The organism is Terribacillus jepli (genome assembly GCF_047228925.1).
Taxonomy (GTDB): domain Bacteria; phylum Bacillota; class Bacilli; order Bacillales; family Amphibacillaceae; genus Terribacillus.
In genome coordinates this window covers 1-57,671 of record NZ_JBFEGH010000014.1, presented here as the reverse complement: position 1 = coordinate 57,671, position 57,671 = coordinate 1, and the positions used below count along the sequence as shown (strand labels likewise).

The following is a 57,671-nucleotide window of genomic DNA, read 5'->3' as shown; positions in this document are numbered from 1 at the left end:
GGAGACAACGTATTGGATACGGAATAGCTGATTTATCTTGTAACCTTATATGGCAAGTCATAACGTTATACCTAATGTTCTTCTATACAGATGTAGCAGGAATTGCAGCAGCACAAGTCAGTCTTCTTTTTCTTGTTACACGTCTAGTAGACGGTGTAACAGATATTTTAATGGGAACAATCATCGATAGAACAAATACTAGATGGGGAAAATCGAGGCCTTACTTTCTTTTGGGTGCCATCCCGTTCGGGGCACTTGGAATCCTTGCTTTTTACGTGCCGGACATCGGTCCTGCAGCTCAAATTGTATACGCTTACGTAACATATATTGGTTTATCCACTGCTTATACAATGGTAAACATCCCACTAGCTTCCATTTTACCCAGTCTTACTAGTGACACACAAGAACGCACCGTCCTGGCCACTACACGTATCATTTTCTCTCTAATCGGGGCAACGGCAGTGAGTACTTTAACTTTACCATTAGTGAATCTGCTTGGTAATGGCTCACAAGCAAGAGGATTCTTCTGGACCATGGCTATCTTCTCTGTCATTGCAACACTTCTATTCTTTGTTTCTTTCCGTAATGTGGAGGAGAAAGTAAAAATTCGGCAGGAGAAAGCTAAGATCAGCAAAGTACTCGTTTCTTTGAAAGAAAATCGACCGTGGCATATCTTTGCCCTGAATATCGTATTCATGTTTGGTTCGATGTTCTTCATGCAAGGAGCTTTGATCTATTATTATACATACTACGTAGAACGCCCGGATCTTGCCGCAATTGTTGCTGGACTAACTACTTTTCTGCCTGTAATAGGTACCTTCATCACCCCTCTACTCACCAGAAGATTCACCAAGAAGACTGTATACATGATGTCAAGTGTCATCAACCTGATTGGACTTTTGTTGATGTTTGCCGCTGATACCAATATTCCCGGTTTACTGGCAGGAGTGGTTATAGCATCCATTGGTCAGGGACTGAGACAGAGTATATATTTCTCGATGCAAGCTGATCCAGTCGACTATGGGGAGTGGAAAACAGGTGTCAATGCTACAGGCTTACTCAATGCAATCAATGGTTTTATCGGGAAAGTGGCACTTGCCGTGACGGGTTCGGTAACAGCTTGGCTGCTGGCTGTCGGAGGCTATGTACCTAATGCTTCTCAGAGCGATGCCGCCTTGTCCGCCATTAAGCTAAGTTATATAACCATACCTACTTTGCTTGTAGTTGGTTCCATGATAGTCATGTATTTTTACAAACTTGATAAGATTTATCCTCAAATTCGTGGAGAGCTGGATGAGAGATACGCACGGATGTCAGATGAAGATATTCCAAACACATTATAGGGGGACGATAATATGCATGTACAACAGAATCTGGAAATGAATTTTATCGAGAATACGCGTTTCAAAAAGATAGCACAACGTTTAAAACCTTCCCTCCATAAACAATACAGAGAGCCCGAAAATTTGATAACTACTAGCGCTGACCCAGATTCCATACATGGATGGGAATGCAGTGTGCAAGCCCCTGCTTCTACCCTATCAAAACACACATATGGCAAGGGAGACAGCTTCATACTTGACTTTGGCACCCATCATGTAGGTTTTGTTAGCTTTCGGCTTGTTCCAGTTGGCAGTCCACCAGATGCACCAGCACATGTTCGTTTGACATTTGGAGAGATGCCAGTAGAAGTCTCCGAGCCATTCGCCAGCTATGAGGGGTGGCTGAGCAGTTCCTGGCTGCAAGAGGAGACAATGGTTGTAGATGTATTACCTCAGACAATTAAATTGTCTAGACGTTATAGTTTTCGTTATGTAAAGGTGGAAGTCTTGGATACATCCGTAAAATATAAAGTAGCCTTCCATGATTTTCAATGCGAAACGGTGACCTCTGCAACTTTTGACTTTGCAGATTACAAGGCGTTCGACGATCCTGTACTCGATCGGATTGACCGAGTTGGGATTAAGACACTGATACAGTGCATGCAGGACGTTTTCGAAGATGGTCCGAAGCGGGACAGACGTATGTGGCTCGGAGATCTTCGACTTCAGGCTCTGGTGAACTACAGTACTATGCAACAGAATGATCTTGTAAAACGCTGCCTATATCTATTTGCAGCAGTACCGAATGAACAAGGCCAAGTTGCGGCCAATCTATTCATTGAGCCAGATCTTATACCGGACGATACGTTTTTTTATGATTATTCACTATTTTTCACAACCAGTCTCGCTGACTACTATGCAGCAACTAAGGATTTCGAAACTTTACAAGAACTTTGGCCGACAGCTCTACGTCAAGTGGAAATTGCGCTGGAAAACCTTGACGAATCCTACCTTCTGAAAGATGAAGAAAAATGGACTTCCTTTATCGATTGGAATGAGCAGCTAAATAAACAAGCTCCGACACATGGAGTTCTAATCTATAGCTTGAAACGTACCCTTGAAATAGCGGAAATCCTCGGATTTAAAGATGTCCAAACAAAGTTGGAGGATGCCATTCAACAATTATCTGAAGCAGCAATTTTGAACCTTTGGGATGAAGGGACAGGCTTCTTCACAAGCGGAAAAGATAAACAGATTTCTTGGGCTTCCCAAGTATGGATGGTCATTGCTGGCGTATTCGACACAGCCAAAAACCAAATTCTGATGAAAAACGTCTTGGAAAAGTCTCCTTCCATCAGAATGAATACACCTTATATGTATCATCATCTAGTAGAAGCATTGATTGCATCCGATATGCAGGAAGAAGCTATAGAAACAATCAAATCATACTGGGGAAAGATGGTAGAGCGTGGTGCCGACACCTATTGGGAATTATACAACCCCGATAATGAGGAGCTTTCGCCATACGGCAGCCATTTGATACTGAGCTATTGTCATGCTTGGAGCTGTACTCCATCCTATCTATTACGTAAAATAAAGGAAGAGAAATAAGCTCTCTTCCTTTTTCACCATCCTATGAGAGGTACTGTCATGAACCATAAAGAACTGGATTATAAACTACGTAAATGGAATTCTATCGAAAAAAAGCAGTATAAAACGGGAGAAAATATCAATGATATCGAATTGGTTATCAACCATTCCGAAGCTATTCCAAGGATGAAAGAAAAATATTTTTTTGATCAAGGTCCAATTTTCATAAGCAAACATCATCGATTTGCTGATATGCCGATTCATACACATGATTTCATCGAAATTAATTATATGTATGCTGGTACCTGTCGTCAGTTTATTAACGGGCAGGAGGTTAGATTGGAGCAGGGACAACTATGCATCTTGGACAAAGATGTCCCACATGGTATTGCGACCCTGCAAGAAGAAGACATCCTGATCAATATTTTGATGAAAAAGGAAACCTTCTCCTCCTCTTTCTTTGACAGACTCTCCAGGAAAGGGATACTCTCGACTTTCCTAATGCGAGCTGTTGAAGAAGATCATGACCATAACCGTTATATTGTGTTTCATTCTCAGGATAACGAAAACCTTCAATATATCATTAAAAATATGATTTGCGAATTCATGGATCCAATGGAGTATTCCACCGAAATAATCAGTCATTATGCACTTGTTCTTTTTACGGAGCTAAAGAGAGTATATAAACACAGCAAGAATTTTCAGGACTTAGACCTAGAAAACAAAACAAATATTATCGATCTGCTTTCTTATATCGAATCGAATTACATGGATATATCTTTGAATGATTTGTCACTTAGATTTAACTTTAACCCTAACTATCTGGGTAATATGCTTAAAGAAAAGACTGGGAAGACATTTACAGAACTCTTACAGGCCCAGCGAATGACACAAGCTACACACCTTCTTGAGAACACACAAAAGACAATAACTGAAATAGCCCGACAGGTCGGCTATGAAAACCATAGTTTTTTCTACCGTAAATTCAAGGCACACTTTGAATGCACCCCAACTGCTTATCGAAAAGAAAAGCAAATCCGGTAATCAAGTATGGAATTCATGCTCGAGTATGCTATAAAGCAGTGAATCCCTCCATCCTGTTTTCATACGCATATGGTCACGGATATACCCTTCCTTCTGCATGCCGATTTTCTCCAATACGGTTGCAGAAGCGAAATTTTTGGGATCACAAGTAGCATAGACCCGGTGCAGACCGAAAGTATGGAAGCCGATGGATAAGACTGCTTTGGCAGCTTCAGTGGCATAGCCTTTATTCCAGTAATCCGGATGGAGGATATAGCCAATTTCCCCTTCCCTGTTATATTGGCTGGTAATATAAAGCTCCGTAGAACCGATCATATCCCCTTCATAAAGGATCGCGTATACGTATCGCTCCCGTGGATCTGCCTGGGTATCCTGCAATATTTGCTCGACATATTGCTTCGTTTCAGCCTCGTTGTTCGGACCCCAAGGCTGGTAACGGCAAACTTGTTCTTGCGAAGCATATCCATGGACCGCTTTCCAGTCCTCTATTGTAAGCTCACGTAGCTGTATTCTCATATGTATCCCCTTTCCATTCCATTAACCAACAGTCCCGATAGCTGCCTTCATGCCACTCACGCTTGGGTAAGAGCTTCACTTTGCGGAAACCGCATTTCTCATAACAGCGGAGTGCACGTTCATTCCATGCTTGCGGGTCCATCACTACAATATCGGCTTGTTTTTCCTCTTTCAGGAAACGGGTCATTGTTTGGACGAGCAATGTTCCGATGCCCCTATTCCAGTAAGCTGTTTCTCCGATAAACTGGTCCATCCCATAGACTTGCTGATTACTCTCATAACCGAATTCTTCCTTCTCGCCATTGCCCAAATCGTAATATTGCACAAAGCCAATCGGCTTAGCTTCATGAATGAAAATACATTTTTGTGCTGAATCTGATGGATCAAAGAATACTTCTCTAACTTTCTGACTATCAAATGGGTTGTCCCGGCCTTCATAGAAAGCTAGCACATCAGGATCTGACAACCATTTGACCAGGTGGGTAATATCCGAACTTACAAGCGGCCGAATCACTGTTTTTTGCTTTGTCACGATTCACCGGCCTCCCGTATCGTTCTTAATAGCTTGATGAATTTCTCCGGCTCCTCAAGAAATGGACTATGCGCACTTTCTGTAAAAGTATGGAATTGTTTAACAGGTGCTTCAAGTGCTGTATAGAAGTTGCAGCCCTGTCGATAAGTAGTCTGATAATCATATTGGCCATGAAGGAAGTACGCCGGCACCTTCAGCTCGGGAACCGCTCGAATGAGATTGGCTGTACTGATCTCTTTTGCAAGCTTTTGATACGAAAGGTCGCTGCCTGAAAAGACACGGAATCTATCTTTCCATCTATATTCAGAACAGCCCATCACTTCCCGGATCAAGCGGAGGTTACTGTATCCATCTCGCGTAAATCCAATGTCATACTTTCTCGCATACTTGAATCGGACTGCCCCATAAGCACGGTTCAAGTAATATTCTTCATCAAGTTTTATCCGAGCTAATTTACGTTTAGCTCTTTCATCTGAGCGGCGATTCGCTTCCGAGACGAGGAAGTCATATGCTTCTTTTTCCGATTCAAACTGAATACCAATTTGCCCGACTCCTATATAGGCATGAAGATGTTCCGGCACTTTTTGCGCAGCCAAGGTTCCTAGAATACTGCCCCATGAATGGCCAAGTACATATATCTTTTCCTGTCCATATGTCTCCCTTAGAAAAGCAATCATTTCTACTGTATCGTCAAGCAATTGTTCCAACGTAAGCAATTTTCCGCCCTCAGCTGCTTTGTAGGAGGAACCAGTACCTCGCTGATCCCAGTAGCAAACGGTAAATACTTCCTCCAGTCTGACATCATTCGCCTTTATTAACGGATAAGCAGGAAATCCAGGTCCACCATGGAGAAACAACAAGATAGGAGCAGATTCTTCCTTGTTATGCTTGATGATGGTACCTTGCTCTGCCCCATTCAAATCAACGAATTGTAAAGTCATCTATCACCACTCCCAATCAGAAAGGATAGAAGAAACGATGGACTTTCATAACACAAAAAATAAATGGAGTTATACTCAAAGAGATGCAAACGCCACATGGATTAGAACTTATTCCTCACTCCTCGGGGACCAACCCATCAATCAAGCACTTGATATCGGCTGCGGCGGCGGGATTTATACGAAAGCTCTCGCTGAAATGGGTATACCATCAGTGACAGGAGTAGATTCATCAGCAGTCATGCTCGAAGCAGCAGCAGAAAATTGTCGCGAATTGCAAGGTATTCGTTTCCAAAAAGGAGACGCACAAGAAACTGAGCTGGAATCAGAGAGCAGTGACCTTATCCTGGAACGCGCCTTGATTCATCACCTGCAAGAACTGCAGCCCTGTTTTACAGAAGCTCATCGCCTGCTGCGCCCCGGCAGTATCTTGCTCATCCAGGATCGAACGCCGGAAGATTGCCTGCTGCCTGGAAGTCCTGAGCATATCAGAGGTTACTTCTTCTCGTGTTTTCCTAGACTTGCAGAATTGGAAATCAGCAGAAGACATACCTCCCCTCAAGTTATGAAGGATCTACAGGCTTGCGGCTTTCACGACATAGAGCAACATACTTTATGGGAAGTCCGCCAATTACATGAATCGAAAGAAAAACTGCTGGCAGACATTCGTGCCAGACTGGGGAGAAGCATCCTGCATGCATTAGAGGATGACGAACTGGAGAAGTTGGTTCTGTATATAGACGATTGTATCACACAGGAAAGGGATATTGTGGAAATGGATAGGTGGACGATTTGGAAGGCGGTGAAGTAAAAGAAGCTAAGCATTGATGTCTTAAAAAAGCGGATGTTTCCTCGAAAAATTATAGACTAGTTCATAACCTCCACCAAAGAAGACCTTGGATGATACGTATCATCCAAGGTCCAATGTTTTACAGCTCTTCCCCATTCGAACCAATCACATTCTTATACCATTCAAACGAATCCTTCTTCGACCGTTTCATGCTACCATTTCCTTCATTATCACGATCAACGTGGATCATGCCATAGCGTTTCTTCATCTCACCAGTCGTGAAGGAAACGATGTCGATAATACCCCATGGTGTGTACCCTAGCAAGTCAACACCATCATAGGTAACGGCTTTCTTAAGCTCAGCAATGTGGGAACGCAGATAATCGATGCGCTGCGGATCGTGGATGGATCCGTCTTCTTCCACTTTATCGACTGCACCAAAGCCATTCTCGACGATGAACAACGGAATTTGGTAACGGTCATAGAAGCGGTTCAATGTATAACGCAAACCTGTCGGGTCGATGGACCAGCCCCAGTCGCTTGCTTTGATATAAGGGTTCTCTACACTTTGTGCTAATCCGCCATTTGTTATATTTGAGTTCTGTTCGACTTCTTTATCACTTTTGACAGTAGTGCTCATGTAATAGCTGAAACCGAGGTAATCGACTGTCCCATTGCGAAGGATCTCTTCGTCACCATCTTCGAATGCGATGTTGTAGCCTTCCCGTTCGAATTCCTTCAGCACATAGCTTGGGTAATAGCCGCGAACATGTACATCCGGGAAGAAGTAACGTTCCCGCATCAGTTCTTCTGCCAGCATCACATCTGTTGGATTGGAGGAATACGGATAGATCGGTACGTGGGAAACCATGGCTCCAATCTGGAACTCCGGATTGATTTCCTTCCCTTTGCTGACAGCTAGTGCACTGGCAAGCAGCTCGTGGTGACCAGCCTGGTACATCACTTCCCGTGCATTCTCACCATCTTTGACTGTCACACCGGAGTTCGTCCAAAGGAATAGTGGATTATCGGTATCCATCTTGTTATTGATTTCGTTGAATGTCATCCAGTATTTAACCTTGTCTTTATAACGATTGAAACAGACTTCTGCGAATCGAACGAAGTGATCGACAACCTCTCGGCTGCGGAATCCGCCGTATTCCCGTGCCAAATGCAGTGGCATTTCAAAATGGGACAGTGTGATGACTGGTTCAATACCATGCTTCAGAAGTTCATCGAAAAGATCATCATAAAACTTCAAACCTGCTTCGTTCGGCTCCGCGTCATCGCCCTTGGGGAAAATACGTGTCCAGCCGATGGATGTACGCAAGCATTTGAGACCCATCTCAGCAAACAAAGCAACATCCTCTTTGTAACGATTGTAGAAATCAATTGCTTCATGGTTCGGATAAAATTTATCAGCTTCAATTGATTCGGTAATTTCACGTGGCACACCATGTGCACCTGCAGTCATGACATCAATGACGCTCGGTCCTTTGCCATCCTGGTTCCATCCACCCTCGAATTGGTGGGCGGCAAGTGCGCCGCCCCATAAGAAGTCCTTCGGTAATGTTGTCATTTCAATCTCCTCCTATTTCACAACCGTCAGCAAGTCATTGCCTTGTGTCGTTGTCTCTGTTTCGTCAACGATTATTTCTTTATAATTAGCTGGATTGGTAAGAATGATAGGCGTGATCGTTTGCACACCCGCAGCTTCAATCGCTTCGCTGTCAAACTCGCTCAATACATCCCCTTGCTTCACGCGGTCTCCTTCTTCCACATGCAGTGTGAACGGTGAGCCATTAAGCTTAACTGTATCTAGACCTACGTGGATCAAGACTTCTGCACCAGACTTGGATCGTAATCCGATCGCATGCTTTGTCGGTGCGAGCATGACGATGGTTCCGTCGAAAGGCGCATACACCTTATTATCAGTCGGCTTAATCGCCAGCCCTTTACCCATAGCGCCTGAACTGAATACTTCATCCGGTACTTCTTCCAAAGCAAGCAACTTACCGCTTAGCGGTGCGTAAACCACTTCTTCATTATTTTCTGCTGCAGACGCTTCTGCTTTGGCATCTCCTTGACCTACTGCCACACTGCTGTCAGCTTTTGCTGCAGCATCTTCGCCGAAGCCGAAGATTTGAATCAGGATGATCGGCAACACAATAGCTATTGCAGCGCCGATAAGTATGCCCCAGATACTAGTTGGGTAGTCTGCATTGATGCCATTCACAATAGTCAACGGTCCTGGCAATCCAGCATAAGCGAAATAATATGGATTGAAGAAGCTTGCAACAATAGCGCCAACTGCACCAGAGATACATCCAAAAATAAATGGTTTCTTGAATCGTAATGTTACGCCATAGATGGCTGGTTCTGTAATACCGAATATACCCGTAGTACCTGCGGAAACACCGATTTTCTTCACTTCTTTACTTTTTGCTTTCAAAATCACACCAATAACTGCCCCAACCTGTGCGATAACGGCAATCGTCTGATAAGCCTGGAACGAATCACGACCATATTGCTCGAAGTTTGCCAAGACCATCGGTGTGATTCCCCAATGAACACCGAAAATGACGATAACCTGCCAAAGGGAACCGATGATTGCCCCGGCAAGCCATGGAGCATATTCAGCCAAGAAATTGTATCCGTTTGCGATTCCATTTGCTCCAAGAGAAGTCAATGGACCAATTGCAACAAGAGTCAGCGGAACCATGACTAGAATAGATATCAAAGGAACGAACAATGGACGGATGACTTCGTTCATATGCTTGTTCAAGAAGCGCTCCAAGTAGGAAAGGATCCAAACAAGGAATAAAGGCGGCAAGACAGATGAAGTATAAGTCGTTTCGGTCAAAGGCAGCCCAAGGAAATTCATGCTATTTCCGTCTGCAATGCTGGCAGCCATCGTTGCCCAATCAGGACTAACAAGCGCAGCACAAGCAGCAACAGCAATATACGTATTTGTTTTAAAGTGCTTGGATGCCGTAATAGCGATGAAAATCGGCAGGAACGTGAACGGTGCCCATGAAATGAAGCTTAATACTTGGTATGTACTTGTTGTTTCAAAGTCTTTGAACGCAAGATTAATTAAAATAAGTGCACCTTGCAGAATACCAGCCGCTGCAAGCACATAGATGAATGGCGCAAATACAGCTGACATTGTCGCAATGATTCGGTTAAGGATTGAACCTTTGTTCTCGTTACCTGCTTCAGCAGTATCAACATTTACGAGTTTGGCAAACTCATCATATACCTCGCCTACATGCTGTCCGATAACAACCTGGAACTGACCACCGTTTTCTACTACTGTAATAACGCCTGGCAGACTATTAACCTCTTGTTTAGCAGAAGGCTTGGAGCGTTTCAGAACTAAACGCAATCGAGTCGCACATCGGGCAGCGTTTACAATATTTTCTTCACCGCCGACAGCCTCCAATATATCACCAGCAAGTTTTGGATAATCCCTTATTTTTTCAGCCACTTAGAACACCTCTTTTTCTTTTAGTATACGCTTACATTATAATTATACCGGTATAATTTATCAAGTATAAACCAATAAAATTAATAGAGTATTTTAAAAGCGTAGGGTTTCCGTTGAAGGCTTAGTGTGCTAAAATCGCTCTATCTAAACAAATAAGGAATGTAGCTATGCTTAAATATCAGCAGATTGCCAATGAAATCCAACAGGATATTGAAAAGAATGATCTCCCGCAGGGCACCAAGCTGCCTGTGCTGGAAACCTTGATGTCCCAATATAAAACAAGCAAAAGCACCGTCATCAAAGCACTTAGCCTGCTTGAACGAAAAGGACTCGTCTATCAAGTGCGTGGCAGTGGCATCTTTGTACGGCGCCGCAGCCGGAAAGGCTACATCAGCTTCTCCAACCAAGGCTTCAGTGACGAGCTGAGCGAATTCGATATAACTGCAAAAGTGATAGAGCTTGATATCCGAAAACCATCAGCAGAAGTAGCCTTTAATCTGAAAATCAATCCGGAAGACGATGTCTATTACGTCAAACGGATACGTTATATCAACGGACAAACCCTTTGTCTCGAAGAATCCTATTACAATAAAGCTATTGTTACCTATCTGAATAACGAAATTGCAACCGGGTCTATCTTTGACTACATCAGCAACGGCTTAGGCGCTAAGATAGGCTTCTCCGATATGTACGTACATATCCAGAGGCTGGATGAAAATGAAGCACAGCATCTTGGACTTCAAACAGGTGATCCAAAACTGTTCGTGGAAACAATCTTCTACTTGAACAATGGTCTGCCGTTCGACTTTTCACGGATTTCCTATAACTACGAGCAGTCGCAGTTCTTTTTCCAGTCGACGGGGTATTCGCTGTAGTGAAGCAAGCCTTGTGGAAGATGTTTGTGAATTGGGAGGAAGAATTAGATCAGAATGAGTGGTATTTTAGTGATTGCTATGAGGAACTGACACGGAACCTCTCGTCCTCCGATGCATTTGAAGCTATTCCTGATATCATTTTTGTACTCCTTGCTGTTAAAGATACTTACCTGGTGAGCGAAACACTCGACTTCCTGGATACTGTGTACAACATAGCAAATACCACTGAAATACACCCTTTGCTTCGAGAGGAATGGAGAAATATAAATCAGCACATTCACAGACTTGGCGATGATTAGCCATAATGTGTGGAGAGAACTTAATAAGACACTTGGTGTATCCGAGCTGTTCTGACCATTGAAAAAGCAACCAAGCTGCTAAACGCAGGCTTGGTTGCTTTTTATTTTAAATATTCGGTTTCACCATATCTTCCGGCTTCACCATCTCATCAAACTGTGCTTCTGTCAGCAAGTTGAGCTTGACGGCCGCTTCTTTCAACGTCAGGCCTTCCTTATGCGCAAGCTTGGCGATTTTTGCTGCATTCTCATAGCCGATATGAGGATTCAATGCTGTCACGAGCATCAAGGAATTCGTTAAATTATCCTGGATGGTTTGTTCGTTCGGCTCAATTCCTACGGCACAATTATCATGGAAGGATACCATACTGTCACTCAATAGTTGAACGGATTGCAAGAAATTGTAAATAATCACAGGTTTGAATACATTCAGTTCAAAATTACCCTGACTTGCCGCAAATCCGATTGTTGCGTCATTCCCCATGACTTGAGCTGCTACCATCGTCACCGCTTCACATTGCGTCGGATTTACCTTGCCCGGCATGATGGAGCTGCCAGGTTCATTTTCAGGAATGATGATTTCGCCAATACCACAGCGTGGTCCGCTTGCCAGCCATCGTACATCATTGGCAATCTTCATCAAGTCCGCCGCAAGTGCCTTCAATGCACCATGAGCATATGTCATTTCATCATGGCTGGTCAGCGCATGGAACTTATTCGGTGAGCTGATGAATGCTTGGCCGGTGAACTTCGTAATCTCCTCCGCGACAGTTTCACCAAATTGCGGATGTGCATTGATTCCGGTTCCCACCGCTGTACCGCCAATCGCCAAAGCACGCAGTTTTTCAGTAGCTTCAGAAATCATTTCTTTGGAACGGTCCAGCATATGCACCCAGCCGCTTATTTCCTGTCCAAGTGTCAATGGCGTTGCATCCTGAAGATGTGTGCGCCCAATTTTCACGATGTCAATGTACTTTTCAGCTTTTTCATTCAGCGTGTGACGAAGCTGATCCAGCGCTGGAAGCAGTTGTTCATAAACTGCCAGCACACCTGCAACATGCATTGCTGTCGGGAAGGTATCATTCGAACTTTGACTGCGATTGACATCATCATTCGGATGTATCACCATTGTAGAACCTTTTTCTTTCAGCATAGCAGTGGCAAGATTTGCCACGACTTCGTTCATGTTCATGTTACTTTGGGTACCGCTTCCTGTCTGCCATACAACAAGCGGGAAATTATCATCATATTTACCGGTAAGGATATCGTCACAAACAGCTGCAATCGCCTCTGCCTTTTCACTGTCCAGATTACCAAGACGTTGATTAGCGATAGCTGTGCTGCGCTTCAATATAGCGAAAGCCTTCACGACACGCTCCGGCATTTTTTCTAAACCTATCTTGAAGTTTTCTTTACTGCGCTGTGTTTGCGCACCCCAGAATTTATCTGCCGGTACTTTCACTTCCCCTAAAGTATCTCTTTCGATTCTGTAATCCATTGTAATCCTCCTCAGACTTCTTTTTATCAACATAAAAATCGTATCACGTCAATTACATAATGTATAATGCATAATAAATATGTTTTTAATTACTATATGTAATATAGAAGATGGAGGCTCACTTCATGGAATGGGAACAACTCGAATATTTTCAAACACTTGCACGTGAACAACATGTTACAAGAGCAGCTCAACTACTTTCTATTACCCAGCCAGCTCTCTCTCGCTCGATCAATCGTCTGGAAAGCCAAATCGGCACGCCGCTGTTCGACCGCCAAGGCAGAACGATTAAATTGAATAAATACGGAGAATTATTATTGAAACGAGTAGATCTCATTTTAAAAGAATTCGAGGAAGGAAAAAACGAAATCCAATCATTACTCGACCCGGATAAGGGAGAAATTTCGCTCGGTTTTCTGCACACACTCGGCACAACCATTGTGCCAAATATAATTGGTGCATTTAAAGAAAAATTTCCACAAGTTCGCTTTCATTTGAAGCAAAATCACTCTAACTGGCTGTTGGACAATCTGCAATCTGGTGATTTGGATCTATGCCTGCTCTCTTCTTTTCCAATGGAATCCAATATCGCCTGGACTCCGTTATGGCAGGAGGAACTGTTTTTGTTTTTCCCAAAGAATCATCCATTGGCCAAACAAGAATCAATCACCTTGGAAGAAGTTGCAGACGAACCTTTTATCCTTATGGAAGAAGGTTATGCTCTGCGGGTAACAATCGATTCTATCTTTGAACAAGTCGGCATCCGACCCAAGATTATGTTTGAAGGAGAAGAAGTGACAACTATTGCCGGATTCGTCGGAGCCGGGATGGGCATCTCCATCCTTCCAGATGTCAAAAGCCTGGACCAAATGAAGATTGCAAAGGTACGAATCAGCTCACCGAGATGCGAACGAACTATTGGGATTGCCAGTATGGAAGGCAAGTTTTTATCACCTATTGCGGAGAAATTCATGCAATATATTGTGGATCATTTTCATTGAAGAAGTTATTAATAAGAAAGAAGAAGCATGTGCAAAATCGCATGCTTCTTCTCTCAACTCGTTTTACGACAGGTTTCTTTTGTAGACAACAATACACATGTACCCGATTAATATACGGAAACACGATCCGTTATCATTCTTTCCATACATATCTATAGGGCGTAATTTCCTCTTCTTTTCCTGGTACATATAAAGAAATTGTCGGTCCACTGACTGAACCGAGGGGAGGCGAGTAAATCTCCCCGTCTTTTGTCACATACTGCAAATTCTCAGGAAACGCCCAATCACGCACCCCTTTATACATAATTGCATTTTGTTCCTCGCCTGTCTGCTCAACGACTTCCTGCACAGGAATAGATTGCATCATATCCAGCACATACTTCAGGTCATTGTCCGGTACATATGGATATCGATCATCATTCCATTCCTGTTTGTCGACTATCACGTTATTGCCGCCATCATTGTTATAGATTAAATAATTATGCCGGTGGACTTTGTTTTCGTCATATCCGTTTATAAACGCATAGATACTGGTCATCGTTCCATCTTCATCAAATACTATTTCCAGATTATCCGTCATCAAATAAGGCTCCATCCCCACTTTGTCATCCACCGCGCCGATGATACCTTCAATCCCTACCTCATAGAAATTATCGCTGCCAAGCTTTGCTTTTTCCTCCGACGCCATGCGTTCCAGTCTCCAGCTGAGCGCGCCGTGAAAATCTGTTGCATTGTAATAGACTTTATACGCTCCCATTACCGTGATGAATAAAAACACGGCTAATGCTAACAGCCAAAGCCCGGGTATCTTTGCCTTTCCCTTGAGTAATGAGATATCTTGATTTCCCGCAACCGGGATCAAGATATTATTTTTGAAACGAAAAATAAAGCCCTTCCTATAAGTACGGATATATTGTAGATTTGCTAATGGAAATTTCTTTTCCCCAATACACAGATTCTCGTTCGTTAACACGATGGACTGATCCGATTCAAATAAGAATCGTTGTTTCTTCTGTTTGCGATACATCCAAAATACTCGGCATAACAGTGAAAGAATAACGATAACACATAAAGCTAGCAAAGGGAGATTTGTCCGGAGCTGTCCAATATATGTAATGGTATCTATCAACCGCCAAGCCAGCCAGTAGATCACCAGCAACAGAATGGTATAGATACTGTCGAAAAGCAAATTCTTCCATATGAGTGACGAGTAGATTCTCTTAGAGCGATTCTTTTGTTTTGGCAAGTTATGGCTCCTCTTACTGGAATTATTACACTACCAGAAAATCATACCATTTCACTGAAAGGTAAAGAAGGGCTAATCTTCGAATTCATCCTCTTTCCTTTGAAACCTAGAGCAGCTATATCTCAGTATCAAATTCCATAAACATCCAATTCATTGCTATGAAGATAACAGCATTCCATAAGGATTTAATGAAGATTTTATGATAGCGAATGCTCCAAGTTTTAATGCGAGATTATGTGGAAAGTGAACTTGTATGAAATGATTGAATATACTTCCCTTTCCTATACTCTTCCTTCATCTCTCCATTCGTAACATCGGAAATCAAGCTCCGCCAAAAGGCTTGCGCTGGATAATTCTTTTCTATTTGCGAGACCTTCCAGTATCCACTGAAAGATTCAAATAGCTTTCTGGCAGCCGCTTTCCCGACTCCCTTACTTTGATAGCTTGCTAGCACAAAGAACTCAAGTACCCTATTTGTGTCTTGATCGTTTTCAATGAAAGTAAAACCAATGATTTTTGCATCCAGACAGATGAAAAAGGCATGATGAGTTTTCTCCTCCCAGTACTGACTTAGCTCAAACGGTTTATACGTACAGTCGTCCTCGAGTTTGATCTCGGGGATGTATTTACTAAATTCATAAATGTAAAATTGCATAAGATTATGAAGCATCGCTTCCTCAGACTTCTTTACTGTTCTTATATGAATCATGTCTATTCTCCAATAATCTAGTATACTTACATAATTTAACCAATTATAACAAAGAAGTATGTATATACTTCCCTCTACACGAAAAAACTGCATCTAATTAAAGATGCAGTTTTTTCTTTAGGCCGTTTGATCGGCATTTACTTTTTTCCCAGCTTTACGTCTTTCCCTGTATTCAGCTGCAGCTGTGAACAGCACATCAGTAGACGAATTGAGCGCTGTTTCGGCGGAGTCTTGCACGACTCCGATAATGAAGCCTACTCCCACTACTTGCATGGCAACGTCTGCCGGAATACCGAACAAGCTGCTTGCGAGCGGGATTAAAAGCAAGGAGCCACCTGCTACACCAGAAGCACCACACGCGCTTATAGCCGCCAGAACACTTAGCAAGATCGCCGATACGATATCAACCTCGATATTCATTGTATGAACAGCAGCGAGCGTCAGTACCGAGATTGTAACTGCTGCGCCGGCCATGTTGATCGTTGCACCAAGAGGGATGGATACCGAATAGCTGTCCTTGTTCAAGCCAAGCTTTTCGCTCAGCTTCATATTCACCGGTATATTCGCCGCTGAACTGCGAGTGAAGAATGCTGTCACACCACTCTCTTTCAAGCAAGTGAACACAAGCGGATAAGGGTTCTGCCTGATCAACAGGTAGACGATAAGCGGGTTGACAACAAGTGCTACGAAGAACATGCAGCCAAGCAGCAATGCCAGCAGCTGACCGTAGCTTGCTAACGACGACAGGCCGTTTTCCGCAATGGATGTGAATACCAAACCCATGATTCCAACCGGAGCAAGTTTAATAACCCAAGTAACTACCTTGGACACAGCATCCGAGAAGTTAGAAATGACAGACTTCGTTGTATCGGATGTGTTCCGCAGTGCCAATCCGAACAGGACTGCCCAAGCTAGGATCCCGATATAGTTAGCATTCACGAGCGCATTGACCGGGTTATCCACGATGTTCAATAAAACCGTCTGCAGTACTTCGACTATGCCGCCAGGAGCTGCCGCGACATCTTCAGGTCGTTCGGCAAGTGACAAGCTGATTGGAAAAATGAAACTGGCAACTACCGCTACAACTGCAGCTGCGAAAGTACCGACAAGATATAGGACGACAATGGACTTCATATTCGTCTGCTGCCCTTTTTTATGCTGTGCGATAGCCGCCATGACCAAGAACAGCACTAAAACCGGCGCAATTGCTTTTAAAGCACCGACGAACAAAGTACCTAGAATGGTAACAGGCTGTGCAGCATCCGGAATAGCAACACCCAGAATGATACCGATGATAAGACCAATAATAATCTGCTGCACCAGACTTAACCGATTCCACAGTTTAAAAACGTTTCTCATAAGAATCCCCTCACTATCCTATGCTGTACTAAGGGAGAAGTAAGTTTAGTCCACCCTAAAAGGACAACTGTCTTTACGATAAGAACAATTATAGTGTTATTTAAATGGGATTACAAGATAATTTGCTTATTTTTCATATATTGTCAGAATGATTAAGAATTGATGGATACATAACGCTTGAATGTCAGGTCTGGCAAGCTATCTATTAACTCTTGCGCGTCATTGCTTATTTCAGTTAAAAGCTGTCCATTACACAGAGGTGCTTTTGCATAGATTTTACGAATTCGGATTGGATAGCCCTCTTGCTCGGAGATATGTATCTTGTCAGGTTCATAGAGTAATATACGAATTATGCGTTTAGCACGTAAGGAAGAGGAGGATTGCAGCATCGCTACCACATCCAAATCGGTAAGTCCAGCAAAAACTTGCCTATCTGCGTGGTGTGGTTGTTCGTTCCAATGGGATTTGATTGCTTCTGCCAGTAATCGATCCACACCGACTAAAAAAGGGGATAGAAAGAGTTCGTGATCTTGTTTGATCAGTTTTAATAAATACAAGCCCGTTTCCAAGTCTGTATCGATGCCCTGCTCGGTGCATGTCAATTTAGGCAATATATGATGCGGTGGCACTTCTGTATTGCAGAACATGTATGTATCCCGAAAAAAGCTATCCAGATGGTCAATTCCAAGCACATGATTCCTTCCGGTCAGGACAGATGGCTTTCGGAGATATTCAACTACATCTGTTGATTTAATGGATGCATTTCCTAGAATCTTTGTCATTTCTTCCCCCAAAATATATTGTTCTGTAATCTGGTGATGATCAAATTCGAGTGCTTCTTCCACAGCATGCGAAAATGGCAAATGGCCTAGATCATGGAGAATCGCCGCCGCTCTCAGCAAATCGTCATCAGGAAAGAAATGTGCCGCTAACTTCCAGACGCCCACGGTATGCTCAAACCTGCTGTGAACAACAGATGTAACAAGAGAACCAGCACCAAAGTGTGCCAGATGCTTCAAACGCCTGACCGGTTTGCTTTGAAACAGTGCTGTTTCCCATTGATGGGGCCTTATCGGTGGATATAACGGCTCATGTATGAGTGTATTTCGTTTCATACTTACCTCCTTATTCCAGTATTTACAATCTAATCATGATCCTTCCCCATCGCCTTCGTCAAGACCCAAGCACTTATTCCGGCTATTGCTATCCGAGTAAGTACAGGATGCTTAGCCGCTTTAACGAACATACTACGTTTCCGCTTCCACCCTATATTCGTTCCCCGCTCATGCATCCCGTAACCAGCGTGATATAGATTGCTCTCTTCCGGAGTGTTCGATTTTCTCTTCTCGTCATACTGCGTCTGAGGAAAAACAGCTTCCCATAGTTTATCTGTAAGGTTTGGGAAATTTGAACCCAAGAACTGCAGTATTTTCGCCTGTGCGCCTACGTAAATATCCCTTTTTGGATTCGCTGCCGCATATAAAATAGCTTCCGCAACTGCTTCCGGAGGATACATCATGCCTTTATGGACAGGCTGAAACTCCTGATAACTTCTGGCATGTTCATTATATGGTGTATCTACCCTGCCAGGATGGATGAGCGTAATCGATACCGGCGCATCCTCTCTTTCCATTTCCATCCGCAAGCTTTCCGTCCAACCATGCACAGCAAATTTCGAAGGTGCATATGCAGACTGTACAAGTGTCCCCCTATCACCGAATATACTGCCGACATTGATCAATGCCCCAGGAACACGCCGCTTTTGAAAGTGACGAACGGCTATTCTCGATCCATAGACCACACCCCAGTAATTCGTTGCAAACAGTCGCTTCATATCCTGATCGCTAACATCCATTACATTGCCGTATATGGTCACACCCGCATTATTGACCCACGTATCGAAATATCCGAACTCCTGCAACGCCTTCTTTGCAATGTTGGCTACATCCTCTTCGATACCGACATCGGCCCGTACATATACAGCCTCATGTCCAGCCTCTCGCAATTCATCTGTCAATTCCCTCAGCGCTGCTTCGTTCCTTGCTGCCAATACCACTTTCGCACCTTTGGCAGCTGCCATTCTGGCTGTTACCAGTCCTATTCCGCTGGATGCACCTGTTATGACAATAACTTGATCTTTTAATTTCTTTAACTTTGTTTGCCGTTCTTCTCTGCTGACACTTAATTCACTCATACTTCACGCTCCTAATAGTTCCCCTGGGGTTTAGTATGGTACTTCATCTTGAAGCCATGCATTTTACTTATGCAGATATTAAAACTCCCATAACACATCTCCTTAATTATTTTACATTTTTAGGATATATAGAAGTATAAAAGTACCATAAAATATATGGATATTATCTTAGTTTTACTTAGTTTATTTAAAAAAAGTAAACATTCTCTACTTATCACCGAAATTAGGAATATAGGGTTTCAACCATCGGATTGAAGAAAGAAAGCAAACAGAGAGAAGGAATTCAGGTAATGAAAAAACTTACACTTAGCATCAAAAACAAACTTATTATTGCTTTTATTGCAATACTCATCATCCCGAGTATACTCGTTGGGGCGTTGTCTTATACGAGCGCAAAAAATGAACTTTCGGAACAATTGATAGGAAGTGCCGATGAAAATGTCAACATATTAAATGGAATCATCGATGATACAATCCAGCCAAAAATGCACGATACACAATTCTTTTCCAAAAATATAAACCAATCGATGTATGAGGGTATGAAAAGCCCTGAAGTAAGAACCAAACTGGATCAATATATCGAATTGCATCCGGAACTCGAGAGTGTATTTGTCGGTACGACTGACGGACTTATGATTCAGTCTCCAAATAACGAGAGAAATGAAAATTACGACCCACGAGAGCGGCCATGGTATAAAGAAGCGATGGAAAGTAAGGGAAATGTCATCATTACCGAACCATATGAATCCAGCTCGACAAAGAACACAGTAGTGACAATTGCAACAACGACAGAAGATAATTCAGGTGTCGTGGCCATGAATGTCGATTTAAACCAGCTGCAAGAGACAGTCAGCGGAATCAATATCGGTAAAAATGGATTTGCAGTGGTGCTGGATGAAAACCAGAATGTCATCGTCCATCCAAATGAAAAGTCCGGCATTAAAGCGGAAGGCTCTTATTTTGACAAGCAATATAATAGCGAATCAGGTGAATTCGAATACGAAAAAGATGGCGAGGCAAGAGAATTAGTCTTCACGACGAATGAGACGACCGGCTGGAAAGTATCCGGGATCATGTCACGCACCGAGATTTCCGAAGCTACAGCCCCTATCCTTATTACAGGAATTGTTGTTGTCGTTGTATCCTTGCTGATCGGGGCTTTGATCATTTTCTCTGTTATCCGTTCCATCATTAAACCATTGAATGTATTGAAAAATACCGCTGAAAAAGTCAGTGAAGGAGATCTCACAAAAAAAGTCGATGTAAAATCAAAAGACGAATTAGGACTTGTCTCCAATGCATTCAATAAAATGATCGATAACTTAGGCAATTTGATCAGAAAAGTAGAAGATGAATCCGGCCACGTCGCTGCATCTTCAGAGGAATTATTGGCCAGTGCGGAACAGACTACTTCTGTGACGGAGCAAGTAGCTGCAGGTGTACAGGAAATTACAAACGGCGCCGAAGTGCAAAAGAAAAACGTAGCAGATACTGCCCAAGCCTTGAACGAAATCGCAACCGGCATCAATAAAGTAGCAAAAAGCGTGCAATCCGTGACAGATCTTACAATTCAGGCATCCGATCAAGCCAAAGATGGCGGAGAATCCGTCAGCAAGACTGTCCAGCAAATGAACACCATTTACGAATCCGTGACAGAATCGAATAAAACCATCCGCTCTTTGCAAGAACGTTCAAAAGAAATCGGCAGTATCGTGAATGTCATCGTTGGAATCGCTGATCAAACGAATCTTCTGGCACTGAATGCTGCCATTGAAGCCGCAAGTGCTGGCGAACACGGCAAAGGGTTTGCTGTGGTCGCCAACGAAGTAAGGAAATTAGCTGAACAATCGCAAACATCAGCAACGCAAATCGAAAAACTTATCCAGTCCATCCAGGAAGATACGCAGATATCCGTCAAAGTGATGGAGGCTGCGACCCAGAGTGTCGAAAGCGGTATTGCTGCATCCAATGAAACAACAGAGAAATTCGAAAAGATCATGCAAAGCGTTTATGATATCTCACCTAAAATGGAAGACGTGGCAGCCATCTCCGAACAAATTGCCGCAAGCATTCAAGAAGTGGCAGCACGCGCAAATGAACTATCATCCATTGCCAAAGAAAGCGCTGCTGCATCCGAAACAATGGCAAATTCCACAGAAGAGCAATTAGCTTCCATGGAAGAAATCGCCGCAGCCGCGAACGCCTTATCCTCCTTGGCAGAAGAACTGCAATCTTCATTGAGAATATTTAAATTATAAGAATCAGGCCCTTTTTTAAGGGCTCTTTTTTGTTGGAACATATACCTTTTATTCCATATTTAAATACTGGTTGCGCTCCTTTTTCCATATACCATAAAATAGAATAATAGAAAGGAAGTAGAAAATGCGATATATATTAGCTATTTGTCTTTGTTTAGTTCTATTAGCCGGCTGCCAGGAAGAAGAAGCTGCTCCAGCAATCATAGAACCACCAGCCCAAACACAAACTGGTCCAGCTATTACGTATACAATCGACCAAGCAGGTCTGCAAGTGACTACGAATAGCGGTGAGGATTGGGCAAAGGTCCCTGTTGAAGTCGATGAACTTTTTGAAGGAGAATACCAAGGCTCTAAAACGGAATTGATTGATCAAAGTTATGTATTGGCTGAAGACAGATTTGCTTTTATTATCGGAGGTTTTGAGCAAACGGCTGTCTTGTCATCTACTGACCAAGGCAAGACATGGGAGACAACGGAACTCCCTGATGCAATAGAGGGTGTCCGGTTGCGGATCATCGGCTTTACAAGTGAACAAGATGGCTTCGTCATTCTGTCAGGCGGCAGAACAATGTCAACCGAAGGCAACCAAGTCTACCAAACAGCAGACGGCGGCAGGACATGGACTCTGACAGGCAGTGCACCAAGCGAACGGATTGTCCAGAGCGGCATATTCGTCTCCAAGGACATAGGCTTCATGACTTTCGGCTTAACAGGTCATGCAGAATACTATCGTACAACTGACGGAGGAGCAAATTGGGGAACGTTTGATGTTGAATTGCCCGGCATTTACAGTGACGTCTTTACGGTAATGGAATCAGCGGAATACGAAGGCGACCAGCTTATCATGACAATGGGACAAGGATCAAACGGCGATTATTACGGCGGAAACGTGAAAGCCACGCTTGTCTCAGACGACAATGGAGCCACATTCGAAATGACTGGATTGATTGACCCTGACGATGTCATGACAGAGGAAGAAGAAGCAAATTGGCGGGAGAATGATTCTTACTATTGAGATATAAATAAGGCTTCAGCTCTCAAAACAAAAAGCTGAAGCCTTTGATATTTACGACATGAGTTAAATACTTTACTTATAAATTCAATAATAGTTTAACATAGGAAAGTCATGCATTTTCACTGCCATTCTCTTTAGCAGGCCGCTAGGCTTACTTTCACTGTTCGATAAACATCCTATATCCCCAAATGCTAAAAAGCTATCTTTGGCGCGAGATACAGCTACGTTCAGTAAGCTTTTATTCGCATCAATAAAGAAACATCCGTCATTGTGACCATAAACTGTTGACATGATGATGATTTTTCTTTCTCCGCCTTGAAAAGTATGGACAGTTCCAACATCAACAAGCGTCCGCAACTCTTTTGAAAGCTTGTTCTTGATAACAGAGACTTGTGCCTTGAATGGAGTAATGATACCTACTAGCATTTCCTCTTCATCGCCCTGATAGCTTTTCTTGATCGCTGAGAAATTCTCATTTAACCATTCAGCAATTTCACTTGCTTCTTTTTCATTATATCTGCTTCCAGCTCTTTTTTGAGAATGCGCAGTAGTGACTTGTATGTGCCCTAAAGGCTTTATGGGCAAGCTAGCTATCTTATTATCATCATCTAGTGCAGCTTTTCCTCTTTTAGGCTTTAAATTCCCCTTGTATACCAGATGGTTGCAGTATTTAATTATCTCGTCATAACAGCGCCTATGTTCACTTAAGAATAATCCTCTATCGCTGTATTTTTCATATCTGCAGCTCTTGCATGCCACTTTCATAACACTGGATTCTGATGTATTCAAACCAAGATTACTGAGTTTGTCAAACTCTTCGATTGAATTGATGACTTGGCTGGAGAGGGCCAAAGAAATATCCAAAGATTTATTGATATTCCATACCGGTTCGATTTGATGGACATCACCAACCACTACCGCTCGTTTGGCCAAAGAGAAAGAACATGCTGCAATCTCCGGTGAAACCTGCCCCGCTTCATCTACGATCAATAAATCTATGTAATCATACAGATAATGTTCTTTTCCGTTATCATATGCCAATAACATTTTAGGGAGCTGGTAAAAAGTCATGACAAAACACGGAGATACCATACTCAAGTTCGTATACATCCTTTGAAGAACGTTTGGAAAGTTTTTTCCTTTTTGATTGTCCGTCAGTCTCCTTGCCTGTAGCCATCGACATTCATAGTAATGTACTGCCAGCCAGAAAGAAGCATACTTAGCAGTGGTATCCAAGAACTCATTGAGTCCATACAATGAATTCATATTTTCATCATTTGAACTTACAATCTTTAAATCGACTAACTTTCTAATATGATTCTTATATGTTTTTGTAAGATCAATTGCTTTACTCTCCAAGCCCTTTAGATTTTCCATTTCGTTTCTTACATCCCGTGTTTTTTTACTATATATAGAAATGATCTCATTTTCACTCATTGATTCATTTATATATGTTTCATCCGGTTGTATGAAGTATCGGTTACGATCTTCCTTTCTCTTTTTAAAGTACGGTAAAAAACCAAACCATCGAATCATTTTTGGCAACTTTTTAAAATGATCTATCCATTCATCGATTCTGGCGCTGAAAGCATTATACTTCTGCTCTGACTGAGCACGCTGCCTTCCTAAAACCTCAATGTATGTCTCCATATCGTATTCACTGGTGAATTGTTGATTAAATTCCTCCATTACAGACAAAAGGCTCTCTCTTATTCCGTTAACTTCTGTAAGTCTCTGCCAAATAGCTGACTCGCATTCCAAAATATCAGTAAACGCTTGCCCGAAATAATCTTTGCAAGCCTTCAACATTTTAGCAGTAGATTCTTTTATGTTATCTTCACTTTCCAATTTATCGAAAAAATGTTTACCACGCGGATTAGTGAACTGAAATCCCTTCCTTTTTGCTTCTTCCTCCTTGCTCAAAGACGGGAAGTACACAGCAAAGCTATCAACTCCTGTTATCCATCTTGTTTCCAAATTACTTTCCGTCCATTGTTTCTCAATTTTTCCGAACGACTCAATAATATTCGTTACTGCTTGATTATTCGTTGACGATGCAACTATCACTGGTGCGGTTTCTTTCTTAATTGCTCGTTCCACAAAAAGATTTGCAACCAATGATTGAAGCAATGTTGTTTTCCCTGTACCTGGAGGCCCATTTACAGCAAGAATTTCCCCCTCTTCCATTGCATTAAAGTGATGAAGGCATTCCCTTTGTGAAGGAGATAAAGGGTACTCTCCCCCCATTTGCCCCAGGTGCTTTTTCATATTTGAGGAATTGTCTGCGAGCAAAGGGATCAATGGCGTTACTTCTTGCTTCATAAAATTCTGATATAACGTGTGCTGACTGAGATCACTTGTCAACAAATGATCATATAGCTTCAGCAGGGCCGCTGTGGAGTTTATCGTTTCATCCCTGATAATATATATTTTTTCATCCAGTTCCATACCGTTGACCAGATTAGCAGTGATTTTGGTTTTAGTGACTTGTTCATACATTTCACAGACAAATGTATAGTATTCTTCCCAACTCGACATTTTTTTGAGTCTATATAAATTATCACTGAAAAATTCATCGAAGTCGTTCAGTGATCCAACAGCGATGTCTTGGTCTATTATCGGAGCAAGATGTTCCCTTGCTATCCAAGGATATTTATTATCAGGTGGTTCCAATACCCCCTCAGAAGTAAGCGTTGCTGGAACATAATAGATTCCATTTAATTCGTCAAGTTCATGTTTGTCATACTTTTTTTCCTGGCCGGCAAAGATTGTTTTTATAGACTTAACTATAAGTATGACAGAAATGGTTTGCTGACTAATTTTCTTTTTAATTTGTAATCTGTCAAAGTGCTTTTTGTCTGTCTTGCCATATTGAATTTCATTGATGGACGCAACTGCAAATTCATTATTTTTAAAATCAATTCTTAGTTTAGAAGCAATACTATCCCTAAAGTACTTTGTCATGTTAAACGTCATGTTGTTTGAACCCTCCAATGGAACTCGTACATCCCTAAGTGGTAAATCTATACATATATAATATCGGAAAATTATATCAGCTATTTAATACAGATTATTCCTTACTCGAATTTAGAAAAAAGATATGTTGTTCATCCACCTTATGTAATACTGTCTTTCATCTAGGGAAAAAAAGTTATTCCTTATCTACCTCTTCATAGAAATATGGAACCTGTAATGCAAATAAAAAAGAAGCTGTGGCCTCCCTTCAATAAGTGGAAGCCATCAGCTTCTGACAATTTATCTATTGATTTAAAGTCAACACAGCAACGCATTCCACGTGCATCGTATGCGGGAACAGATCCACCGGCTGAACTTGATCCAATGTGTATCCGAATTGTTCCAGTTCCTTGATATCGACCGCAAATGACTCTGGGTTGCAGGATACATAAACGATTCGTTTTGGTTTGGATCGGCCGATCTTTCGCATTACTTTACCGCCTGCACCAGAACGCGGCGGGTCCAATAATAGCAAATCCGGAGTGCCTAGCTGGTCCAGCACGCGATCAATACCGTACCTTGCGTTTTCAGCCAGGAAGTAAGTGTTGGAAATACCGTTGTCTGCTGCATTTCGTTTCGCTGATTCAATGGAACTTTCCACGATTTCGATGCCGGCAAGCTTTTCGACTCTGCTGGCAAATGGAAGGGAGAAGGTTCCGACTCCGCAGAACAGCTCCAGCATTTTTTCGTCTTTCTTCGGCTGTGCCATTTCAAGGGCAAGGTCGATCAGTTTCTGAGCTTGTACCGGGTTCGTCTGGAAGAAGGTATCGAACCAAAGACGATAACGATAGCCCCCGATTTCATCATAGATGAAATCACGACCAGACAAGACATGTGTATCCTCTGACTGCGTACGGTCAGCCCAGTCTGTATTGACAAGCCATAACAGACTTTTCACCTTTGGATAATTTGCTTCGATTCGCTGTTTAAGGTCCTCGACCGCTTGTATCAATTCTCCATCTGGTGTTTGCGTTGCAAACAGACCAAGCATGATTTCGCCGGTGATGAATGACTGTCTGACCATCAAATGACGAAGCAGACCTTCATGTGTATCTTTATTATATCCACTCAATTCCTGGTCTTTCACCCACGCTGCAACTTCCATGACAGCATCCTTCATCTCGCTGCCCGCAATCAGACATGTCTCAAGGGGTATGATATTACGGAAATTCCCTTGTTCATGCAAGCCCATCGAGCCATCAGCTGCAAATGTGAACTCCATCTTATTGCGGTAATGCCAAGGGTTCCCTTCCATACCAATGGTGTCCTTCACCAGTTCCGGATCAAAGCCCTGGCTGATGAGGGATTCTTTTACATGAGCTGTTTTTTGTCTCAACTGTCCTTCATACTGCCAGTGCTGCCATGCACAGCCGCCACAAAGATCAAAATGAGGGCAAGCTGCGGCAACGCGTTCCGGACTAGCTTCCACGACTTCCTCCAGCGTAGCTTTGGATCTTTTCGCATGCGGCCAAGCTACAGTTGCCCGTACTTTTTCACCTGGCAGTGTTTTTGGGATTGTCAGTTTCACTTTACGCGGTTTATCCTGTCCCCTATCAATCCATACAGCTGCCTGGCCGGATCCTTTATTATCCAGATGGCTGATTTCTGTTTCCATGATTCTTGGTTCCAAGACTTCACGTGCAATTTTCATTTTACTTTTCCTCCTTTCTTACGGAATCGATTAATCTATCATATAAATGAAAGGTAATTTCTTAAATTGATTCCTATACTTTTTTATCATGTTTTTCGGCCGGATGCCAGATAAATATTTCATTAGCTTCAATAAGCAGTATCGTCAAAATATCTACATATAAAATAGCTGAAGAGCAAAATATATCTGAAATAAAAAAAGACTTGATTCCAAGCCAGGAATCAAGTCCCATTTAAATGAAGAATCAAGGATATTCAATCGGGGTGCCAGGTCCGATCGGCAGCCCGGTCCACATCCAAATCAGCATCATCAATACCCAGCCGATGGTAAAGACAATCGAGTAGGGAAGCATCGTCGAGACCAGCGTTCCAATTCCGACTTTTTTATCATACTTTTGGGCGAAGGCGATGACGATGGCAAAGTAAGGCATCAATGGAGAGATAACATTTGTGGTTGAATCTGCTATTCTGTACACCAACTGCGTGAATTCAGGTGAATAGCCTGACAGCATCATCATCGGGACGAAAACAGGTGCCATGATGGCCCATTTAGCAGAGGCGCTGCCAATGAACAGATTGATGAAGCCAGATACGGCAATGAAGGTCAGAATCAGGGGAATTCCGGTGAAACCAGTTGCATCAATGAAAGCTGCACCTCTTACTGCCAAAACAGTACCAAGGTTTGATTCATTGAAGTAAGCAACGAATTGAGCCGCCGCAAAAGCTAAGACGATGTATGATCCCATTGTCGCCATTGTTTCCGATAATTGATTGGCAACATCTTTATCATTTTTGATTTCTTTTGTGATCAGCCCATAGACAAGCCCTGGAATGAAGAATACGATTAAAATAACTGGAACAAGCGTATTTAAAAATGGTGCATCGATAATATTAGCTTCTCCTGCCCGCAATGGTCCCCAAGAAGGAATAACGAGTAATGCAATACCTATAAGCGTGACAAGGAATGAAATAAGTGCTCCCCATAAACCTTTTTTCTCTTGCGGTTTCAAGTAATTGACATCTTCATCGACATTGCCTTTATATGTGCCTAAGCGAGGTTCTACAATTTTATCGGTAACCCATGTACCTAAAATTGTAAGCAGGATAACAGACGCAAACATGAAGTAATAGTTCATCGCATAGTTGATGCCCTCCGCATATTCAGGGCTGATAATTGCAGCAGCATCCTGCGTCATGCCGCCAAGAAGCGGATCAAGTGAAGTCAGTAGAAGGTTCGCACTATAGCCACCGGATACCCCTGCAAACGCTGCAGCCAGACCGGCTAATGGATGACGTCCAAGTCCTGCAAACAGCACTGCTCCCAATGGGGTCAATACAACATATCCTGCATCTGCTGCCATACTGGACATCACACCGCCGAATACTAAAGCTGCTGTCATCAACGTGCGTGGAACAGAAGTGACAAGGCCACGAAGCGAAGCACTGATCAATCCGGATCGTTCGGCAATCCCGATACCAAGCATCGTAACCAAAACAGTTCCAAGCGGGGCGAAATTCGTGAAGTTTGTCACAGCACTCTCAAATAAATAGAGAATCCCTTCTGCGTTCAGCAGGTTTTTGACCGCGATTGTTTCTCCTTCATTGACCGGGTCCTCTATACTGACACCCATAGCAGAAAAGATAGCAGATAAGACAACAACAATTGCAGCAAAGATGAAAAACAAAGTGACCGGATGGGGAAGCTTGTTACCGATCCGTTCGATACCATTCAAAGCACGCATGATAAAACCGTTCTTTTGTGACTGTTCCACGTTTAATCCTCCTATTCAGATTAGATTAAAAATTCAAACAATCGCATAAAAATAACACCCTAAGTATAGACAAGAGTTTATCTGAATGAAATAGGTAATATCTCCAGTTGTTGCAGCTGTCGCTATACATGAAAAAGACCTAGCATTCGGAAAGACTATTTCACGATTACCAGGTCTAAATTAGGATTCTTAAATTAATTTGCATGATTGATACACAGATGATTAATTTCTTCCGCCGCGTGTATTAGATCTTGCCTTCCCTCTTCTTTGTTCATCTGGTTTCTTACCTTCGCCATTTTTCTTCTCGCGAGGTGCATAGGAGTCTTTGACCATGGAATATCCCTCCTTGTTGGTTCGTACAGGGTTAGGATTGCCGTAATCCGATGCGATATACAAACTCCTGGCTAAGCATCCCTTATAAATGTACGGATTAGAAATGCTTTTATAACTTCGTTTTAGAAAAGGAATACATAGTCATCCCAAAGACTATCCCTCCAAAAATCCAAGCCAAGGATCCCCAGCTGACACTTACTTCTTCATTGGAAAGGAACGGAAATATATAATTCATGGTAATGAACATTGCTGCACCCCAAAATGCCCTCATAAAAGCTGTGGATTTTTTAAAATGGCGCTTTTTCTGCTCGTATTCCTCTTGGGACATCCAGTCCGTTTCATCTGAATTTTTTCTTCTGATTCTTGCCGTGATCAAATGCCGCATAGACCATATTGATAATAAAAAGACATACAGTAATTAATGACACGTCATGATGGATAGTATCTATAATAAGACTCACACACATCACCAGCATGGTTGAATACCACAACAAAATACCCGAGAAGGCTAATTCCTTATGTATTTCTTGCTGCTGATATTCATCCCGATCATCCATTACACCAATAAAATGATTAAGTATTTTGTTCTTCATCCTTTTCCTCCCAAAATAAAGCATTAAGGTCTGTATGGAGCTCTTTTGCCAGGGACATTCAATAAATGTGTCCATTATATATGTCACTAAGAGGAGTAAATAACTAAAAACCATTCGAACTCACAATGGAAACAAATGGTATAATTGACTTATGATTGGTCATTTGTGAGAAGAAACAACCTTGATACAATTACTTGCTGCGAACCTAAAAAAGAGTTCATTATCCTTTCAGAATGTTAGGAGGACAGCTATGGAAGCAAAAAACACAAAACCGTCCAGGAAACGCCTTGTGTTTTCTTTGGCAATCAATCTTACTTTCGCAGCATTCTTCTCAGCATTGCTGCTGTATATAGCCTTCATTCGAGAAACAGGCACCACTGATTCGTTTCAATATGTTCCTCCCATCATCTTTATCCTGAATTTCAGTGTAAGGTCTGTATTCAATATCATATCGCTGACAAGGCAAAGGAAACATCCAGCATAACATCATCCTTGGCGACATTGTCTCCCCAAAAATAAATCACATTAAGAAACCGCAATAATAGGGTTAAGGTCCGATTTGTGCGGTTTTCTGTTCTATGTTATAACCTAACATAGTGTTCATCTTCCGATTGGACGGTATGTATTCAATAAAGATGCATAAGAAACAGTATGATGCTCATTTGAGCATCTACATATGTAGATAGGGAGTGTCAATCGCCTTGGTGCAACAGGATTTCACAAAGGGCCGGATCATGCAGCAGCTCATCGCTTTTGCCGGTCCTATCATGCTCACGAACTTGCTGCAAGTTTCCTATCAATTCATCGACAGTTTATGGGTGGGGAATCTTCTTGGAGCGAATGCGCTTGGTGCGGTAACCGTCTCCTCCACCGTTTTGTTAACGATACTTGCATTCATCATCGGAATAAACAATACGACCTTGACTGTATTGTCCCAGCAAAGAGGAAGAGGTGACAAAAAAGGATTAAGAGACTTTTTAAACGCCTTTGTTGTCGTATTAAGCTTGTTGTCCATCCTAGTTGGAATCATCGGTCTGCTCTTCTCCCGCCAAATTGTCGTCATGCTCAATACGCCTGCCGATATGGTCGATGAGGCAAAGGTTTATTTGCAGGTAAACTTCCTTGGAATTTTATTTTTGATGGGATACAACTTTATCGGGACCGTTTTACGGGCCTTGGGAGATAGTAAAACTCCGTTGAAGTTTGTCTTGATCGCTGTTATTTTGAACACGATTCTGGATCCATTATTCATTTCAGGCTTTGGCTGGGGCATCAAAGGAGCAGCATATGCCACTGTTTTATCACAAGCAGTCGCTTTCCTATTGGGTATATGGTACACACTCCGTCATAAGCTAGCTCCACTATCTGTACCGTTCTTGCCTACGAAGGAGCAAGTATGGCTTATAGTGAAGCTCGGTATTCCGTCTGGATTGCAAATGATGGTTATCTATGCTGGCGTGACTGCCATCATGAGTGTGGTCAACTCCTTCGGCGGAGCGGTCGTTGCAGGTTTCGGAGCTTCGCAGAGAATTGACAGCCTGATCACCCTTCCTGCCATGGCACTGGGTACCGCCGTCAATAGTATGGCAGGACAAAATATTGGTATCGGCCGCTGGGATCGGGTAAAAGAAATCGCCAAGTACGGAGCCCTGTACAATTTAGCAATAATGCTCGTGATCGCCGTCCTTGTCTTTATTCTTGCAAAACCCCTGACCAGCTTGTTTATCGAGGAAAAAGAAGCTGTTTCATTCGGTACTGACTATTTGATGATTGTTGCCTTCTTCTATCCATTTATCGGGCTTAACTTTATTTTAAATGGCATTGTCCGAAGCTCAGGCGCCATGTATCAAGTACTGATTCTAAACATCCTATCCTTTTGGCTGCTGCGATATCCGCTGACCTATATTTGTTCTTCCCTTATTGGGCAAAACGGTATTGCTTTAGGGATGGGAATCAGTTTTATCCTCAGCAGCATCTTTTCTTTTTCCTATTATAACTGGGGGAAATGGGATAAGAAGCAGTTGTTTGAAGATGAAAGAACTTAATTCGTCGATATAAAAAGCGTTAGACCTGAATAACAGGACTAACGCTTTTTAAATGCTTATTCAACTGTTATTCCGAAAACGCTCCGCCATAATCAGCTAATTTGTCACGCCACACCGTATGGAAATGTGCTTCGGCATTATCATCACTGTTGTAGCCTACCCCTTGCTGAGAAGCAATTTCAAGCCATAAGCGAGGTCCATCGATTCTTACATAAGAACCAATGTCATTATAATCGGTTGATCCGGACCAGCCAATATATGTTGTGGCAAGCGCATCGTCAGATAAGTATACATCCAATAATTCCTGGGCCGTATCCTCATCTGCATCTTCTACCCAAGCTTTAATAGCTGTCTTCACCAGTTCCTGCTGCTCTTCATCCAGGTCTGTATAAAGAATTCCTTCACTATCTTCCGGGAACTCACCATCGCTGTCCGCTCCTGCAACAACATCACTAAATGTTTGATCAATTTCCGCTTCAGCAAGTTGTTCTTCATCAAGTGATTCAATGATGGAATACATCCCTTTTCTTCGTGTTTCGATTGGGGCGTACGATGTTCCATTCAACTCAAAGGTTCGTGGCTCTGTCCCTGTGAATTGCGGTGTTGCACTGACCTCTTCCCCATTGAACACAATATTTTCAGCCAAGTGGTGTCCGCTGATTTGTAACATCCAGGTATCTTTATCGGATGGCTCGCCTAAAATTGCGATATAGTATAACCCTGACCCCCATTCCGTCCGTCCTGTATCCGTTGTCAAAAACTCATCTGCTCGTATGATGTTGAGCATCGTCTCGTATCCTTGCTCACTTAAGGAAGCTTTAGCAAGCGCTAAAGCAGCTTCCACACTCTCCTCCGACAGATCACCTAAAGCAACCCCATTGCGATTTTGTGAGTTAGCAGGCAAATTGGTCCAGTGTGCTGCATTTTCTTCCGTTAATTCATAGCTCACTTGTTCCTTCTCGTCATCTGTCAGCGTATCTAAAAAGGCTTCGGCAAGCTCCGCCTTACTCTTACTCTCCGTGGCATTATTTTCTGCCGATCCTTCTACGATATCTATAATAGAATCCTTTGGTTCGGATTGCATTTGCATTCCTTCCCCTTCAGGTCCTCCTTGCCCATTCCCTATTTCTGAGACTTCAGCAGTTTCAGAAGCATTTGATATATCAGCTTCGGCATCTGTAGTTAGATCAGTAGCACACCCTGTTAAAAATAGAAAACTTGAAGCCAAAACATAAAATCTTATCGTCATCCAATTGTCCATATTTGTACCTCCGCATATTTTGTTGTTATGTTTCTTCTCTAAACATAACAACAAAATGTAGATACGGAATGGAATAAATATATAATAAAATAGGCAACAAAGTAAGTATTACACAAAAATTCCGTTAACCTGTTCTCTCTGATTGTATGCTTATTCCTTCATCAATAAAAAATTCCTGTCACAGTTGGAACAAATATGGTGCTTGTGAGGGATGATAAATCCTGCTTGGAGAAGCGGCAAGCAGAGAATCGCTTTGTAAGACAACAGAATAAATTTAAAAAGGAACTAAAAGCAGCCTTTTTACCTTACAGCCATTCTTCCAAACAAGTTACTTCCTTTTTCTTTGTATCTATACGTACTTTTTTCCCAATCGCTAAAGGTATCATAGGATGCGTGTGACAACAGTCGAATTCGGCTAGAATCGGAATTTCCTTTCCATCCAATTGTTCCAGCAATATATCTATAGATTGTTTGCCTGTTCCCAGATCATCATACTGTTCATGCTTTCCCAGAATGATTCCTGAAACCTTTTCAAAAATACCATGAAGTTTAAGCATTGCTATATTCTTCTCCACTATCGCAGCATTTTTTGATGTATCTTCAATCAGTAAAATATCCCCTTGTTCAAACTGTGGAAAATAGGGTGTGCCAATGAATCCATACATCGCGTTATTATTTCCACCGACCAAACGCCCTTCTGCTCCCCCTTCATTTACACCGATCCACTTATTATCATATAAAGTCTTTTCTTTAGTGTACTCCAGCCAATTTACCACTTCATCCGACCAATAACTTGGCATTGGAATTACGTATGGTGTTACAGGTTGTTCACAAAAATACTTCTCAAAATAAGCATATGTATCATCCACTAAAGGCTCAAATTCCCCAAAAGAAGCAACAAGCGCTGGTCCGTAATAAGTTGGTATATTCGTTTTGGCGTATAAAGCCATTAAAACTGCCGTAGCATCCGAGTACCCCACTACTAATTTTGGGTCATTCTTAAACGCTTCATAGTCAATATAGGGGAGAATACTATTTGAATTCGTACCGCCAATCATCGTCACGATCATCGTTATGGACGGATCTCGGAGCAATTGATTTAATTCTTCAGCTCTTTCTTTGGGACTGCCTGACCGATAAATTTCACTCTTACCCGTCAGACTCCCTTCCACAATTTGAAAACCCTTTTGTTCAAGAAATGATTTTCCTCGCTTATATCGCATCTCCGACGAAACAGAAGCCGGCGAAGAAGGAGAAAAAACACCAATCTTATCGCCTTTCTTTAGGAACCTCACCGTGATATCCTCCTTTTTTTAGGTAATTCACTCATTAGCAAAAGTCAGAACTCATTATATGTAGGGCATTATACTCAAATTTTCAATTTCATGATCCTTATAACTGCTCAAACTCCTGCAGAACAGTTTCAGTACCTGATATCTAAATGGTATATATCAAGACAAATAGGGCAAAAAAAGAAGTAACAAACAGAATGACACCCATAGACTTTCGTTTCTCTTTAAATTGAGAAACCCCCATCACTAAACACATCAATCCCAAAAATAACAACATATAAGAAGAAGTCTCGTGATTGCCCGTAATAAAACCATAAACAGATAGACAAACTACAATAATTGCCAAACTAATATGCAGTGCTTTTAACATCCCTAAAGCCTCCGTGTAATACTCGTGCTATTTCATAACTTCCTCATCTTCTCCCCGGCCTTAATCATGATATCTACACCTGATGCACTTCCACCTTCAATGTGGTTCTCCATCTCAGAAACATCAATTCTAGTTTTTATTTTTACCAGTTTTCTCTCTTTCGCCATCAAGCCAATCCTATGAGGCGCGTTTTCATTCATGAGCGAAACCATCGGTATATCGTCTTCGGATATGTATTTCTCATAAAATTCAACGGTAAATTCCACATCATCACTACTATAATTCTCTAAAGGAAGTTCGCATTCCCCGCTTAGTGTCGATTCGCCAACCATCTCGAAATCACAATCACTCCATTTTTCATCATAATAAACCGCGTCAACTCCCGTTGCCAGCGTCTTTTGATAAGATTCAACAATCAAGGAAGGGAGGAAAACTGCGATAATTATCGCAAACAAGACTGCTCGCACATGATACTTTTCCAATGATCTGGTCAGGAAAAATAAACTGGCGATAAATAAAATAAATGATATTATTCTTATATAATGCAGTCCATAAACAGTACGAATTGGAAAATTAAACACCGATACAACAGTTTCTCCCAAAGGATTTTTATGCGGAAAAGGAATAGTCATTACTGTAGAAATAATGAAAAGAATAAGCGACGTCCATAACATTTTTTTATTTTTTATCAATTGCACACCTCCAGACCATCGATTAAGATATATTATTCCTACATAGAGCAAACTTTTTGGATTAAATATTTGTTTAAATGTGTAAAAGAAGAATACGTCCCTCGACCAACCTACTCTACATCATTGCTTAAGGATATCTCATTATTTTCTTCACCCGTCTCTTCGGCTCGTCATTGTTTCCTCTAACCGCTTTAATTTCCATTCAGTTAAACTATATACGAGTACCAAAGAAGCAATCACCCATACCAATTCAACAAATATAAATAACTCATTGTCGTAGTGGAAAAACAATAACACCATTCCCCCAACGATAATATTCACTACCCCCATCAACACAAGCAACTTCGCAGCGTATGATTGCCCGAATTTCCATAAAGCTTCATTCTTCATGGATCGTTTCGTCCGATAGCCTGCCATCCTGTTGGTGCTCCCTGGATCAGACAGCTTAAGCATGAGACCACCCATTAGATGACCAATACCACATATGAGAATCAGCATTTATAAAAGCACCTACTATCTACAGTACAAAATAAACAAAGATTTAACATCGAGGATATACTTGCTGTATTATTGGATGTTACATTAGGTGAAACAATTAAAGATGAATGGCAAGTGAGTAAATAAAGAAAATGAGATAAGTGCTGCGATTTTTTCAATTCTTGTTATCCTCATATCTTCCAATAATTCGATAAATCTTTTAAAATAGCTGCCACAACAACGAAGTAAAAGCATCGTTATTTGTGACTACTCCGATGCATTGGTGGATAAATAAAAATCTAAAAGAGGGGTGTTTTTCATGACTGCCAGTGGATGGCTTATCTTGGGTGTAATCATTATAGGAGTCATAGTTTGGTTGGCATCTGGAAGCTTGTCTTATATGTTTGTTTATTTTGCACTATTCTCATTAGGTTTGTTTATTTATAGACTAAGTAATGGTCAAACGTTAGATGACGCATTTTTCAATTCGTTCGGTTTGGTAGACATTTTGGTTCTCATCATTGCATCAGTATTGCTGATTGAAAGGATTAAGGATAAGAGATCTGATAACTGATCATGTAACAATATTTACTATACCTTCGCGAACCAGATACAACATACAATAAATAATCTCAGTTAATCAAAACCTGTAAAGAAGTTAAATATGATTGCCATTGTACCCAAATGAACAGTGATGAACCCTATTACAACATTTAGGATTATCATCGCTACTCTCAGCCACAATCTTTTTATGAAAAATGCATATACTGGTCCTATAAGTGGAAATACAATCCTGACAATAAGAAGTATCCACCCCCAGCGGCTGGAAGGGCAATACATCCATGAGAAGTAAAGACATTCCCATTACATAAATAATTACCATTGATGCTGTCCTATGCCAATGTTTCCTTAGTTAATTTAAGCAACTAACCATCCTTCCCGATACATCATTCATCCACCATTATATCACCATAATTTACCATTCAGAACAGACTAGTCAATAACAAAAATTCAGGTAAATATACAAATGATATTTCGATAACATGGATTATGAAACACTCTAGCTTATATTAAACATCAAGTGAACTAGCAAACTGGAATTTTCTTGTGGAATGTTGGATTTGAAGCAAGGAACAAATCATAATAGGTTGTTTTATATCTCCTAATAGAGTAACTCTCTGCAGGGTACCTTCTATGATGGTGATGTGGGCCGATTTTTGAAAACGATACTTCAATGGGTAGGCTTGGTGTGTTCTGGAAAAAGCACCCTGTGCGCGAGAGTTACATAAAATCTATACTATTTATCATCACTTAACATATTACGCTACTGTCACGTATGAGATTCTGGGATAATGAATCGATGTATTTCATTACTTATAGAATCTTGAAAAGCCCAAGGGCTATTAATAGGCATGGTGGTAAAACTGCCAATTGATGCATCCATTTTATTTTTGCCAAGATATAACCCGATTTAATACCCAAGAAAATAAAGAACCCGCTCATTATTGCGACCAACGAAGCAGTTACAAATGGTGAATACCCGCCTAGCATAGCAGCTCCTATACCAGCGCCAAATGCATCCAAAGCGAGGGCAAATCCTAGTAATAGGGCTTCTTTTGCCGAAATTGTACCTGAGCGGTCCAAGTCCGCCCGTTGTGGTTTCTTAAGTACAGTTATGAACAGACCTAATTTCTTTATTTCAATCTTCCATTCTTTTTCTTCTACTTTATCATGTGTTATTACGTTTTCTTCTACGGATCCATTATTATTAGAGCGGAGAACATTAAACAGACTGAATAACCCGATTGAAACTAAAATCAAGCTTCCGATTATGTCCGCAAAACCGAAAGAAATAAAAGAACTTAATATACTCCCTATGGTCATGGAAGCCAAAACCATAACTCCAGAACATAACATGATAATTAATAACGGTAAAAAGGGAATGCGAATCCGCCTCATACCATAAGTAACCCCTACACCAAAACTGTCCAAGCTTACAGCAATGACTAAGAGGATTAGCCCCACAAAGAGCATGACTATCCCATCCTTTACTTGTTGTAACCTGGATGTAGTATATGAATGAAGGTAGGAAATGTTAACACGGGATACAAGGAGCAACTATCTTGCTTATTTGTAGTTTACTCCGGCAGAAATCACTTTCTGCTACCTCCATTCCGTTCTTCAACCATCACTTTCGTATTGGATATCATCCAATACGAAAAGGCCTGAAACGTAAGTGTTCCAGGCCTCTTTCTTTTTTCGGTTCAATTTTGCAATCCGTCTTAAGTGAATTGGAAAACCTCTATTCCGCTGCTCCAGCAAGATACTTCTTCTCAAAGTCATCGAGTAGTGCACGCACTTCATCTGTTGATTTTGTGTTCATGCATTGATTTCTTAAATCACTTGCCCCTCGGAATCCGCGGAGATAAATTTTAAAGAAGCGTGGAAGAGGTTTGTACGCACGGGCTTCTGTTTTTGAATATTGATCATGCAGATCCAAATGCAGCCTTAAAAGATCAAGCAGTTCCTTACTGGTATGCTCTTTCGGTTCCTTTTCGAAAGCAAATGGGTTTGTAAAGATACCGCGCCCAATCATAATCCCATCAACACCATATTGTTCAGCAAGCTTCAAACCTGTTTCACGGTCAGGAATATCGCCGTTAATCGTCAGAAGTGTATCTGGTGCCACCTCGTCACGAAGCTTCTTGATCTCAGGAATCAGCTCCCAATGCGCATCCACCTTGCTCATTTCCGCTCTGGTACGCAGGTGGATGGAAAGATTGGCAATATCCTGCTTCAATACATGTGTCAGCCAATCGCGCCATTCATCTATATCCGTGTAACCAAGTCTTGTCTTCACGCTAACAGGCAATCCCCCTGCTTTTGCAGCTTGGATCAATTCTGCAGCAACTTCGGGACGGCAGATAAGACCGCTTCCCTTTCCATTGCCAGCTACATTCGGTACAGGACAGCCCATATTGATATCCACACCCTTAAATCCTTGTTCCGCCATCCCAATACTCATTTGACGGAAGTTTTCAGGCTTGTCTCCCCATATATGGGCCACCATTGGCTGTTCATCTTCTGTGAACGTCAAACGGCCGCGAACGCTATCCTTCCCATCTGGATGGCAATAGCTCTCCGAGTTTGTAAACTCGGTAAAAAACACATCAGGTCTGCCCGCTTCACTTACCACATGACGAAACACAACATCCGTCACATCTTCCATTGGCGCCAGCACAAAAAACGGTCGTGGTAAATCACGCCAGAAATTATCTATCATATAAAAAATTCCTTTCATTATCTATACCAATTTAAAATCTTATCATATAACTCTCTTTTACACTTATAGCATGCTTGAACACGCTTTATCAAACGACAGTAAATTATGAACATTCCATTTTTATTATCATCAAATAAACAGTGCATTGAAAAGTATTCCATCACACTGTTTATTAGGTCCATATTAAAAGATGTTAGATATACTCAAAACATTATCCCATAAATAAACTAAAAGTAGAAAGTAAATACCCAAAAAACTCAACCGTATTGCAAAACATCCAATCAAGAGATGCATAGCTAACATTACTATCCTTAACCACATACGCTTTATATAAAACGCATAGATTATCCCGAAGATTGGAAGCGTTATAAGAACTAAAGCAATCATGACAATAACTACAGGATGAAGATCATCGATATATATTTCAAATATATACCTTATCAAAACCGTTAAAACCACTGTCAAAACGGCAATATAGTATGACCAGTTTCCCTTAGAAAGGTACTTCAACGAATCATCCTTTCATTTAATTTCCACGATTACTCCCTCACCTTAAAAAAACATTATTTCATATAGTTTTCAACTAATTCAAAGCACCTATCTTCGGTGAGATTCACCAGCACACTCGTATATTCCAAGTTTTCCATTGTACCGCCTTCATACTTTAGTGACGCCTCTTTTGCACTATTATCACGATAATCTATCCATTTTTGCTGTTCTTGTCTTAAGTGCTCCATATCCTCTGCAGTAAGCTGATTCTCTAAGACTTGATAAATTTCATTCAACAATCCATCCCAAACGGTATAATTATTTCCTTCAACATTCTTCATAGCATATGTAGAGGAATCAGCTGGGTTGTTCCTTGATTCTTCCGTTTCCGTACTAGCTGCATTTAATTTATCGAGATATTCTTCCTTCAGACTTGCTGTACTACCAGTTGAAGCATCGTCTTCTTTCTTATCGCTATTAGAGTCATTATTTACTTTCTCATTTGCATCGTTACTACTTGTATTATTTGCATCGGTATATGTGTCGTTATTTCCTTTATCTTCCGTGTCGGTGTTTGTGTTGCTATCACCTTTTTCATCGGTGTCAGCACGTAAATCATTTTCTGCTGAATCCGCATTTGTAGAAGCAGCAGTCGATTCGTCAGAGGCGTTTCCGCAAGCAGCCAATAGAAGTAATCCAGTTGTACACATTCCTATTAACAGTTTTCTCTTACTATTCATCAATACAATACTCCCTTTCTTCCTTATTTTTCTCTCTTAAATAACTGTATTATTTTTTATATCTAATACTCTTTGAATATTTTACCATATAAATCAAATTCATTTATATTGCATTATTCCTGACTACGGATGATGAAGTAAAAAACAGGGCAGAATCCTGGTGAATCTACCCTGCATTTATCCATTCAAAAATATAGAACATCTACTCACAAATCTACTAACCTAGTTGTATCTCTTCACTGAATCGTTCGGTTATCTGCTGCGGTCTTGTTATCGCACCGCCAACCACCACAGCATATGCACCAATATATAAGCACCGTTTGGCCATTTCTGGGGTCAGTATATTCCCTTCAGCAATTACAGGAATACTGACATTTTCAATAACTATTTTTAAAAATTCAAAATCATTATCGTAAAGCTTTTTGTTACTTGTGTCCTCTGTATAGCCATACAATGTCGTCGAAACACAATCAAAACCAAGCTGATTAGCTTGTACAGCGTCCTCAAGGGTAGCAATATCGGCCATCAATTGTATGGTTGGGTCTTTTTCTCGAACGTACTTGACTAATTTAATTAACTCGATGTTTTCAGGCCTTCTTCTTTCTGTGGCATCCATGGCAATCATCTCACAACCGCTTTCCAGCAGCTCATCTATTTCTTGATAAGTTGGTGTGATATATACCGATGACCCCTTATAATCACGCTTAATTATTCCAACGACTGGCAAGTTCACTTCTTTTTTTATTTCAATAATGTCTTCTTTAGAATTTGCACGTATACCTTTTGCTCCTCCTTGCTTTGCAGCCAATGCCATCTTGGACATGATAAATGAGCTGTGCAATGGTTCTTCCGGTAAAGCTTGACAAGATACAATCAAATTATTTTTGACGTCGTTTAGCATTTTGGTTTTCCTCCTAGAAATTTATCTCGATTATATCCACTGTCAATGAGTTGAAAAAATCAATAACATTTTGCAGATCCCTTAGCATAAATTCATTACTAACAAAGCAGATCACATTAAGTGAGAAGAATTTGTGCGGTATCGTGGTCTCAACGGTGATGGAGATGTGTTTGATTTGTAAATATTAAAACAACAAGAAGGAACTAGTATATATGGCTAGTCCCTTCTTCATTCCATATTGTGATCTTCATAGGTAACCGATATCCGCTGCTCCTTCATTTCTGTCACTTGCTCATTGAATGTATTCACTGCTTTATTTACTTTCTTTGTAATATCCTCACAGATTACCTCATCATGTTTCATTCGGTCTGTCGTTTCTTTCTTCATTGCATCAATGATTTTTCCTTTTTGATCTTCACTAATGATTATTTTATTTACATAAGAATAGAAATCCTTGTCATTTTCCCTAATCCCATCAATAGGAGTCTTCAAAACCTTCTTCTTATCGGAATGGTCCCCATTATGTATTAGCTGTTCCGTGGCTTGGAAAGTCCTTTGCTGTCCCATTTAGAACCTCCTTGAGAAATCAAACAGTTTGGATACGTTATCTTCTTCATCAAATAAATCCTCGATGGCCTTACGGTACTTTTCAATATATAGCTTGCCGCTTTCAACAGATTTCTTCAGTTCATGGATTTCTTCATCAAAATCATTATTCTCCAATGGGTAGAAGACTTCATGTACTTTGATGGATTTCATCTCTTTATTGAATGCGGGTAAGTGTCCATGCTTGGCTAATAAATCTCGGTAACTACCAGGGCTAGATTCCATACGATCGATCTCGCCCTGAACTTTTCGTTTTTCATCCTTGTAACTATCATCCAATTCTTCTTTTATTGACTGTTCAAAATTTCGGATCTTTGTTTCCTTTTCTTCTAGGATGGGGAGAGTTTCTCGGTACATGCGGAGTGCCGCGGAGATATTAACTTTGATAGGGTCGCCATCGCCTTTTGTTGCAGTGTACACCATATCGGTGCCTAAGTAGCCTTTCTTGCCTTCTGACATGACAGAAAGCAATTCAGAGATGCTATGGCTGTCTGTAATGGCACTCAGATTGTCCAGAATACCGCTTTCTTTTATTCGATCAACACTCTCTATAATAGCTTTCACATGATCAAAATAAATTCTTAATCCCGCCCCTATGTCTCCGCCGAATATAGCGTTGGGGTTTCCTGAATCACGGCTATTTACATTTCTTCCGATAGTCTCGTTTATTTCTTGCAGTTCTTGTTCGATTATGGCTATCTCCTCAATCATGACATCTTTCTGTTCTTTCGTGATATATTCTGCTTCATATAAGCTGCCGAAGATTTCCTCCGAATTTTCTGTTATGGGCGTTAACTTATCCAAAAGGGTAGGGACCTTTTCTTCTAAGGATCTAATCATAGTATCTATTTCTGATGAATGAGTGAAATAAAAGCCTGCCCCACTCCAGAAACCGTCGATACCCTCGAATTCCTTTAAATCCACTCCTATTAATGCTTCAACCCCACCGTTTGTACCACCCTTCTCAGACCCTATAGCAAAATCAATTGCCAGATCCTGAAAATTCTTTACTACATCATCGGGGATATCTTCCATCAATTCACGAAGACCTGGTGTATCAGGATTGGTATCCATCATCGTCACATTGCCTAATGTAAAGAAGCCGCGAACCGCGCTTGCTGCGTAGAGCGGATCGTCTTTTGAGATGATTTGGTGGATGTTATCAGATTTATCTTGATAGTATTGCATTGCAAAATCATGTAATCTTTGAGGTTGTATATCGTAAATATCTTGGTTATTCCTAATATTGAACTTGCTTCGAACTGCGTAGTTAAATTTACTATCAACATGAAACAATTCATAATAATTCGGCTGTGCTCCATTTATACTAAATACTTCATCAAATGTATCAAAAGCTAAATAAGATACAGTATTATTATTATGACCTAAGGAATGTGATAAGCCATATGTTTTAATATCATTAACTTGAAAATGTTCTTTCGCTTCAATCACAAATTCGTTTGCTGCCTCAGCTTGCTCTGCTGTTTGACCTGCCAGCATAGATTTAAGATTATATAACCAATCATCTCCACCTTGAGTTCCTTGAGATATCACGTACAGCTCTTCTTGACCGTCATTACTTATTTTAATAGCTGTGCCATCATAGTAAGATCTATCTATAGATTCACTTTTGGCATCTGAAGAATGAAAAATATCTATTTTTCCTTCAAATAGTTGGCCTGTTTCTTCGAGATACATCTGCCGTATCTTATTTTCCATCTCCTCCGGTCCCAAGTCTTCATACTCTATATCAATTAATCTGGCTTTAATTTCAGGAGATTCTAAAAAATGCATACCCAATACAATCACTCACTTTCTTCATTTGTAGAAAATTGTATTGACTTAATCATATCCATAATTGATTCTCGCTGGGTGTCTTTTGCTTCCAAGCATTGATTCTCATTTAAGTCTTCTCTGCAATCAATGTCACTAAATATTGTAATACCTTGATTATTTTCGTTCCATATAAGAGCAGCTATAACGCTAAAAGGACCACTCTCATATTCTGCAACTTCTAGGTGTTGTTTTTTGAAATCTGTATTAATTTCTTCAAACTCTAATTTTTGACCAGAACTGTTTCTCATTCGTTCTCTACTGTTTTCAGGGTCGGACATATAATTAATATAATCTATTCTATGATTCACAAAAGCTTCTTTTTGCTCATCAGTTTGAGACATTGATATAAACTCACTATTATTTTCCGGACCCACATTGTAACTTCTTTTATCAATAGTAAAATCCGCTGGGAAAAACATCGTAAAACTTTCCGTCTTCGATTTAAATGGATAATATCTGTTTTCAACAGGCTCAACAGATTGTAGAAACTCACGCGTAAATTCATCTTGAAATGCCGGTACATCCGGAAGCTTGCTCACATCCATCTCAGATGGAGACACCGAATTATTTTCCTTACTCATTCCGCACCCTCCTACAACCAATATCATTAAGATTAGTACGATGACCGCTTTCAACCTCATCCAACCTTACCTCCATTAATGGATTGTTGCTACAGTTCATAAAAATTATACAAAATACATCCAATCATTCCCAGCGGTTGTATGGCAATTTCATAAAACAATTCTTTAGTCTTGGGCAGATATGCCTTTATCAGGTTACGAGGATAGTTCTGCGAAACAACGCTATTGGCTTTATTCTTCCCCGTTTCAACAGAACAATTTTTCCACTAGGATACTCTTTTACCAACTTACCACCCTTTTCATATACGATATACGTATTATTCTTTTTTGCCTGTTTCATGGCCACTTCCCCGGTTCGTTTTATGTACTCGTCCATCTACACATACTTCCTCTTTGGTCGATTTTTCCCCCTCATTTATCGCAGCCTAAATCGATTACTCTATGTCCTGTCTGATTGCTTCTTGCTTTAGCAAGGTTAGCCCTAGTGCTTTTTATTAAACTGTCCATTTTTAGGGTTACAGTTCAAACCCACCATTTTCACACTTTTTCTATTCAAAATTTGCTGTTTTTCACCCGCTTTTTCACCTTTTTTCGTTTGTTAAAATAAAGATCTCCGATAAAAGAAGGAAGAGAATATCGAGAAAAGGCAGCAAGGACAAGGACTGCCCATGAAAAAGACCTGGAAATCGGAATTGTTTCTTTACCGAAATCCAGGTCTTATTAGGAAAACTATTTTATGACTGGGAAACCACCGTCTACTATGTCCCCACAAAAAAATACATTCCACCCCCCTTCCCGATCTCACTCCCCTCAACCCCTTCTCCCCCAAGTCCTTGCCCACTTTCACACTCCCCTTCAATTTCGCTTATAAAATAATTACGTTCCCGCCTTTTTGCCGAGTTCCGCATGAAATTGTAACGATTTTCCACTCATTTGTATAAAAAATTACGTTCCTTTTCGAATGAACCTTGAAAGAAAAACGGAGGGCCTTTTAATCTTAAAATGTGAGGAAACCAACTGAACCAGAGTTAAGGTCTGGAAGAACCCTTGCAGGACAAGAATTGGAGGAAAACGGAATAGTAAAAACCGCTTGGATTTGTATTGAATTTTGATTGGAAATTGGGATTGGATTACGATTGGATCACCACCGATTTTGGCATAAAAAAACCCGAAGGTCAGCCGGAAAAGTACCGGAAAAACCCTCGGATTGGGAACATTAATATTATTTAAGGTACGTTAATTTTATATGGAGACACAGTAGACAGATGCACAGCGTGTTTCGTATTATTCATTTCTAATAATACAACCATTTTAGTAACGGGTTCCGTTTTTCGGTACTTTTTGTTTTCTGAAATATAGCCTAGTCTCATATTGACTGAGCTATTTCCTTTTGTTTAGGAACTTATTGTGCTAAAGCTTTAAATGAAACTCTTCACAATACTTTCACAAATAGTATAAGTTATTATTCTTCAAAATATATTACTCTTTAATTCGATAAATAAAAAAAGACGCCTTCCTATTACAGAAAACGTCTGTTGTAATGTTACCTCATTAAGAGAAACTTATTTATTTATTACTAATCTCTTTTTTATAAAGAAAACAACAAACATCACAAATAATAATGCCAACACTACATACACCACATTTGAGTATATATCCATATAACCTACAATGGTTTCCCATGACCCGCCAACTGTAGCACCTATACTAACAAGGACAACATTCCATATAAACGTTCCTAAGGTAGTTAATACTAAAAATACAGCAAAATTCATATGTGCCATCCCAGCCGGTAAGGAGATCAAACTTCTAATTAAAGGAATAAAACGGCAGAAAAACACAGTCCACACGCCATACTTTGAAAACCATTCATTCGCTTTGTGAATATCTTTTTTTGATAGTCTAAGAATATGCCCCCACTTTCCAACAATTTTTTCTATTCTATTTACATCAATAAGCAGCCCAATTCCATAAAGAACAATTGCTCCTGCCACTGATCCAATTGTGGAAGCTACAACCACCCCCAAGACACTAAGGGATGTATGGGTAGTCATAAATCCTCCAAATGTTAAGATAACCTCAGACGGTATCGGAGGAAATAGGTTCTCTATTGTAATTAATAAGAAGATACCTATATATCCAAATTGCTCCATTATATTTGTAATCCAAGTCTCCATTTAAACTCCTCCTTCTACTATTAAAATAAATCTTTAAACTTCCGATAAATCATAGCATCAATAATCTTATACAAGATAAACATTCCAAAAAGTCCAATTGAATAAGCAATAAAAATACTTTCGATGGTGAATGTAATTAATGGATAAGGAAGCATCGTAACCTCTAGTATCCAGACTAAAATAGAAGCTAAAATAGAAACAATTGTCCAGCCAATTAAATAATAATGGGCATGCAAATTGAAGAACATTGTATTTTTAGATAGAGCTAAAAATTCTTTGACCTTGAATTGATTGATTGCCTCCCTTGTAGCATCCGCTTCACTATTACCCTGCTGTATCAAATCTTGAACATAATCTGCTAAATAAGTTTGTAATTCCTGCTTATCTTCTTCACTCATAGCTAATTGGCTGACGTATAATTGTATGTCATCCTGTTTCTTGTACATATTGTTCATACGAATATGACTAATATAATTTATTGCACCCCAAAGAACGGCAATTGAAAACGAAATCAAGTAACTGATAAGCACCCAAATTGGATCACCTGAATACAATTGGTCAGTAAAATTCGTGATTCCAAAAAGTAATGATGAAAGTAATAATATCCAGCTATATTTTAAATCCCCGAGACTAAATATTTTTCTCATATATTGACTCATTAATTGTCCTCCTTTATATAAACCTTTTAACCATTTCGGTGACTTTTCTCCAATCATCTATAAGGCTATCTAATAGTTGAACACCTTCATTTGTTATGGCGTAGTATTTACGTCTTCCTCCATGGCTTTCTTTCCCCCATGAAGATGATACCGCACCCTGCTTTTCTAATCTTTTTAGTGATAAGTATAAGGTAGCTTCTTGAATTTCAAATTCTCCTTCTGTTTTTTCCTTTATTGTTTTTGAAATTTCATAGCCGTAACTCTCTTTTTCTTTCACTACAGAAAGAATTAGAAGATCGATATTTCCCTTTAGCAGCTCTTTGTTCAAAAAATATACCCTCCTAACAAAATACTCAATATCATTAAGTACATTGTTATTATAAGTTAAATTACTTAAAATAACAAGGTACTTTTAGATTTAATTTTAAAGTAAAAAAAACAGCAATAAAATGCTGGTTTCGTCTAATTTAAGTTTTATTCCCCTGCTAAAAAGTTCTTCCTCAAAACCCCCAATTTCTCTTTTTTTCTGTTCTGGCTTGTATTGAATATTCGGGAAATGTGACTAAGTTCTTCCATAATAGGGAGAAGAATTGAGCATATCCATCTGCATCTATCACAAGGACATCCTTAGAATCATCGCCTTCTTTTAATTCCTTTTCAATTTCCTCTTCAGTAAAAAGATGTTTTGGTGAATTAACTTTATGGAGTATAATTGAGAAATATAATCCATTTTCATCCCATTTAATATCTTTCTCGTTACATAAAGTTATTATTTTTTTCCATTTCTTTGATTGCACCAATCACACTAGAAAAACTTACAAACAAAAATCTATTTTCAGTTGAGTTTGAAAAAGACAATATTTCCTCTTCCTCTACAATTCGACCAGAAGAAGATATGTACTTCCTAGGCTTTAGAATTTCACCATCATTGATATTAAATTCAATCGAATATACTACATTTCCACTATTACCAACGTTGTTCTGTTTGCAAATCCCTTAAAATTCTCATTTGTATTGTTCTGTATTCACAAATACTTTAAATTGTTTGATTTCTTCTATTATTATTCCTTTATTCCGTTCATCCTCTATTTTGAAAGGATTTTGGTTATACTTCTTTTTAGTTAAAAACATTTTATAAATGAAATCAATTCCAATTTGAAAGGAACAATAGATTTAAGAAAACATATTCAGAATGGGAAGCAGCAAAAAAACTTGGTTTGAGTATCAGCACTATTCAACGTATGTGTAAAACTGGCAAGTTAAAGGGCTGCCATAAAATTAACGACACTTGGCAAATTCCTCAAGATAATTTCATTACTAACAAAACACATGATATTAAGTCAGAAAGTTATGTACGGTAGGAAGAACAGTCTCCATGGTAACTTAGATGAGTTTGACATATAAAAATTTAGAACAAGAAGAAGGAACTAGTACGCATGGCTAGTCCCTTCTTCATTCCATATTATGATCCTCATAAGTAACCGATATCCGCTGCTCTTTCATTTCTGCCACTTGCTCATTAAATGTAGTTACAGCTTTGTTTATCTTTCTGGCAACATCTTCACATATGCCATCATCATGATTCATACGAGATGCAGTTTCTTTCTTCATCGCATCAATGATTTTACCTTTTTGATCCTCACCAATAATAATCTTATTTACATAAGAGTAGAACTGTTCATCATTTTCTCTAATCCCATCAATCGGAGTGTTTAAAGCCTTTTTCTTATCGGAGTAATCCTTATTAGGGATTAACTGTTCCGTAGCCTGGAATGTGCGTTGCTGTCCCATTTAGAACCTCCTTGAAAAATCGAATAGCCTGGATACATTGTCCTCTTCGTCAAATAAATCCTCGATTGCCTTTCGGTACTTCTCAATATACAGTTTGCCGCTTTCTACTGATTTCTTCAGTTCATGAATTTCCTCTTCAAAGTCATTATTCTCCAAAGGGTAGAAGACTTCGTGTACTTTGATAGTCTTCATTTCTTTATTGAATGCCGGTAAGTGTCCATGTTTAGCAAGTAAGTCACGGTAACTACCTGGACTCGATTCCATGCGGTCGATCTCGTCCTGGACTTTTCGCTTTTCATCCTTATAACTATCATCTAATTCCTCTTTTACCGCTTGCTCAAAATTCCGAATCTTGGTTTCTTTTTCTTCTAGGATGGGGAGGGTCTCTCGATACATACGGAGTGCTGCGGAGATGTTCACTTTGATAGGATCGCCCTTGGTTGCTGTGTAGACCATATCTGTGCCGAAATAGCTTTTATTGCCTTCCGACATGGCAGCAAGTAGTTCCGGTATGCTATGGCTGGCTACTATTTTATTTAGACTCTCAAAAAAACCGCTATCTTTCATGCGCTCTATTGATGACGTTAGCGATGACTTTACCCATACCAGACTTCCGCCAAATGCAACCGTAGAGATATCTTGCAAAAATTGGACACCAGACAAACTGGAATTAGCATTCAATCCATCTTCTATCGTTGAAAGGTGAGACTCTATAAGTTCCAGTTCTTCAATCATCGTATCTTTTTCTTTTAGGGATATATAACCCGCTTCTTGTAACCGTCCGAAAATCAAGTCCTTGTTATCCAAAACGACTCTTACTTTATCCAGTAAGGGCGGGACACTCTTATTAAGAGCCTTTACCGTTTCATCGAATTCTCCTTGATTAAACGTGTACCAACTCAAGAAACTCCCGAAGCTGTCTACATCCTTCAGATAGTCCATATCCACCCCAAAGAGCTGTTTAGCGACCTCTTTTGTGCCACCCGCATTATCTGCTTTTGCATAAATTAAAGCCAAGTCCTGTACATCCTTTATAACTTCAGGAGGAATGTCTTTTGCTAACTCTTTAATTCCCGAGACGTCGGGGTTGGTGTCAACAACTTCAATCTGCCCCAATTCTACCATTCCTGGAACAAAAGGGGTCAACCCATTTAGCGGGTCATCTGCTGAAACAATCTGGTGAATACCATTAGCTTTGTCTTTAAAGAATTCTTCTGTAAAGACTTCAAAATCTTCAACTGGTACCGCTTCTCGAAGATCTTCCTTATTACTAATATTAAATTCGTTTTTAATTGCATTCCTGAAATCACGGTTCATATCGTAAAGCTGATAGGCATTTACTTGAGCACCATTCATTCCATAGACTTCATCAAATGTGTCATATCCCAAATAAGCTTGTGCGTTATTATGATGCCCCAATGAATGCCCCCATGAGATTATCTTTGTATCATTGTCAACAGCAAGCTCTGTCTTCGCCTGTTCAACAAATAAGTCTGTAGCTACTGGTTGATCAATTGATTCACCTGCAAGTGGACCTTTTCCGTTAAAAGACCAGTCTGGGCCATTGGTAGTTCCTTGAGAAATAACATACATTTCCTCTTGTTTGCCGGCATCAACATATATAGCTGTGCCATTATATCCAGTTTTATTTATCAAGCTATTTCCAGTATCGGAAGAGTGGAAAATTTTTATATCCGCATCTAACAGTGATCCTGTTTCTTCTAAGTACACTTGTCGTACTGTTGACTCTAATTCTTCTGAGGTCATATTTTTATATTCTTCATTCGTAAGTCGCATTGCTATTAGCTGATAATCCAGTATGCCCTTCGCCATGGCATTCACTTACCTTTGTCTTCTTTAAATTGGATTGATTTTAGAACCTCTGTTACTTTCTTTTTCTCTTGTTCTTTCAACGTATTACACTTATCTTCCGCAATATCATCTCTGCAAATAATATCAACAAACACTTGTATTTCTTGATTCTTTTCGTCCCTTACCAGTGCAGCTATATAACTTCCTGTATTATCGGAATCCATTTCTGCAACTTCAAGACGTTGGTTCTCATTCTCGGTCTGTACTTCTTTAAAATTCAGTTCTTCTCCAGCTCTCCTATTCATTAAATCTTTACTGTATTCAATGTCAGGTATGGAACTGTAGTAATGAACTATATATTCATCCATTACATCTGCATCATTGTCATCATAATAAAAGATAAGAGATTCTGAGTTTCCTTCATTACCCGCCATACTTGTTTCGTCTACAACCATGTCTTCAGGAAAATCAAGAGTGAAAGTATTAGTAGCTGATTCCAGAGTGTAATAACCTTCTCTAACTGGTTCAGTTGATTCTAAGTAATCTCTCGTCAATTCGTCCTGGAAAGCCGGCACATCTGGTAAATCATTCGGATCCATCTCAGAAGGGGAGAGGGACTCTTTGCCATTACTCATATTGCATCCTCCTATAATCAGCGTTGTTAGAATCAGAAAGATTACAAATTTAAATTTCACGCAGCGTTACCTCCATAAGCTTCGGATTATTGCTGTAGTCCATAAAAATTATACAAAACACATCCAATCATTCCCAGCGGTTGTATGGCAATTTTTTAAAACCATTCTTTAGTCTTGGGAATATGTGCCTTTACTAGATTACGCATATAGTGCAAAGTAAACTTTATTATTAGCTTTCTTCCTCCTCGTTCAACGGAACAATCTTGCTGTTCAGCAAATGAACAATACCCCTCCAACCCGCATTTCACCATTAGAGTTAAAATAAAGATTTCTACCGAACCCCCATTTTCACACTTTTTCTGTTCAAAATTGGCTGTTTTTCACCTGCTTTTCCACACGTTTTTTCACCTTTTTTCCTCAGTTAAAATAAAGATCTCCGATAATAGACGGAAGAGAAAATCGAGAAAAGACAGTAAGGACAAGGGATAATAGAAAAAAGACCCGGAAATCGGAATTGTTTATTTTACCGAAATCCAGGTCTTTTTAGGAAAAGTTTATTTTTATTGGGAAGAGTTTATTTTAGTTAGACACCTTCTGTCCAAAAATAATAAACATTTCCTAAAAAGACCCGCTCCAACCCGCATTCCACCGTTCGAGTTAAAATAAAGATTTCCTACCGAACCACCATTTCCACACTTTTTCTGTTCAAAATTGGCCGTTTTTCACCCGCTTTTTCACCTTTTTTTCACCTTTTTTCGTCAGTTAAAATAAAGATCTCCGATAATGGAAGGAAGAGAATATCGAGAAAAGACAGTAAGGACAAGGGATAATAGAAATAAGACCCGGAAATCGGAATTGTTTATTTTACCGAAATCCAGGTCTTATTAGGAAAAGTTTATTTTTACTGGGAAATGTTTAAATTAGTTGGACATAGTAAGAATAAAGATAAAACAAGATAAAAGAAATTCATTCTAAAAATTCCTTATGTCAAGTCTTCGCCTCTAACTTGACATATATGTTATAATTAATTTTATCAAAGAAATTTTTTGATAACGAAATTAATTCATAAACCTACCAGTAGTTTACATTTAAATTTGAATATTATAATCTAAACCTAGCTCTTATACATAGAGTTAGGTTTTTTGACGTCAAAACCAAACTTTATGGATTAGATGAGCAGTGAAAATAAAATATATTTAAGTGTCAAAAGTACTATTCATTAATACTGAGAAACAAAGGATTAATAGAAAACTTAAATGAAAGATTGAAACTTATAGTAAAAAAGTTTAGAATTTAATTGGTGCTTATGGTACTTTTTTACTGAAATGGATTGTATAAATATATACGGAGGTTATTGAACATGTCTTTAAAGAAAAGATGGGTGCCTATATTGATGGTTATTACAGCCTTAGTACTTTTAGCAGCATGTGGAAGTAAGGAAGAAGCTGGTGGAACTAACGGAGATAACCCTCGAAACCATACAACAGAGGATTATATGTCGTTAAGTGAAGGCTTTGAAGAATATCCAGTTTGGATTGAAACCGAAGATGAACCTACCAGGGATTCAAATATCGATAATATTTACGTTTTTGAAAAAGGCAAGGTAAATATGTATAACTTAGGTGGTAGTAATACCATAGAAGATATACTAGAGTTGTCTGATGATGAACTTATTAAGTTAGCTCGAGAAACGTCTAATGAGCAATATATCAATTCCGAGAATGAAATTAAAGAAGATAAATTCTATAACCCAGAAATTATAAGTGAAGCTCAAAAAGAGTTTCAGTACGCCATTGGGGCTGATGGTACCGAGGCATATTTTAAAGAACAAACACCTATGACTGAGGCTATTTATTTTAACGTTGAGGGCGAAATCCCGGAACAATCACCAACAAAGTATACACTTGATATTAAAATTGATGAGTTAGGGCAAAATACAGAAACTATTGATCTTATCATGCCTAATGTTACATCTGAATTGGTAAATGATAATTCAGATACTGGTGTCTTTGGTGATTATGTAGATTTCTTATATCTAAGCCCAGAGGCATTGGAATTAAAAGAGAGCGATGAGAGGCTTTTTGACGAAGAAAAAGCAAATTACATTGATGAACTTAAAAAAGTAGGCAGTTTTGTTGAAAAGGATGGTTATGAACTATACCACCCACAAAACTTCGTTCCTAATCCATATGTTTGGAAAAAAGAAGATAAAGAACTCTCAATTGATGGAGTTAGCTTTAGCCAAAAGATTTTTGATACAAATTTCTCGGGCATAAAAACTGGAAAAGGAAGCTTATTGACACGTGTAGATGACTCATTTGTTGGTTTTAAATTAGATAGTCCGGATACTGATAAGAAGAATGTAACAATCGAAGGGAAGTAATTAAAAAGACTAGTAACAGAACTTTAAAGAAATTATAAGGGGGAATTTTAGATGGGAGGATTTGCTACGGATGGCCATCGAAGATGTATGAGTTGTGGTAGACCTTATGCAAATTCCCACAGAACGCCAATATGTGGGCAATGTGCGGAATCAAATGTGAGAAGAGTTAGAAAGACTAGCAGAAATAAAAGAATAATATCCTTTCTTTCATTTATATTCTTCCCCATTGGTATAATGATCTATTTTCTATGGAAAGACAAAAAGCCGCATTATGCAAAACCAGCATTGTTTTCGGCTATAAGTTTCCTAGTACTGTACGTCCTAATCCATTCTACGCTATAATAACATAGCAGAATGAGACACAAATAAAATATACTCATTAGGCTGCCATGCCACCAAATTCCTTTGGTCCGTTGTAGCCTATTTTTTTGTCTCATTATAATACTTCATGTATTGGCGATCCGTTTTCTATCATATAACTTAATCTTTTCCTGTAATTCCTGCTCTTTGCTCTTTTCCACCTGCAATCCTTCATGCTTGATTAACTGATTAATTTCGTCGATTTAATTGTATTCATGTCCAGTAGCTTCGGTTTTTTTCTCCCATATTTCTGGATTTATATCGGTATATAACCTATCTGTTCCATTATCTAATACGGTTGCAAGCGATTCTATATTCCCTTTGTCAACATTAAAAGCCTGAGATGCTACTACAAATAAATTACCTAGTGGTTCAATGATATTATCATTTTTTCTTTCTATTGGAGGTAGAATATTAATAGTAGACCTTAGGAATTGTAACTCTTCTCCACGCAAGAAGGCATTAGATGGAGACAAATAAATTACAATATCTGCTATCCCTTGCGTCGAGTTTGCCATTGTGTCATCTAAGGTACGATCACCTGTTCCGAAACCCGGGACATCAATGAGATCACAAAGATTTAATATTTCCTTATCGAGGTAAGTGATTATTAACAGGTTTCTTTCCTCTTCATAAAACTTTCCTTTACGAGTACCGAATTCCTTAAGTAAATCAAGACTGCCTGAAGTGATTTTATGTTCTTCAAAGTACTCATGATCCATTAGCTTTTCAACATTAATTTGATTTCGCTCATTATCTAAAACTAGCACATCATCACTTATATACTTTGGTCGATCCGAAATATGCTTTAGATAGACATTTGTTGAAGTTGCAGGTGTCCAATATGCTGGAAGTTCATTAGATCCTAATAAAGAGTTAATGAAAGTACTCTTACCGGCGTCCGACATGCCTAGCACAGCCACCCTAGGCTTTGTTGGGCTGTTAATTCTATTAAAGTCATCAAACTTCTTCTTTATAGGATCTGATTCCTTATCATTCAGAACCTTCATAAATTCTTTATTTACGTTATTTCTAAATTGCGTAATTTCTTTCCAGTTATCATTTACAGTAAAAGTTTTTGGCACTTCTTTTTCATATCCAGTAAGTTCTTCCAGAGTTTGTCCTGTGACTTGAGCGAGTTTTACAATTAGGCTTAACTCAATTCTGTCAGGATCATTTTCCATTCTTACAATTTTGTCTCTGCTAACTTCTAATAATTGAGCTAGTTCTAATTGTGAAATATTAAGTACTTCTTATGCTGACCAGCTTCGTTTAGAAGACGAACCAAGTTAATAAAAAGTTACACACGGGTTGTAATTTATTTCCCTCTAACGCTTAATGCATAGTTTATCGATACATCATATCCGAATCTCAATATCATTTGCGAAAAAATTAATTTCAAGAGATAATTTGACTAATCAATTTGGGTTGGGAGTGGTATATCTGAATACTCAAGGGAATGAAAAAAGAAAAAGTCTTAACTTACCGCTGGCGACTACTTATGAGTCAAATGGTGTGAAAAGATTAAGAAGAGAAAATGAACTTCTGCTTAAAAGAATTCAAGAACTTCGATCTGGACCGTTTGGGATTTTTTCATGGTTTAAAAAATAGCCAAATGGCAACCTGACAAATGTTGCTTTTTATGAATGGCGACAATTAAATAACTTGAAAATCCTCTTTTAGTAATATCTGATTTTTACCATCTGTTCCAATACAGAAATATGAGCTAAGCAGTATGGTTAGCTATCAAACCTCACCTTTTTAACTATTTAGTTTTAAAGATCCTTAACCATAATGACAGTATCTCATGTATTAGATGTTACAAAAGAAATCGTCTATGTATACTGGTAATCTTCACTGGTCATTATTTTTTATATCAAGGGCAATCTTGTTATGTTTTATGATGAAACTAGTAACTAAATTATATATATATTTGTATAGGGTTATGATTCGGTAATCCTGTTTCAGAACCAATAAAATAGACTGCTGACTATGTGTCGCAGTCTTTGTCTTTACTCACAAGGTTATTCTGTGATTTTCTTTAAGGATTCCTTATTTTTAATAACCATCATCAAATATAACTCTACTTCTTCTTCCATTTGAAAACAGTTCAACAAGATGTTTAATTTTGTTTCTAACAAAGCAAACCGGTATCCCCTTATTACTCTATAAATATAGGAAGGAGACAAATTCGTTCTATCCGATATTTCGTGCAAGCTATACCCTCGTTCTTTTTTCATTACTTTTACTAACTCACCAAATCGCTCGTCAATCATTCTAACAATAGTCATCTTCTCTTCGTTAAGCATTTCTTTTCCTCCCACAAAACTACTATTAAGCAGTACCTGTTTTGTAATTGCCTTTTATTCTAAGCAATTCAAACAAATTAATTACCAATATGAGAGGTTTAATTACTAGGAGAAGCAATATAATCTAACAATATACAAATCAGGATTACCGAATCATAACCCTATATAAATTATTGTTTAAATTTAGCTTTATTGTCTCTAATTGAAAGCAATCCATGAATTAAAATAATACCTAAAAGACAAACTAAGGTAGCGCAACATAAAACATTTAACTCTTATTATTTTTGAACCAGGTACATATATTAAAAAGAGACAATCATTCAACCTAACTATCCATCTATAATGGCAATACATCTCTCTATTAGTTTGAATAAGCTACATAAAGAGACTATGAAGCTACCAAAAGTATAGACTCAATTGTATTTTGATCACGGGTTTTGACTTTAGGTAAAACTCGTGGCAACCCCACCGCTGAGTGTTGCAGTTTTTCATTAGAATTTACCTATTTTTAAAGAAAACTCTTTTCGTTTATTGCCAATAGTCAACACCGGGTCAAATCTACCGCTGATTCCTGCAGTTTTTACGTTACACAGTTTAACTATTTGCTATAATCATAAATAAATTAATAATAAATGCCATTCAGTTTGAGTCATGCTGTTCAGAAATAAGAGTTAATAGAAATTCCTCAAACTCCTTATCTTCTAAATAATACAAATCAATGAAAAAATATGGCTGCTTATCTCCTTTTGCACCCGTTTCATAGCCCTCTCGCCTTCCATAACCATGTCTTGAAGAATACTCATGCTTCAACCAGTCCAACAACTGAAAGAAACGCATTGTAGGGTGAAATCTCCAGATATCATACACCAAACTTATTATTTTACTTTTATGTTCCATCTTTTATATCCAATCCTTCCTTATTAATGTAGTGTGTAG

General features: G+C 39.7%; 51 protein-coding genes and 1 pseudogene (1 of these 52 running past the window's edge). 14 read left to right on the top strand and 38 right to left on the bottom strand.

Features of this window, described 5'->3' with window-relative positions:
* The 3 genes in view from AB1K91_RS15220 to AB1K91_RS15210 are tightly spaced (at most 39 nt apart) and all read left to right on the top strand, a layout consistent with a single transcriptional unit that may run on beyond the window.
* A protein-coding gene (locus AB1K91_RS15220) for a glycoside-pentoside-hexuronide (GPH):cation symporter (RefSeq protein WP_413090999.1) crosses the window boundary here: on the top strand, positions 1 to 1,343 show its 3' portion. It extends 13 nt beyond the left edge of the window; 1,343 of the gene's 1,356 nt are visible here — the last part of the coding sequence; its start codon lies off the left edge, out of view; the stop codon is at positions 1,341 to 1,343.
* Positions 1,344 to 1,355: 12 nt separating this feature from the next.
* Complete coding sequence (locus AB1K91_RS15215) at positions 1,356 to 2,933, top strand: alpha-L-rhamnosidase-related protein (RefSeq protein WP_413090997.1); 1,578 nt, start codon at positions 1,356 to 1,358, stop codon at positions 2,931 to 2,933.
* A 39-nt stretch (positions 2,934 to 2,972) separates the two neighbouring features.
* Positions 2,973 to 3,956, top strand: a complete 984-nt coding sequence (locus tag AB1K91_RS15210; protein ID WP_413090996.1) for an AraC family transcriptional regulator — start codon at positions 2,973 to 2,975, stop codon at positions 3,954 to 3,956.
* On the opposite strand, the gene AB1K91_RS15205 is transcribed toward AB1K91_RS15210, so the two are convergent.
* From AB1K91_RS15205 to AB1K91_RS15195, 3 genes are read right to left on the bottom strand one after another with little or no spacing between them, the layout of a single operon-like run.
* A complete protein-coding gene (locus tag AB1K91_RS15205) occupies positions 3,957 to 4,472 on the bottom strand; it encodes a GNAT family N-acetyltransferase (RefSeq protein WP_413090994.1) in 516 nt (171 codons plus the stop codon).
* Entirely contained in the window at positions 4,453 to 5,004 is a 552-nt protein-coding gene (locus AB1K91_RS15200; RefSeq protein ID WP_413090992.1) for a GNAT family N-acetyltransferase, read from the bottom strand. The genes AB1K91_RS15205 and AB1K91_RS15200 overlap by 20 nt, the downstream gene beginning before the upstream one ends.
* Positions 5,001 to 5,945, bottom strand: coding sequence for an alpha/beta fold hydrolase (locus AB1K91_RS15195; RefSeq protein ID WP_413090990.1), 945 nt, complete (start codon positions 5,943 to 5,945; stop codon positions 5,001 to 5,003). The genes AB1K91_RS15200 and AB1K91_RS15195 overlap by 4 nt, the downstream gene beginning before the upstream one ends.
* A gap of 37 nt (positions 5,946 to 5,982) precedes the next feature.
* Here AB1K91_RS15195 and AB1K91_RS15190 point away from each other — a divergent pair, with 37 nt between their 5' ends.
* Positions 5,983 to 6,753 (top strand): class I SAM-dependent methyltransferase, encoded by a 771-nt coding sequence (locus AB1K91_RS15190; RefSeq protein WP_413090988.1) that lies wholly within the window; start codon positions 5,983 to 5,985, stop codon positions 6,751 to 6,753.
* 118 nt (positions 6,754 to 6,871) lie between these two features.
* Here the strand turns inward: AB1K91_RS15190 and bglA are convergent, their stop codons facing one another.
* Both bglA and AB1K91_RS15180 read right to left on the bottom strand, forming a co-directional pair.
* Positions 6,872 to 8,311, bottom strand: coding sequence for a 6-phospho-beta-glucosidase BglA (gene bglA, locus AB1K91_RS15185; protein ID WP_413090986.1), 1,440 nt, complete (start codon positions 8,309 to 8,311; stop codon positions 6,872 to 6,874).
* 12 nt (positions 8,312 to 8,323) lie between these two features.
* Entirely contained in the window at positions 8,324 to 10,222 is a 1,899-nt protein-coding gene (locus AB1K91_RS15180; RefSeq protein WP_413090984.1) for a beta-glucoside-specific PTS transporter subunit IIABC, read from the bottom strand.
* Between the two features lie 167 nt (positions 10,223 to 10,389).
* Between AB1K91_RS15180 and AB1K91_RS15175 the strand changes: the two genes are divergently transcribed.
* Entirely contained in the window at positions 10,390 to 11,097 is a 708-nt protein-coding gene (locus AB1K91_RS15175; RefSeq protein WP_413090982.1) for a GntR family transcriptional regulator, read from the top strand.
* The gene (locus AB1K91_RS15170; protein WP_413090980.1) at positions 11,097 to 11,396 is read left to right on the top strand and encodes a hypothetical protein; all 300 of its coding nucleotides are present in this window, start codon (positions 11,097 to 11,099) and stop codon (positions 11,394 to 11,396) included. Before AB1K91_RS15175 ends, AB1K91_RS15170 begins: the two co-directional genes overlap by 1 nt.
* Before the next feature lie 106 nt (positions 11,397 to 11,502).
* On the opposite strand, the gene fumC is transcribed toward AB1K91_RS15170, so the two are convergent.
* Complete coding sequence (gene fumC, locus AB1K91_RS15165; protein WP_413090978.1) at positions 11,503 to 12,891, bottom strand: class II fumarate hydratase; 1,389 nt, start codon at positions 12,889 to 12,891, stop codon at positions 11,503 to 11,505.
* A 125-nt stretch (positions 12,892 to 13,016) separates the two neighbouring features.
* Between fumC and AB1K91_RS15160 the strand changes: the two genes are divergently transcribed.
* Complete coding sequence (locus AB1K91_RS15160; RefSeq protein WP_413090976.1) at positions 13,017 to 13,892, top strand: LysR family transcriptional regulator; 876 nt, start codon at positions 13,017 to 13,019, stop codon at positions 13,890 to 13,892.
* A gap of 133 nt (positions 13,893 to 14,025) precedes the next feature.
* Here the strand turns inward: AB1K91_RS15160 and AB1K91_RS15155 are convergent, their stop codons facing one another.
* From AB1K91_RS15155 to AB1K91_RS15135, 5 genes are all read right to left on the bottom strand, one after another.
* The gene (locus AB1K91_RS15155; protein WP_413090974.1) at positions 14,026 to 15,138 is read right to left on the bottom strand and encodes a hypothetical protein; all 1,113 of its coding nucleotides are present in this window, start codon (positions 15,136 to 15,138) and stop codon (positions 14,026 to 14,028) included.
* 232 nt (positions 15,139 to 15,370) lie between these two features.
* Positions 15,371 to 15,847 carry a GNAT family N-acetyltransferase gene (locus AB1K91_RS15150; RefSeq protein WP_413090972.1) on the bottom strand — a complete coding sequence of 159 codons (477 nt, stop codon included), beginning with the start codon at positions 15,845 to 15,847 and terminating at the stop codon, positions 15,371 to 15,373.
* Positions 15,848 to 15,964: 117 nt separating this feature from the next.
* Complete coding sequence (gene sstT / locus AB1K91_RS15145; protein WP_413090970.1) at positions 15,965 to 17,206, bottom strand: serine/threonine transporter SstT; 1,242 nt, start codon at positions 17,204 to 17,206, stop codon at positions 15,965 to 15,967.
* Positions 17,207 to 17,358: 152 nt separating this feature from the next.
* Positions 17,359 to 18,321, bottom strand: coding sequence for an HD domain-containing protein (locus AB1K91_RS15140; protein WP_413090968.1), 963 nt, complete (start codon positions 18,319 to 18,321; stop codon positions 17,359 to 17,361).
* Between the two features lie 29 nt (positions 18,322 to 18,350).
* Complete coding sequence (locus AB1K91_RS15135; protein WP_413090966.1) at positions 18,351 to 19,400, bottom strand: SDR family oxidoreductase; 1,050 nt, start codon at positions 19,398 to 19,400, stop codon at positions 18,351 to 18,353.
* A gap of 290 nt (positions 19,401 to 19,690) precedes the next feature.
* Between AB1K91_RS15135 and AB1K91_RS15130 the strand changes: the two genes are divergently transcribed.
* Positions 19,691 to 21,658: a methyl-accepting chemotaxis protein gene (locus tag AB1K91_RS15130; RefSeq protein ID WP_413090965.1), complete on the top strand. Its 1,968-nt coding sequence runs from the start codon at positions 19,691 to 19,693 to the stop codon at positions 21,656 to 21,658.
* A gap of 124 nt (positions 21,659 to 21,782) precedes the next feature.
* Entirely contained in the window at positions 21,783 to 22,673 is an 891-nt protein-coding gene (locus AB1K91_RS15125) for a WD40/YVTN/BNR-like repeat-containing protein (protein WP_413090964.1), read from the top strand.
* Between the two features lie 84 nt (positions 22,674 to 22,757).
* Here AB1K91_RS15125 and AB1K91_RS15120 read toward each other — a convergent pair whose 3' ends face one another.
* The 4 genes from AB1K91_RS15120 to AB1K91_RS15105 form a co-directional block, all read right to left on the bottom strand.
* Positions 22,758 to 25,649, bottom strand: coding sequence for an AAA domain-containing protein (locus AB1K91_RS15120; protein WP_413090962.1), 2,892 nt, complete (start codon positions 25,647 to 25,649; stop codon positions 22,758 to 22,760).
* Positions 25,650 to 25,932: 283 nt separating this feature from the next.
* Positions 25,933 to 27,339 (bottom strand): 23S rRNA (uracil(1939)-C(5))-methyltransferase RlmD, encoded by a 1,407-nt coding sequence (rlmD, locus tag AB1K91_RS15115; protein WP_413090960.1) that lies wholly within the window; start codon positions 27,337 to 27,339, stop codon positions 25,933 to 25,935.
* A gap of 244 nt (positions 27,340 to 27,583) precedes the next feature.
* Positions 27,584 to 29,080, bottom strand: a complete 1,497-nt coding sequence (locus AB1K91_RS15110; RefSeq protein ID WP_413091067.1) for an AbgT family transporter — start codon at positions 29,078 to 29,080, stop codon at positions 27,584 to 27,586.
* A gap of 701 nt (positions 29,081 to 29,781) precedes the next feature.
* Positions 29,782 to 30,036, bottom strand: coding sequence for a DUF3278 domain-containing protein (locus tag AB1K91_RS15105; protein ID WP_413090958.1), 255 nt, complete (start codon positions 30,034 to 30,036; stop codon positions 29,782 to 29,784).
* 250 nt (positions 30,037 to 30,286) lie between these two features.
* On the opposite strand from AB1K91_RS15105, the gene AB1K91_RS15100 reads away from it, so the two are divergent.
* Positions 30,287 to 30,520: a hypothetical protein gene (locus tag AB1K91_RS15100; RefSeq protein ID WP_413090956.1), complete on the top strand. Its 234-nt coding sequence runs from the start codon at positions 30,287 to 30,289 to the stop codon at positions 30,518 to 30,520.
* A 217-nt stretch (positions 30,521 to 30,737) separates the two neighbouring features.
* The gene (locus AB1K91_RS15095; RefSeq protein ID WP_413090954.1) at positions 30,738 to 32,081 is read left to right on the top strand and encodes an MATE family efflux transporter; all 1,344 of its coding nucleotides are present in this window, start codon (positions 30,738 to 30,740) and stop codon (positions 32,079 to 32,081) included.
* A 67-nt stretch (positions 32,082 to 32,148) separates the two neighbouring features.
* Here AB1K91_RS15095 and AB1K91_RS15090 read toward each other — a convergent pair whose 3' ends face one another.
* From AB1K91_RS15090 to AB1K91_RS15070, 5 genes are all read right to left on the bottom strand, one after another.
* The gene (locus tag AB1K91_RS15090; RefSeq protein WP_413090952.1) at positions 32,149 to 33,342 is read right to left on the bottom strand and encodes a DUF3500 domain-containing protein; all 1,194 of its coding nucleotides are present in this window, start codon (positions 33,340 to 33,342) and stop codon (positions 32,149 to 32,151) included.
* A 305-nt stretch (positions 33,343 to 33,647) separates the two neighbouring features.
* Positions 33,648 to 34,637 carry a S66 family peptidase gene (locus AB1K91_RS15085; protein WP_413090950.1) on the bottom strand — a complete coding sequence of 330 codons (990 nt, stop codon included), beginning with the start codon at positions 34,635 to 34,637 and terminating at the stop codon, positions 33,648 to 33,650.
* 142 nt (positions 34,638 to 34,779) lie between these two features.
* Positions 34,780 to 35,004 carry a YczI family protein gene (locus AB1K91_RS15080; RefSeq protein ID WP_413090948.1) on the bottom strand — a complete coding sequence of 75 codons (225 nt, stop codon included), beginning with the start codon at positions 35,002 to 35,004 and terminating at the stop codon, positions 34,780 to 34,782.
* Positions 35,005 to 35,036: 32 nt separating this feature from the next.
* Entirely contained in the window at positions 35,037 to 35,696 is a 660-nt protein-coding gene (locus AB1K91_RS15075; protein WP_413090946.1) for a hypothetical protein, read from the bottom strand.
* 150 nt (positions 35,697 to 35,846) lie between these two features.
* Positions 35,847 to 36,194 (bottom strand): SdpI family protein, encoded by a 348-nt coding sequence (locus AB1K91_RS15070; RefSeq protein WP_413090945.1) that lies wholly within the window; start codon positions 36,192 to 36,194, stop codon positions 35,847 to 35,849.
* 298 nt (positions 36,195 to 36,492) lie between these two features.
* On the opposite strand from AB1K91_RS15070, the gene AB1K91_RS15065 reads away from it, so the two are divergent.
* Entirely contained in the window at positions 36,493 to 36,747 is a 255-nt protein-coding gene (locus AB1K91_RS15065; RefSeq protein ID WP_413090944.1) for a hypothetical protein, read from the top strand.
* A gap of 800 nt (positions 36,748 to 37,547) precedes the next feature.
* Here AB1K91_RS15065 and ytaF read toward each other — a convergent pair.
* The 12 genes from ytaF to AB1K91_RS15005 all read right to left on the bottom strand — a co-directional run bounded on the left by ytaF (position 37,548) and on the right by AB1K91_RS15005 (position 48,242).
* Positions 37,548 to 38,207, bottom strand: coding sequence for a sporulation membrane protein YtaF (gene ytaF / locus AB1K91_RS15060; protein WP_413090942.1), 660 nt, complete (start codon positions 38,205 to 38,207; stop codon positions 37,548 to 37,550).
* A gap of 268 nt (positions 38,208 to 38,475) precedes the next feature.
* The gene (locus AB1K91_RS15055; RefSeq protein WP_413090940.1) at positions 38,476 to 39,456 is read right to left on the bottom strand and encodes a tRNA dihydrouridine synthase; all 981 of its coding nucleotides are present in this window, start codon (positions 39,454 to 39,456) and stop codon (positions 38,476 to 38,478) included.
* A gap of 563 nt (positions 39,457 to 40,019) precedes the next feature.
* Positions 40,020 to 40,685: a lysozyme inhibitor LprI family protein gene (locus AB1K91_RS15050; RefSeq protein WP_413090938.1), complete on the bottom strand. Its 666-nt coding sequence runs from the start codon at positions 40,683 to 40,685 to the stop codon at positions 40,020 to 40,022.
* A 217-nt stretch (positions 40,686 to 40,902) separates the two neighbouring features.
* On the bottom strand, positions 40,903 to 41,586 hold the full coding sequence (locus tag AB1K91_RS15045) for an N-acetylmannosamine-6-phosphate 2-epimerase (RefSeq protein WP_413090937.1): 684 nt from the start codon (positions 41,584 to 41,586) through the stop codon (positions 40,903 to 40,905).
* A 228-nt stretch (positions 41,587 to 41,814) separates the two neighbouring features.
* On the bottom strand, positions 41,815 to 42,153 hold the full coding sequence (locus tag AB1K91_RS15040; RefSeq protein WP_413090935.1) for a hypothetical protein: 339 nt from the start codon (positions 42,151 to 42,153) through the stop codon (positions 41,815 to 41,817).
* Positions 42,154 to 44,001 (bottom strand): DUF6792 domain-containing protein, encoded by a 1,848-nt coding sequence (locus AB1K91_RS15035; RefSeq protein ID WP_413090934.1) that lies wholly within the window; start codon positions 43,999 to 44,001, stop codon positions 42,154 to 42,156. It abuts the gene before it with no gap.
* Positions 43,998 to 44,609: a hypothetical protein gene (locus AB1K91_RS15030; RefSeq protein ID WP_413090932.1), complete on the bottom strand. Its 612-nt coding sequence runs from the start codon at positions 44,607 to 44,609 to the stop codon at positions 43,998 to 44,000. Before AB1K91_RS15030 ends, AB1K91_RS15035 begins: the two co-directional genes overlap by 4 nt.
* Positions 44,610 to 44,799: 190 nt before the next feature.
* Positions 44,800 to 44,985 carry a hypothetical protein gene (locus AB1K91_RS15025; RefSeq protein ID WP_413090930.1) on the bottom strand — a complete coding sequence of 62 codons (186 nt, stop codon included), beginning with the start codon at positions 44,983 to 44,985 and terminating at the stop codon, positions 44,800 to 44,802.
* 1,186 nt (positions 44,986 to 46,171) lie between these two features.
* On the bottom strand, positions 46,172 to 46,786 hold the full coding sequence (locus tag AB1K91_RS15020; RefSeq protein WP_413090928.1) for a DedA family protein: 615 nt from the start codon (positions 46,784 to 46,786) through the stop codon (positions 46,172 to 46,174).
* Positions 46,787 to 46,806: 20 nt separating this feature from the next.
* Positions 46,807 to 47,445, bottom strand: coding sequence for a hypothetical protein (locus tag AB1K91_RS15015; protein ID WP_413090926.1), 639 nt, complete (start codon positions 47,443 to 47,445; stop codon positions 46,807 to 46,809).
* Between the two features lie 13 nt (positions 47,446 to 47,458).
* Positions 47,459 to 47,773, bottom strand: a complete 315-nt coding sequence (locus AB1K91_RS15010; RefSeq protein WP_413090925.1) for a PadR family transcriptional regulator — start codon at positions 47,771 to 47,773, stop codon at positions 47,459 to 47,461.
* A 172-nt stretch (positions 47,774 to 47,945) separates the two neighbouring features.
* Positions 47,946 to 48,242, bottom strand: a complete 297-nt coding sequence (locus tag AB1K91_RS15005) for a hypothetical protein (RefSeq protein WP_413090923.1) — start codon at positions 48,240 to 48,242, stop codon at positions 47,946 to 47,948.
* Positions 48,243 to 48,653: 411 nt separating this feature from the next.
* On the opposite strand from AB1K91_RS15005, the pseudogene AB1K91_RS15000 reads away from it, so the two are divergent.
* A pseudogene (locus AB1K91_RS15000) lies at positions 48,654 to 48,806 on the top strand (helix-turn-helix domain-containing protein); the annotation flags it as partial.
* Positions 48,807 to 48,897: 91 nt separating this feature from the next.
* Here the strand turns inward: AB1K91_RS15000 and AB1K91_RS14995 are convergent.
* The 3 genes from AB1K91_RS14995 to AB1K91_RS14985 are packed head-to-tail and all read right to left on the bottom strand — an operon-like array spanning position 48,898 to position 51,683.
* Positions 48,898 to 49,236: a hypothetical protein gene (locus AB1K91_RS14995; protein WP_413090921.1), complete on the bottom strand. Its 339-nt coding sequence runs from the start codon at positions 49,234 to 49,236 to the stop codon at positions 48,898 to 48,900.
* Complete coding sequence (locus tag AB1K91_RS14990) at positions 49,237 to 51,069, bottom strand: DUF6792 domain-containing protein (protein WP_413091066.1); 1,833 nt, start codon at positions 51,067 to 51,069, stop codon at positions 49,237 to 49,239.
* Positions 51,070 to 51,074: 5 nt separating this feature from the next.
* Positions 51,075 to 51,683: a hypothetical protein gene (locus AB1K91_RS14985; protein WP_413090919.1), complete on the bottom strand. Its 609-nt coding sequence runs from the start codon at positions 51,681 to 51,683 to the stop codon at positions 51,075 to 51,077.
* A 1,360-nt stretch (positions 51,684 to 53,043) separates the two neighbouring features.
* On the opposite strand from AB1K91_RS14985, the gene AB1K91_RS14980 reads away from it, so the two are divergent.
* The gene (locus tag AB1K91_RS14980; protein WP_413090918.1) at positions 53,044 to 54,066 is read left to right on the top strand and encodes a hypothetical protein; all 1,023 of its coding nucleotides are present in this window, start codon (positions 53,044 to 53,046) and stop codon (positions 54,064 to 54,066) included.
* Positions 54,067 to 54,629: 563 nt separating this feature from the next.
* Here AB1K91_RS14980 and AB1K91_RS14975 read toward each other — a convergent pair.
* From AB1K91_RS14975 to AB1K91_RS14965, 3 genes are all read right to left on the bottom strand, one after another.
* Positions 54,630 to 55,667 (bottom strand): dynamin family protein, encoded by a 1,038-nt coding sequence (locus tag AB1K91_RS14975; protein WP_413091065.1) that lies wholly within the window; start codon positions 55,665 to 55,667, stop codon positions 54,630 to 54,632.
* A gap of 783 nt (positions 55,668 to 56,450) precedes the next feature.
* Positions 56,451 to 56,735: a helix-turn-helix domain-containing protein gene (locus AB1K91_RS14970; protein WP_413090916.1), complete on the bottom strand. Its 285-nt coding sequence runs from the start codon at positions 56,733 to 56,735 to the stop codon at positions 56,451 to 56,453.
* 639 nt (positions 56,736 to 57,374) lie between these two features.
* Entirely contained in the window at positions 57,375 to 57,632 is a 258-nt protein-coding gene (locus AB1K91_RS14965) for a hypothetical protein (protein ID WP_413090914.1), read from the bottom strand.
* Between the last annotated feature and the right edge of the window lie 39 nt (positions 57,633 to 57,671).

Excerpts from the sequence above, each read along its gene's own strand:
- AB1K91_RS15190 (WP_413090988.1), top strand. The coding sequence starts at position 5,983 with ATGGACTTTCATAACACAAAAAATAAATGGAGTTATACTCAAAGAGAT.
- AB1K91_RS15070 (WP_413090945.1), bottom strand. The coding sequence starts at position 36,194 with ATGCTGATTCTCATATGTGGTATTGGTCATCTAATGGGTGGTCTCATG.
- AB1K91_RS15195 (WP_413090990.1), bottom strand. The coding sequence starts at position 5,945 with ATGACTTTACAATTCGTTGATTTGAATGGGGCAGAGCAAGGTACCATC.
- AB1K91_RS15050 (WP_413090938.1), bottom strand. The coding sequence starts at position 40,685 with ATGAATAGTAAGAGAAAACTGTTAATAGGAATGTGTACAACTGGATTA.
- AB1K91_RS15030 (WP_413090932.1), bottom strand. The coding sequence starts at position 44,609 with ATGAGTAAGGAAAATAATTCGGTGTCTCCATCTGAGATGGATGTGAGC.
- rlmD (WP_413090960.1), bottom strand. The coding sequence starts at position 27,339 with ATGAAAATTGCACGTGAAGTCTTGGAACCAAGAATCATGGAAACAGAA.
- AB1K91_RS15100 (WP_413090956.1), top strand. The coding sequence starts at position 30,287 with ATGGAAGCAAAAAACACAAAACCGTCCAGGAAACGCCTTGTGTTTTCT.
- sstT (WP_413090970.1), bottom strand. The coding sequence starts at position 17,206 with ATGAGAAACGTTTTTAAACTGTGGAATCGGTTAAGTCTGGTGCAGCAG.
- AB1K91_RS14985 (WP_413090919.1), bottom strand. The coding sequence starts at position 51,683 with ATGAGTAATGGCAAAGAGTCCCTCTCCCCTTCTGAGATGGATCCGAAT.
- AB1K91_RS15205 (WP_413090994.1), bottom strand. The coding sequence starts at position 4,472 with ATGAGAATACAGCTACGTGAGCTTACAATAGAGGACTGGAAAGCGGTC.
- AB1K91_RS15105 (WP_413090958.1), bottom strand. The coding sequence starts at position 30,036 with ATGAAGAACAAAATACTTAATCATTTTATTGGTGTAATGGATGATCGG.
- AB1K91_RS15090 (WP_413090952.1), bottom strand. The coding sequence starts at position 33,342 with ATGGACAATTGGATGACGATAAGATTTTATGTTTTGGCTTCAAGTTTT.
- AB1K91_RS15020 (WP_413090928.1), bottom strand. The coding sequence starts at position 46,786 with ATGGAGACTTGGATTACAAATATAATGGAGCAATTTGGATATATAGGT.
- AB1K91_RS14990 (WP_413091066.1), bottom strand. The coding sequence starts at position 51,069 with ATGGCGAAGGGCATACTGGATTATCAGCTAATAGCAATGCGACTTACG.
- AB1K91_RS15150 (WP_413090972.1), bottom strand. The coding sequence starts at position 15,847 with ATGATTCATATAAGAACAGTAAAGAAGTCTGAGGAAGCGATGCTTCAT.
- AB1K91_RS14980 (WP_413090918.1), top strand. The coding sequence starts at position 53,044 with ATGTCTTTAAAGAAAAGATGGGTGCCTATATTGATGGTTATTACAGCC.
- AB1K91_RS14995 (WP_413090921.1), bottom strand. The coding sequence starts at position 49,236 with ATGGGACAGCAACGCACATTCCAGGCTACGGAACAGTTAATCCCTAAT.
- AB1K91_RS15110 (WP_413091067.1), bottom strand. The coding sequence starts at position 29,080 with ATGCGTGCTTTGAATGGTATCGAACGGATCGGTAACAAGCTTCCCCAT.
- AB1K91_RS15015 (WP_413090926.1), bottom strand. The coding sequence starts at position 47,445 with ATGAGTCAATATATGAGAAAAATATTTAGTCTCGGGGATTTAAAATAT.
- AB1K91_RS15160 (WP_413090976.1), top strand. The coding sequence starts at position 13,017 with ATGGAATGGGAACAACTCGAATATTTTCAAACACTTGCACGTGAACAA.
- AB1K91_RS15065 (WP_413090944.1), top strand. The coding sequence starts at position 36,493 with ATGACTGCCAGTGGATGGCTTATCTTGGGTGTAATCATTATAGGAGTC.
- AB1K91_RS15130 (WP_413090965.1), top strand. The coding sequence starts at position 19,691 with ATGAAAAAACTTACACTTAGCATCAAAAACAAACTTATTATTGCTTTT.
- AB1K91_RS15045 (WP_413090937.1), bottom strand. The coding sequence starts at position 41,586 with ATGCTAAACGACGTCAAAAATAATTTGATTGTATCTTGTCAAGCTTTA.
- AB1K91_RS15025 (WP_413090930.1), bottom strand. The coding sequence starts at position 44,985 with ATGGACGAGTACATAAAACGAACCGGGGAAGTGGCCATGAAACAGGCA.
- fumC (WP_413090978.1), bottom strand. The coding sequence starts at position 12,891 with ATGGATTACAGAATCGAAAGAGATACTTTAGGGGAAGTGAAAGTACCG.
- bglA (WP_413090986.1), bottom strand. The coding sequence starts at position 8,311 with ATGACAACATTACCGAAGGACTTCTTATGGGGCGGCGCACTTGCCGCC.
- AB1K91_RS15175 (WP_413090982.1), top strand. The coding sequence starts at position 10,390 with ATGCTTAAATATCAGCAGATTGCCAATGAAATCCAACAGGATATTGAA.
- AB1K91_RS15040 (WP_413090935.1), bottom strand. The coding sequence starts at position 42,153 with ATGGGACAGCAAAGGACTTTCCAAGCCACGGAACAGCTAATACATAAT.
- AB1K91_RS15135 (WP_413090966.1), bottom strand. The coding sequence starts at position 19,400 with ATGAGTGAATTAAGTGTCAGCAGAGAAGAACGGCAAACAAAGTTAAAG.
- AB1K91_RS14970 (WP_413090916.1), bottom strand. The coding sequence starts at position 56,735 with ATGCTTAACGAAGAGAAGATGACTATTGTTAGAATGATTGACGAGCGA.
- AB1K91_RS15055 (WP_413090940.1), bottom strand. The coding sequence starts at position 39,456 with ATGATAGATAATTTCTGGCGTGATTTACCACGACCGTTTTTTGTGCTG.
- AB1K91_RS15080 (WP_413090948.1), bottom strand. The coding sequence starts at position 35,004 with ATGTTAAAAGCACTGCATATTAGTTTGGCAATTATTGTAGTTTGTCTA.
- AB1K91_RS15120 (WP_413090962.1), bottom strand. The coding sequence starts at position 25,649 with ATGACGTTTAACATGACAAAGTACTTTAGGGATAGTATTGCTTCTAAA.
- AB1K91_RS15125 (WP_413090964.1), top strand. The coding sequence starts at position 21,783 with ATGCGATATATATTAGCTATTTGTCTTTGTTTAGTTCTATTAGCCGGC.
- AB1K91_RS14965 (WP_413090914.1), bottom strand. The coding sequence starts at position 57,632 with ATGGAACATAAAAGTAAAATAATAAGTTTGGTGTATGATATCTGGAGA.
- AB1K91_RS15140 (WP_413090968.1), bottom strand. The coding sequence starts at position 18,321 with ATGAAACGAAATACACTCATACATGAGCCGTTATATCCACCGATAAGG.
- AB1K91_RS15210 (WP_413090996.1), top strand. The coding sequence starts at position 2,973 with ATGAACCATAAAGAACTGGATTATAAACTACGTAAATGGAATTCTATC.
- AB1K91_RS15215 (WP_413090997.1), top strand. The coding sequence starts at position 1,356 with ATGCATGTACAACAGAATCTGGAAATGAATTTTATCGAGAATACGCGT.
- ytaF (WP_413090942.1), bottom strand. The coding sequence starts at position 38,207 with ATGCTCTTTGTGGGGCTAATCCTCTTAGTCATTGCTGTAAGCTTGGAC.